32 protein-coding genes and 1 tRNA gene are annotated in these 42,390 nt (G+C 61.9%); 16 read left to right on the top strand and 17 right to left on the bottom strand.

From position 1 onward, the window contains the following. Positions 1–963 (top strand): lytic murein transglycosylase (locus tag AAC023_RS03250; RefSeq protein WP_339738080.1); only part of this gene is annotated, 963 nt, incomplete at its 5' end. A 61-nt stretch (positions 964–1,024) separates the two neighbouring features. Beyond that, positions 1,025–1,168: a hypothetical protein gene (locus AAC023_RS03245; RefSeq protein ID WP_339738078.1), complete on the top strand. Its 144-nt coding sequence runs from the start codon at positions 1,025–1,027 to the stop codon at positions 1,166–1,168. 244 nt (positions 1,169–1,412) lie between these two features. On the opposite strand, the gene AAC023_RS03240 is transcribed toward AAC023_RS03245, so the two are convergent. Then, complete coding sequence (locus AAC023_RS03240) at positions 1,413–3,149, bottom strand: gamma-glutamyltransferase family protein (protein WP_339738076.1); 1,737 nt, start codon at positions 3,147–3,149, stop codon at positions 1,413–1,415. A 65-nt stretch (positions 3,150–3,214) separates the two neighbouring features. On the opposite strand from AAC023_RS03240, the gene AAC023_RS03235 reads away from it, so the two are divergent. Continuing rightward, a complete protein-coding gene (locus AAC023_RS03235) occupies positions 3,215–4,192 on the top strand; it encodes a P1 family peptidase (protein WP_339738074.1) in 978 nt (325 codons plus the stop codon). 133 nt (positions 4,193–4,325) lie between these two features. Beyond that, positions 4,326–4,402: transfer RNA gene (locus AAC023_RS03230), tRNA-Arg, on the top strand. A 39-nt stretch (positions 4,403–4,441) separates the two neighbouring features. Here the strand turns inward: AAC023_RS03230 and AAC023_RS03225 are convergent. The 3 genes from AAC023_RS03225 to AAC023_RS03215 all read right to left on the bottom strand — a co-directional run bounded on the left by AAC023_RS03225 (position 4,442) and on the right by AAC023_RS03215 (position 7,716). Further along, the gene (locus tag AAC023_RS03225) at positions 4,442–4,840 is read right to left on the bottom strand and encodes a response regulator (RefSeq protein ID WP_339738072.1); all 399 of its coding nucleotides are present in this window, start codon (positions 4,838–4,840) and stop codon (positions 4,442–4,444) included. Between the two features lie 3 nt (positions 4,841–4,843). Then, positions 4,844–7,009, bottom strand: a complete 2,166-nt coding sequence (locus tag AAC023_RS03220; protein ID WP_339738070.1) for a PAS domain S-box protein — start codon at positions 7,007–7,009, stop codon at positions 4,844–4,846. 254 nt (positions 7,010–7,263) lie between these two features. Beyond that, on the bottom strand, positions 7,264–7,716 hold the full coding sequence (locus tag AAC023_RS03215; protein ID WP_339738068.1) for an Lrp/AsnC family transcriptional regulator: 453 nt from the start codon (positions 7,714–7,716) through the stop codon (positions 7,264–7,266). A 121-nt stretch (positions 7,717–7,837) separates the two neighbouring features. Between AAC023_RS03215 and AAC023_RS03210 the strand changes: the two genes are divergently transcribed. Further along, positions 7,838–9,520, top strand: coding sequence for an aminotransferase class V-fold PLP-dependent enzyme (locus tag AAC023_RS03210; RefSeq protein ID WP_339738066.1), 1,683 nt, complete (start codon positions 7,838–7,840; stop codon positions 9,518–9,520). Here AAC023_RS03210 and AAC023_RS03205 read toward each other — a convergent pair. The 10 genes from AAC023_RS03205 to AAC023_RS03160 all read right to left on the bottom strand — a co-directional run bounded on the left by AAC023_RS03205 (position 9,498) and on the right by AAC023_RS03160 (position 25,973). Next, positions 9,498–10,109 (bottom strand): DUF6445 family protein, encoded by a 612-nt coding sequence (locus AAC023_RS03205; RefSeq protein ID WP_339738064.1) that lies wholly within the window; start codon positions 10,107–10,109, stop codon positions 9,498–9,500. The genes AAC023_RS03210 and AAC023_RS03205 overlap by 23 nt on opposite strands. Positions 10,110–10,242: 133 nt before the next feature. Beyond that, positions 10,243–10,833: a hypothetical protein gene (locus AAC023_RS03200; RefSeq protein WP_339738062.1), complete on the bottom strand. Its 591-nt coding sequence runs from the start codon at positions 10,831–10,833 to the stop codon at positions 10,243–10,245. Between the two features lie 82 nt (positions 10,834–10,915). Continuing rightward, positions 10,916–11,887 (bottom strand): hypothetical protein, encoded by a 972-nt coding sequence (locus AAC023_RS03195; protein WP_339738060.1) that lies wholly within the window; start codon positions 11,885–11,887, stop codon positions 10,916–10,918. Positions 11,888–12,058: 171 nt separating this feature from the next. Further along, complete coding sequence (locus AAC023_RS03190; protein WP_339738058.1) at positions 12,059–13,315, bottom strand: DUF819 family protein; 1,257 nt, start codon at positions 13,313–13,315, stop codon at positions 12,059–12,061. A 113-nt stretch (positions 13,316–13,428) separates the two neighbouring features. After that, a complete protein-coding gene (locus AAC023_RS03185; protein ID WP_339738056.1) occupies positions 13,429–15,504 on the bottom strand; it encodes a M13 family metallopeptidase in 2,076 nt (691 codons plus the stop codon). 165 nt (positions 15,505–15,669) lie between these two features. Further along, the gene (locus tag AAC023_RS03180; RefSeq protein WP_339738054.1) at positions 15,670–17,745 is read right to left on the bottom strand and encodes a M13 family metallopeptidase; all 2,076 of its coding nucleotides are present in this window, start codon (positions 17,743–17,745) and stop codon (positions 15,670–15,672) included. A 161-nt stretch (positions 17,746–17,906) separates the two neighbouring features. Next, complete coding sequence (locus AAC023_RS03175) at positions 17,907–19,982, bottom strand: M13 family metallopeptidase (RefSeq protein WP_339738052.1); 2,076 nt, start codon at positions 19,980–19,982, stop codon at positions 17,907–17,909. 71 nt (positions 19,983–20,053) lie between these two features. Then, entirely contained in the window at positions 20,054–23,269 is a 3,216-nt protein-coding gene (locus AAC023_RS03170; RefSeq protein ID WP_339738050.1) for an efflux RND transporter permease subunit, read from the bottom strand. Positions 23,270–23,295: 26 nt separating this feature from the next. After that, on the bottom strand, positions 23,296–24,570 hold the full coding sequence (locus tag AAC023_RS03165) for an efflux RND transporter periplasmic adaptor subunit (RefSeq protein WP_339738048.1): 1,275 nt from the start codon (positions 24,568–24,570) through the stop codon (positions 23,296–23,298). A gap of 2 nt (positions 24,571–24,572) precedes the next feature. Continuing rightward, positions 24,573–25,973 carry an efflux transporter outer membrane subunit gene (locus tag AAC023_RS03160; RefSeq protein ID WP_339738046.1) on the bottom strand — a complete coding sequence of 467 codons (1,401 nt, stop codon included), beginning with the start codon at positions 25,971–25,973 and terminating at the stop codon, positions 24,573–24,575. A 347-nt stretch (positions 25,974–26,320) separates the two neighbouring features. Here AAC023_RS03160 and AAC023_RS03155 point away from each other — a divergent pair, with 347 nt between their 5' ends. From AAC023_RS03155 to phoB, 6 genes are all read left to right on the top strand, one after another. Beyond that, positions 26,321–27,637, top strand: coding sequence for an ATP-binding protein (locus AAC023_RS03155; protein ID WP_339738044.1), 1,317 nt, complete (start codon positions 26,321–26,323; stop codon positions 27,635–27,637). A 149-nt stretch (positions 27,638–27,786) separates the two neighbouring features. Further along, positions 27,787–29,487 (top strand): phosphate ABC transporter permease subunit PstC, encoded by a 1,701-nt coding sequence (gene pstC, locus AAC023_RS03150; protein ID WP_339738042.1) that lies wholly within the window; start codon positions 27,787–27,789, stop codon positions 29,485–29,487. After that, on the top strand, positions 29,480–31,222 hold the full coding sequence (gene pstA, locus AAC023_RS03145; RefSeq protein ID WP_339738040.1) for a phosphate ABC transporter permease PstA: 1,743 nt from the start codon (positions 29,480–29,482) through the stop codon (positions 31,220–31,222). The genes pstC and pstA overlap by 8 nt, the downstream gene beginning before the upstream one ends. A 4-nt stretch (positions 31,223–31,226) precedes the next feature. Further along, positions 31,227–32,039, top strand: coding sequence for a phosphate ABC transporter ATP-binding protein PstB (gene pstB, locus AAC023_RS03140; RefSeq protein ID WP_339738038.1), 813 nt, complete (start codon positions 31,227–31,229; stop codon positions 32,037–32,039). A gap of 26 nt (positions 32,040–32,065) precedes the next feature. Next, positions 32,066–32,755, top strand: coding sequence for a phosphate signaling complex protein PhoU (phoU, locus tag AAC023_RS03135; RefSeq protein WP_339738036.1), 690 nt, complete (start codon positions 32,066–32,068; stop codon positions 32,753–32,755). 29 nt (positions 32,756–32,784) lie between these two features. Continuing rightward, positions 32,785–33,480: a phosphate regulon transcriptional regulator PhoB gene (gene phoB / locus AAC023_RS03130; RefSeq protein WP_339738034.1), complete on the top strand. Its 696-nt coding sequence runs from the start codon at positions 32,785–32,787 to the stop codon at positions 33,478–33,480. A gap of 98 nt (positions 33,481–33,578) precedes the next feature. Here the strand turns inward: phoB and AAC023_RS03125 are convergent, their stop codons facing one another. Beyond that, on the bottom strand, positions 33,579–34,103 hold the full coding sequence (locus tag AAC023_RS03125) for a GcrA family cell cycle regulator (protein WP_339738032.1): 525 nt from the start codon (positions 34,101–34,103) through the stop codon (positions 33,579–33,581). Positions 34,104–34,307: 204 nt separating this feature from the next. Between AAC023_RS03125 and AAC023_RS03120 the strand changes: the two genes are divergently transcribed. The 3 genes from AAC023_RS03120 to AAC023_RS03110 all read left to right on the top strand — a co-directional run bounded on the left by AAC023_RS03120 (position 34,308) and on the right by AAC023_RS03110 (position 37,302). Beyond that, positions 34,308–35,120, top strand: coding sequence for an ABC transporter permease (locus AAC023_RS03120; RefSeq protein WP_339738030.1), 813 nt, complete (start codon positions 34,308–34,310; stop codon positions 35,118–35,120). 64 nt (positions 35,121–35,184) lie between these two features. Further along, a complete protein-coding gene (locus AAC023_RS03115) occupies positions 35,185–36,360 on the top strand; it encodes an aspartate aminotransferase family protein (protein ID WP_339738028.1) in 1,176 nt (391 codons plus the stop codon). Positions 36,361–36,369: 9 nt separating this feature from the next. Beyond that, positions 36,370–37,302 (top strand): Hsp33 family molecular chaperone, encoded by a 933-nt coding sequence (locus tag AAC023_RS03110; RefSeq protein WP_339738026.1) that lies wholly within the window; start codon positions 36,370–36,372, stop codon positions 37,300–37,302. 10 nt (positions 37,303–37,312) lie between these two features. On the opposite strand, the gene AAC023_RS03105 is transcribed toward AAC023_RS03110, so the two are convergent. Both AAC023_RS03105 and apaG read right to left on the bottom strand, forming a co-directional pair. Beyond that, positions 37,313–38,761 carry a TrkH family potassium uptake protein gene (locus AAC023_RS03105; RefSeq protein WP_339738024.1) on the bottom strand — a complete coding sequence of 483 codons (1,449 nt, stop codon included), beginning with the start codon at positions 38,759–38,761 and terminating at the stop codon, positions 37,313–37,315. Positions 38,762–38,818: 57 nt separating this feature from the next. Next, complete coding sequence (gene apaG, locus AAC023_RS03100) at positions 38,819–39,229, bottom strand: Co2+/Mg2+ efflux protein ApaG (RefSeq protein WP_339738022.1); 411 nt, start codon at positions 39,227–39,229, stop codon at positions 38,819–38,821. 149 nt (positions 39,230–39,378) lie between these two features. Here apaG and AAC023_RS03095 point away from each other — a divergent pair, with 149 nt between their 5' ends. Together AAC023_RS03095 and AAC023_RS03090 are read left to right on the top strand one after the other, a co-directional pair. Then, on the top strand, positions 39,379–40,395 hold the full coding sequence (locus AAC023_RS03095) for a 2'-deoxycytidine 5'-triphosphate deaminase (protein WP_339738019.1): 1,017 nt from the start codon (positions 39,379–39,381) through the stop codon (positions 40,393–40,395). Positions 40,396–40,522: 127 nt separating this feature from the next. Continuing rightward, positions 40,523–42,390: S9 family peptidase (locus AAC023_RS03090; protein WP_339738017.1), on the top strand; the 1,868-nt coding region annotated here is incomplete at its 3' end.

Genomic DNA, 42,390 nt, shown 5'->3' with positions numbered 1-42,390 from the left:
CTGCGGATCGCCAACGGGCGTTCTGCCTATGAGAGCAATCGCGCACTCGTTGATGCGGTCGCCACGCAATACGGTGTGCGCGCGCAAACCCTGATCGCGATCTGGGGGCTGGAAAGCTCCTACGGCCAGATCCCGGGCAATAATGACATCATCCAGGCGCTCGCCACCCTGGCCTGGGAAGGCCGCCGCCGCGGCTGGGCCGAGGATCAGCTGATCGCCGTCGCGCATATGATCGATAATGGCTATGCCACGCGCGACCAGCTGACCGGCTCCTGGGCCGGCGCCATGGGCCAGATGCAGTTCATCCCGACCACTTATCTGGAACGCGCTGTCGATTTCGATGGCGATGGCCGCCGCAATATCTGGACGAATAATGGCGATGCCCTCGCTTCGGCCGCCAATCTGCTCGCCCGCGCTGGCTGGCAGACCGGTGCGCCGACCGTGATCGAGGTCTCGGTGCCGGATGATTTTGACGTCAGCCGCTGGAATCCCGACCAGAACCGCCTCGTCAGCGAATGGGCGATGCGCGGCATCAGCCGCGCCGACGGCCATGGCTGGAGCGCCGACGGCCTGATGCTGACCGCGCGTCTGGAATTGCCCGCCGGCATTGCCGGGCCAGGCTTCCTGACCTTCCCGAATTTCCGCGTCATCAAGCGCTATAACAACTCCACCGCCTACGCGCTCGGCGTCGCCCATCTCGCCGACCGGATTGCTGGCGCCGTGCCCTTCATCGGCCCTTGGCCCGTCGACGATGTCCCCCTGACCCGCAGCCAGACCCGCGAGATGCAGGCGGCGATGAATGCGATCGGCCATGATTCAGGCACGCCGGACGGGCTGGCCGGTCCGCGCACGCGCGACGCCCTGCGCGCCTTTCAGCGTGCGAACGGGCATGCTCCGGACGGATATGCCGGGCGGGCAATGTATGATGCGGTGATCGCGGCGGCTGCGGGACCGGCCGAATAGGGAAGATGTCCCAGTGGAGACGACAGATCCCGCCGTCGAATTCCGAAGGAGATTTCTTCAGATGATCGTCCTGACGCTGGACACTCCCGAGCATGAGGACACCAGCGAGCTGGAAGGCCTGGTCGTATTGAGGGACCGGCGCATCGATCAGGAGGGCATGATCGATGCGGCGCAAGCTTTCAGCATTCAGTATATGCGGAACTGAATATGGACCCGCTTTTGCGCTAGGCGCCGGGCCGGCGAGATAGCGTGGGGACTCTGTCCATGGATGGGTTATGCGGGTCAAAAACTTCCTACAAATACCATAATCTACCTCCACCGGACTTGTTCCCGGATGCCCCCCAAACCTACAACAGCTCCGGCATTCGCCGGCGTCCCACACACCTCCCATTGCGAGGTGGCCAAGCAAACTTCCAGCGGCGAGCCGCGTGGAGATTTTGCTGCAGGGTTCAGGGCTGCCGTGCGACGCCCTCGCGGCGGGGATCGGCGCCGCCAATCAATCTTCCGTCTTCCAGGCGCCTGACGATATGGATGCCGGAAATCTCGCCGCGATTGGCATCGAGCGTGAAGCCGAGTCCCTGCAGCCCCGCCAGGATAACCGGATTCATGCCATCCTCGACGCGCACGACATCGCCATTGGCAACGACATTGGGCAGATCGATCGCCTGTTGCGGGGTGAGACCCCAATCGAGCATGCCGACCAGGGTCTTGGCGGTATAGGCGATGATGGAGGATCCGCCGGGCGAACCGGTTGCCAGCACGAAATTTCCGTCTGCATCAAACACGATCGTCGGCGACATCGAGGAGCGCGGCCGCTTGCCGGCCTCTGGCGCATTGGGGATGGCCCGGCCTCCGGCATCGACGGGGATGCGCGAGAAATCGGTCAGCTGATTGTTGAGAAAGAAGCCGCCGGCCATGCGGTGGCTGCCAAACACGCTCTCCACCGTCGTCGTCATCGAAACGACATCGCCGTCCTGGTCGACAATCACGAAATGGCTGGTGCCGGGCGAGTCGGGCGTGGCGTCGAGGCCGGGCGCATTGATGCCGTCGGGAATGCCGGCGGTGACATGCGGCGTTGCCATAGTGCCTGTAACCAGAGCCGAGCGCGCCGTGATGTAGTCGTCGGCCAGCAGGCCTTCGGCGGGCACGGTGACGAAATCCGGGTCAGCCACATAGGCATCGCGATCGGCATAGGACAGGCGGCTGGCCTCGATGAAGCGGCGCCAGCCCTCAACGGTTTCCGGGCCGGTGGCGGCCATATCATAGGGCTCGATCAGGCCGAGGATCTCATTGACCGTCACGCCGCCCGAGGCCGGTGGCGGCATGCCGCACACCGTCCATTGCCGGTAGGGCCGACAGATCGCCTCACGGCGCAAGGCCTGATAGCCGGCCAGATCGCTGGTCGTCAGCCCGCCGGGACGCGGCTCGGCCCGGACGGCGTCGACGATCGCGTCGGCGAGTGGGCCGGAATAGAGATTGTGCCAGTCGGCCGCGATGGCGCGGGCGCTCATCGCGTAGGCCGGATTGCGCAAGCGATGGCCGACGGGCAGGGGGCTGCCATCCTCAAGAAAGAAATAGTCCCGCGAGGCCGGCCATTCGTCGAGCGGCGTGCGCGGAGCGGTGCCGGCGATCAGGCCCTGCAGGCGTGGCGAGACGGCGAAGCCGTCCTCGGCCAGTTCAATCGCGGCATCAAATCCGTCGGCCCAGTCCAGCTCGCCATGATCGCCATGCGCCAGGGCCAGCATGGCCACCGCGCCGGGGGCACCGACGGAATGGCCCGAGAAGACGGCATCGTAGAAACTCAGCGGCTCGCCATTCCCGTCGAGAAAGAGCTCGGGCGAGGCACTGGCCGGCGCGGTTTCGCGGCCGTCATAGGCTGTCAGCTCGCCGGTCTGGGCGTCGAAATACAGCATGAAGGCACCGCCGCCGAGGCCGGAGCTTTGCGGCTCGACGAGGCCAAGCACGCTCTGCACCGCAATCGCCGCATCGACGGCATCGCCGCCGGCGCGCAAGGCCGCCAGCCCGGCCTCCACGGCCAGCGGATTGGCCGCCGCGACCATGGCCGGGTGGGGTTGGCTTTCGGCGGGAATATCCGCCGCGACAGCCTCGGCCGGCTCATTGCGGCCGCAGGCCGCCAGAGCGAATATCGATGCCAGTGCACTGGCAGACAGCAGAAAACGGATCATTGCACTTGCCCCTCGTCGCAGTGTGGGCACGATAGCGCGAAGCGGCACCAGATGAGAGGCCCTAAATGGCAGTTCCGGGCAAAACCAACACATTGACCGATGTCACCGGCCTCAAGGTCGGCCAGGCCGAGGACGCATCGGTGCAGACCGGCGTCACGGTCATCCTGCCGGATCAACGCGCCGTCTGCGCCGTCGATGTCCGTGGCGGCGGGCCGGGAACGCGCGAGACCGATGCGCTCGCGGCCCACACCCTGGTCGATGCCGTCGACGCTGTCGTGCTCTCGGGCGGATCCTCCTACGGGCTGGCGGCGGCCGATGGCGTTGCGGCTGTACTCGGCGGCCAGGGGCGCGGCTTTGCCCTGATGAAAACGCCTGGCGTGCCGGTTTCGCCGGTCATCCCTTCGGCCATTCTCTATGACCTGGCCAATGGTGGCGACAAGGCATGGGGCGAGGCGCCGCCCTATCATCAGCTCGGCAAGGCAGCGCTGGCCGCTGCATCTCACGAGGTGCGGCTGGGGCGCGCCGGAGCCGGTTATGGCGCCCGCGCCGGATCGCGCATGGGCGGCACCGGTTCGGCCAGTCTGGTCACGGCCGACGGCATCACGATCGCGGCGCTGGTCTGCGTCAATAGTTTCGGCTCGGTGACCATGCCGGGCAGTGATGTCTACTGGGCCTGGCCCTGGGAGATTGATGGTGAGTATGGCGGCGCCCGTCCAGCGCCCGGCTGGTCGGCAGAGCCGGAGGACTGGGGCGCGGCCAAGATCAATCCAGGGGCCCGCGAGAACACTACGATTGCCTGTATCGCCACCGATGCCGCCCTGACCCGGCCCCAGGCCCAGCGCCTCGCCATCATGGCCCAGGACGGGCTGGCACGGGCGATCCGGCCGGTGCACACACCCTTTGATGGCGATGTCGTCTTTGCCTTGTCGACGGCGGCCCGGGCCCTGCCGGAGCCGTCCGAATTCAGCCTCGCCCGGCTCGGCTCACTGGCTGCAGATTGCCTCGCCCGGGCCGTGGCACGCGGCGTTCACGCTGCCGCGTAATCCGCCTTGGCGGCCCGGCTTCTGTGGCCTCTGCGTTGCGCCTGCTTTTGCCCGTTCGCAGTACTTGCTTTCGCCAGGGCTCGCGGTTAGGTTCCGCGCCTCTTCAGGGCCATAGACCCTGATGGCATGGCCTGCACCGGTAGCTCAGTTGGATAGAGCACTAGACTACGAATCTAGGGGTCGGGAGTTCGAATCTCTCCCGGTGCACCATTTTCCGATCACATGATCTGCCCTTGAAGGCCTGATGCGTCAGGCGACGGCAGAATCACGTGTCTTCCACATCTGGCGGATCGTGGCTGACAGCGAGACGGGCTCGAAGGGTTTGACGATCACGCCGAGGGCACCCATGGCAATATATTCGTCCTGTTCATGAACTTGCGCCTTGGCGGTCATGAAGATCGCCGGAAGATCGCGGCCCTGGGGCAATTGCCGGATGCGGCGCAGGGCTTCCGGGCCGTCCATGCCGGGCATCATCACGTCGAGCAAAACCAATTGCGGCACGAATCCCGGCAGGGCGTCGATGGCTTCCTGGCCTGACAGAAAATGGCGAACCTCGAAACCGCCGAGATCTTCGAGTACCATCACCGCCACCGTGGCGATTGAGCTGACGTCCTCGACATAGAGAATCCGCTTCAGATCATCGTTCATGAATCAGGCCGCTTCTTGTTTGAATGGACAGATGGGCAGATCGAAGTGGAACACGGTCCCGTGGCCGGTTTCGGTTTCGAAACTGACCTCGCCACCGAAGGCTTCAATAAGGGTCTGGGTGATGTTGAGGCCGAGGCCGCTACTGCCTTCCGTACGCGTCAGCGAACTATCGGCCTGCGCGAAACGATCAAACACCTTGGTGCGGAAGTCATCGGGAATCCCGGGGCCGTTGTCGGCGACAGAGATCCTGACGCGGCCGGTATCGCCGGCCGTTACCGAGATGGCGATCACATCATTTTCGGGCGAGTGGCGAACCGCATTCGAGAGCAGATTGACGAGTGCCTGGTTGAACCTGTTCGGGTCGAGCCGGACGAAGGCCTGCTCGATCGCGCACTTGGTTTCCAGGGCAACACCGCGGCCTTCCGCCAGCGTGGCATTCTGGGTCACGATCGTGCGGACAAGCTCGCAAACATCGACTGTTTCGAGCCGGTATTCGATCTTGCCCGCCGCGATCTTTTCCAGGTCGAGAATGTCATTGACCAGCACGGTCAGGCGCTGGCAGCTGTTATGAGCCAGTTCGAGCAATTGGCTGCTCTTGTCATCGAGGCTGTCTGCGGCCTTGATCTTCAACAGGCCGAGCGCGCCGTGGATCGAGGTCAACGGGGTGCGCAATTCATGGTTCACGGTAGAGACGAACTCATCCTTCATGATGTCCATCTGCTTGCGCTCGGAGATGTCGCGGACAATGCCGCAATAGAGCGGCCGGTCATTCTGCAGGATCTCGCTGACGGAGAGATCCATCGGGAAGGTGGTGCCGTCCTTGCGCTGACCGATCACTTCGCGCCCGATACCGATGATCTTGCGGGTCTTGGTGCGTTGGTAGGCCTGAAGATAGCCATCATGCTCGTCGCGGAAACGTGGCGGCATCAGCATTTTGAGATTGCGGCCCATCACTTCGTCCGGCTCATAGCCGAAAATCCGTTCGCAGGCCGGATTATAGCTGTCGATATTGCCAAATTCGTCGATCACGATCAGACCGTCGACGACGCTGTCGATGATCGACCGGGTCTTCAGCTCACTCTGTTGCAGGCCGGCCGTCATGGTTTTGAAAGCGCGGGCAAGCTCGCCGATTTCGTCATTGGAGCCGACCGGCAGTTTCAGAGGACGGTCTGTGCCCTGGGCCCCGGCGATCTCCTTCGACATGTGCCGCAGCGGCTTGGTCAGATGATTGGCCATCAATCCGGTCAGAATACTGCTCAGCAGGATCAGGAGAATGCCCAAGGCCATGCTTTGGCGCTGGGTCTGGAAGACGGGGTGCATCAATTCCTCGCGTGGCACGCGCAGTACGATGCCCAGCGATGAATTGCTCGCGTCGGCGTCGATCGGCAGATCGACGAAATAATTGACGCTGTCAGGCTCCATAAACGAGGCTTCGCCGCCGGAAAACTGCAGCCGGGACAGGAAGGGTGGCGCGGGCCGGGTGTAGTGACCGGCCATTTCCAGCCGTGAGATCGAACCGGCAGCCGAGTATTGCATGTAATCGCCGGCCTGGTTGACGATGAAGGTGTCGTGTTTCAACAGGATGGTTCTGAATGTGCCGGCGAGCAGGGACTCGTAATTGGCGTTGATGACGATCATCCCGAAGATTTCGCCCTGCGGGTCGTGGACCGGCACGATTCCGCGGACAGTCGGGATGCGGGCTGAATCGATCTGGTTGTTTTCGCGATTATAGCTGATCGGGGAGAAATAGACGCCGCCTGGGGCAAGCGCGGCACCGTATCCAAAATAATCTTCACCGGACTTCTCTTGGAGTGACGCCTCGGCGACGGTTTCAAATTCATCGCCGAAGCGATTGACACGGACCAGCTCGCGGCCATTGTCGGCCAAGCCGATATAACGGATCTGGTTATAGGTCGGGTGGCTCCGCATCACCGAGGTAAAAATGGTGGCAAGGCGTTGATTCCACTCAGTGGTGGTCGAGCCATCCGCCGGGTCGATGCCACCATTGGTGGAACTGCGGATGATCCCGGCGATGGGGGGCAATTGCGAAATGATGGTGGCGTCATTCTGCATGGTCCGGAAAGTCTCGCGAAACTGCAGCGCCGCCAGACGGCTTTCAGCGCCCAAGCTGTCAATCGCGGTGTTGAGCGAGACTTCGGTGGTCTTCACTTAGACCAGCGCGGTCATCACCAGGGCGGTGATAAAGGACGCGATACAGGCGAGAAGGGTGATTTTGACGCGCAGCGAGCTGCTGTAGACACCGGTCCGATTGAGCATGGTCACGCGTCGTCCTGTCTCTGCCCGAATGTCTGCCGGTGAGGCCCGATAACGTGTTTCACCGTGTTGGAGGTCTAGCGCGAGGCCGCCTTCAACCGGGTAAATCCCGACTCATATTTCATGCATGCGACGCCAGGGTGCCGCGCTTACACGGGCAATTCGGTCGTGTTCTTGATCGCATCCATGGCGAAGCTGGCGCTGACATCGGAGAGCGGCGCGATGGCGATCAGTTTCTTGTAGACTTCGTCATAGGCGCGGACATCGGGCAGGCAGAGCTTGAGCAGATAGTCGACATCGCCGCTGAGACGGTAGAATTCGACCACTTCCGGCATCCGCCGGACACCCTCGGCAAACTTGCCCAGCCATTCGGCATCGTGGCGGCTGGTGCGGATCGAGACGAAGAGCGTCGCGTGCAGGCCGAGCGCTTCGGCGTCGAGCAGGCTGACATTCTTGCGAATGATGCCCTGTTCGGTGAGCCGTTTCATGCGCCGGGCGGTGGGCGTTGCGCTGAGCCCGATCAGATCTGCGATTTCCTGCAGGGTTCGGTCTGAATCGCTCTGGACCAACTTCAAAATCCGGCGGTCATAGTCGTCAAGCACTGGAAAATCTCCATATCTTGGTGGTCAGCGCCTCATAATGCACGAATCCGAGTGAATAAGAGTATTTTTAACCCGGCGGGAGATGGTCTCATGCCAGTTCGCCTGCCTGGACCCTGCCCACATGTACAACTCATTCGATCCAGCCGACTCCCTGACCCGCCTGCGCGCCGGAATGATCGGACGTGATGCGATGCTGACCACACCCTTCGGTGAGCGCCTGATGGTGTATGCCGACTACACCGCGAGCGGCCGGGCCTTGCGGCAGGTGGATGATCAGATCGACCGCCTCTCGGCCGCCTATGCCAATCCCCACACCGTGGACAGCGCTACAGGCCGCGCCTCCGGTGACTGGTTGCATCAGGCCGAGGCCGTCATTCGCGAGGCGGTGCACGCCGGGCCACAAGACTGTCTGATCGCCTGTTCGGCGGGTGCGACCGGGGCGATCCACAAATTGCAGGAAATTCTCGGTCTCGCCATCGCCCCCGCAAGCCGGGACCGGATGGTCAGTGCGATCGCCGACAGACTGGGTGCCGGCGGCCGCCAGGTCGTCACCGATGCGCTTGCAGCCAGCCGGCCCGTCGTCTTTATCGGCCCCTATGAACACCATTCCAATGAGTTGAGTTGGCGCGAGAGCCTGGCCGAGGTCGTGACGATCGGTCTGACGGCGGATGGCGGTATCGATATGGCGCAGCTGGAGTCGGAATTACGCGACCCGCGCTGGCTCGGCCGCCGCCGGATTGGCGCCTTTTCAGCCGCCTCCAATGTCACCGGGATCAAGAGTGATGTGATCGCGCTGGCGCGGCTTCTGCACGCTCACGACGCGATCCTATGTCTCGATTGCGCGGCGAGTGCGCCCTATCTGCAGATCGACATGCATCCGGCTTCCGAGCCGGAGGCCTGGATCGATGCGGTCTATTTCTCACCGCACAAATTTGTCGGCGGGCCCGGTGCATGCGGGATCTTGCTGTTCAATGAGGCGCTCTACCGGCGCGATCTCCCGCCAACGCAAAGTGCTGGCGGGACGGTGCGTTATGTTACCAAGACCGGCCATGACTTCATCGAAGCGATCGAGCCTCGTGAACGTGCCGGGACGCCGGGTGTGCCACAAATCGTCCGCGCGGCACTGGCCCTGCGTGCCCAGGCCGAAATCGGCCATGAACAGATTGCCCGGCTCGAGCATGAGGCGCTTGCGCGCGCGATGTCGCACTGGGGGCAGAATCCGAGAATTGATATTCTCGGACCGGCTGATCCAGAACGCCGGATCGGCATTGTCTCCTTCAATATTCTCGACACGCAAGGGGCGATACTTCACCCGCGGCTGGTGACGTGCTTGCTCAATGATCTGTTCGGAATTCAGTCCCGCGCGGGCTGTTCCTGTGCGGGGCCCTATGGTCATGAATTGCTGGGGATAGACGCGGCGCAGTCCGAAGTTATCCGCGAGGCGGTTCTGCTCGGTCAGGCCGGTCTGCGGCCAGGCTGGTGCCGGGTTAGCCTGCACTGGGCGATGGAGACCGAGGAGATCGAGTTTCTGATCGATGCGGTCGACTGGATTGCGGCCCATGGTGCGCGCATTGCCAGCCTCTATGCCTATGACAGTGCGAGCGGGCGCTGGAGCTGGCGGGGCGAGGCTGTGGCACCACTGGGCGGCTTTCCCGGGCGCCTTCTCGACGACGGGCAGGCCGAGCGATCAGGCCCGCCGCTGGATCGGGCGGCATGTTTCGCTGCAGCCATGGCCGCAGCGAACGCCGCGATTGCTGTATTGCCGTCCGGGGATGCCGATCTCACCTTGGCCGGGCATTATTGAGAAACATCAGGTAGACCAGCCGGCTATCCTGCGGAACAGTGCCAAAGCCGGGCCCGGCATTATGCCAGAGCCAGGGCCGAAACAGGATCAACCGATTGAACCGCATCGGGACGGTCATCACCCGTTCCCATTTGTCGAAATCCTTGGCCTGCGGCGTGGCGACACGGTCAACAAAGTCGCTATAGGAGTCATAGCCCCACTGCTCGAGATGCGCCTGTGTGTAGGGTGCGTGTTCGCTATTGGTCTCGCGGTGGCGAAAGAAGTCAGTGCCGCCAACACAATCTGAGTCACGGCTGAGGAAGAAGAGGCCGGACCAATTGCACTGATCGACATGCACACCGCCGCGTGCAGTATCCTGCGCGGTTGCGAGCCGGAATTTGCCGTGCATTTCGGTCCCTGGAACGAGGTGTTCGCCGGTCAGGCGCTGCGCCAATTCGTCGAGCGCCGGAATGCGCACATTTTGTGCGGAATTGTGACCGGGGAAATAATCACGCTCAGTCTTTTCGGCATAGTCGAGGCCGAGCGCGGCTTGCCGGATTTCCTCGGCATTCTGAAGAACATCATCGAGGACAATCAAGGTTTGATACATTGAATTGCCCACCCCGCTTCGCGCCAATAGCAAAATGTAGCGCAGCGCCGCGGCCGGGTGATTTCAGGACCGTTACAGTTCCCTTTCGCTGGAATTACCAAACTGCAAGCCGGGCGAAATTTCGGCTGCCAACTCAGATACCTGCGCCGCGCAGAAGGGCGTCGATCTCGGCGCGTTGGGTCGCGCTGGAGGGCGTGCCGCGCGGGTAGAGTGGGGTCGGCCAGTCGCGGTCATTGACCCGGTGCCCGTCCCAGCGCTCAGTGGAGTCGATGAAATGCTCGGCCATCTCGCGGCCGCCGGTTTCCAGGCAACCCAGCAGGCAGGTATCGATATAGGATTGGGGAATGGGATGGGTTTCATCGGCGTGGATCTGCTCCCGGTTGACGACGATCCAGAAGCGGGCGGCCTCGAGCTCCGACTCTGCTGCGCCGGGTCGCAATAACCGGATCGCATCGCGTTCGACCGGTGTGAAGTCGTAGCCGCGCTCACGATGGCGCAATTCATCGGTGATCTGCGTCGGCACCAGGGCCGCGCTCAGCGTTACGCCTTCGGCCGGGCGGACGCCGAGATAGGTGGCGACCTCGTCGCCATAGCGCGTGGTCCAGCCACGCTGCCAGCCGGTGACCATGACCGGGATGACCGGCGTGTGCAGGTTGGAATAGGTCTGACGGCTATAGGCGCTCAACAGGCTGCCATAGCCGATTAGAAAATCGGATCCACTCATGGTGGCCACCTTAAACGGAAACGGCGCGGGATGTCCCGCGCCGTCCGTATTCAGTTCAGGCCTTCCGGCGGTACGCCCTCGCCTAGTTGCGGCGGCGTGCCGAGTAGGAGCTTCCGGAATAAGAGGCCTGGGCGACCGGCATCTCTTCGGAATAGGACTGGTCGCCAGCTGGCATATCGGTCCCGTAGAGATAGGTGCTGCTGCCCGGTGCCGGCGGCTGATTGGCGGCTACGGCCGGAATATTGGTGCTCATCGGCGGATTATGGCCGGGGAGGTCAATATCGTCGCAATTCATCAGGCGCCATTCCCAACGTTCTTCCGAACGCAGGGTGTAGCGGGTCACCGTGTCGGTGCTGACCGGGATGACATGGCTGTCCACCGTGGCCGGCTGATCCACAACCTGGATGGAATAGCTGTCATAACGCGGGTCAATCGGAATTTCCTCGACACTCGCAGCCTGAACCAGGACTTCGCGGGTGATGGTCGAGAATTCGGCCGGGTGTGTGATTTCGTTGATTTCGGCCGGTTGCACGATGACGTTGCGGGTCACGGTGCGGTATTCGCCAGCTTCTTCAACCAGGCACCAGATTTCACCGGTTTCCGAGTCATAACGGGTCATGGATGCACCCGGCTCAAAGCCGCGACGCCAAACCTGGCGCGGCTCACGAACCATGATGGTTTCGGTTACAGTGTCATGCACGGCCGGCTGGACGACATATTCCGAATAGGCCGGCCGGACCTGAACCGTTTCGGTGATCGTATTGTAGACGGGCTCATGAACGATATAACGCACACCGGCTTCACGCGACACGTATTCGCGGGTTTCCTCGCGCAGGCGCGGCGGGCGCACATCGTAGCGTTCATATGAATCCTGGGTGACGACCTGTTCGGCAAAAGCGTCATATTGAGGCTCGATCCGCACACGCGCATAGCACTCGCCAGAATTCGCGCTGGACGGTGGATCCGGCGGGAACCACTCAGCATCGCCTGCGAAGGCTGCCGACGAAGCGAGAATCGCCAACGCGCTCCCGGTGATCAAAAACTTGCTCTGCATACTGCATCCCCCCTTCAGGACGACGCCTCGCGACGACCGCAAGGCACTCCAATTCAGGTCAGGTTAACCCAAATTGGCCGAAGAGTTAAGAGAATTTAAACGTTTATGTCAGAATTCACCGATTAGGAGAAAAAATATTACCGAACTCGCGTCGCAGTGGATTCCGGATGGTCAGGTGCCGGCCACGCTCCGCAGGATTTGTCCGGTCAGCCAGGCACCCCAGGTTCCGGTGATATAGCCGACCACTGCCAGCAGGACCCCGACCGGCGCAAGCGAGGGGTGGAAGGCGGAGGCGACGACCGGGGCAGAGGCCGCGCCGCCAATATTGGCCTGGCTGCCGACGGCGAGAAAGAAGACCGGCGCCTTGATAATGAATGCCATCGCAATGAGCAGGCAGGCATGGATCGCGATCCAGATGGCGCCTATCAGGAAGAATTCCGGATTTCGGGCAATCGCCGTGATATCCATATTCATGCCGATCGTGGCCACAAGAATATAGATGAAGACCGAGCCGGTTTTCATGGACCCGGCCCCGCTCAGCTTGCGGGCCGGCGAGAAGGACAGTGCGACACCGATCGCGGTCGCGACGATGATCAGCCAGAAGAAGCCGGAATGCAGGCTGTAGCGTTCCAGCTCCGGGTAATGCTCGAAGAACCAGGGCGCGAGGAAGTCGGAGGCCAGGTGGGCGATCGCGACGGCACCGAAACCGATTGCCGCGATGAACATCATGTCGCGCAGTTCGGGGATCCTGGCGTGTTCCGATTCATAAGCCTCTGCCTTCAGGCGTAGATGGTCGACAGCGTGGGCATCGGCGCCCAGGCGCTTGTCGATCCTGGCCGCCTGGCTCGCGGCAATCAGCAACAAGGCCATCCAGACATTGGCGACAATGACATCGACAGCAATCCAGGCCGAGAAGATCTGGTCGCCGACATCGAAGATTTCATACATGGCCGCCTGGTTGGCACCGCCACCGATCCAGCTGCCGGCGACCGTGGTCATGCCGCGCCAGACGGCCTCGGGGCCGTCGACGCCAATCAGGTCGGGCAGGAAGGAGCTGGCGATCAGCAATGCGATCGGACCACCGATAATTACGCCGATCGTGCCGGTCAGGAACATGATGAGGGCTTTGGGGCCAAGCCGAAGCGTTGCCGGCAGGTCCGCCGACATCGCCAGCAGAACCAGGGCTGCCGGCAGAAGATAGCGCGATGCGACGAAGTAGAGCCGGGATTCTTCCGGGTCGACGATATTGAAAGTGTTCAGGAGTGAAGGCAGGAAATAGCAGAGCAGGAGCGGCGGGAATATCTGGTAGAAGCGCTTGAACATCGCGCCGCCCGCGGTCGAGGTCCAGAATACGGCCCCCAGGATGACGGCCAGCAGACCCAGTATGACAGCATCATTGCTGATCAGCGGTGCAAGTTCGGTTTCCATGATTTCCCCCGGAAGCTGCCCCGATATGACCGTGCCTGCCGCTGCTTCGCAACCCCCCAATACAAAACAGCCCGGCGAAAGTCACCGGGCCGTTTCGCACAGGATGTTTTGCGCTACCAGACGGAGACGCGTTCCTCGGGCGGCAGATAGAGTGCATCGTCCTCGGTGACGCCGAAAGCCTCGTACCAGACATCCATATTCCGCACGACGCCATTGGTGCGGTATTGCGACGGGCTGTGTGGATCGGTGGTGATACGGGCGACGAGATTGTCCTCGGTATAGAGCCGGCGCCAGACCTGGGCCCAGGCCATGAAGAAGCGCTGGTCACCGGTAAACCCGTCAATCACCGGCGCTTCGCCGCCGTGATCGGCGAGATACATGTGATAGGCGCGATAGGCCATTGAGAGCCCGCCAATATCGCCGATATTTTCACCCAGGGTCAGGCGGCCATTCACGAACATGCCTTCAACCGGTGAGAATTCCTCATACTGGGCGACGATCTGGTCGGTGCGGGCATCGAATTGCTCGCGTGAATAATCCGTCCACCAATTGCGCAACAGGCCGTCACCGTCGGACTGGCTGCCCTGGTCGTCGAAGCCATGGCCCATTTCATGACCGATCACGGCACCGATACCGCCAAAATTCACTGCCGGATCGGCATTGGCATCGAAGAAGGGACCTTGAAGGATGGCCGCCGGGAAGACGATTTCATTGGCGGTCGAGGAATAATACGCATTCACCGTCTGTGGTGACATGCCCCATTCCCACTCACGGATCGGGCCACGCAGGCGGGCGCGGCTCTCGGCGCGGTACCAGGCCGAGATGCGTTCCGAATTGCCGAACAGGTCATCGGGGCGGATCTCGATCGAGGAATAATCCGGCCACTGGTCGGGATAGGCGATCTTCGGGGTGAATTTGGCGAGCTTGTCGAGCGCTTCGGCCCGGGTCTCGTCATCCATCCATTCCAGGGTCTCGATCCGGTCGCCCAGTGCCCGTCGCAGATAGCCGACCAGGTCTTCCATCTCGGCCTTGCTCTCGGCCGGGAAGTGACGCTCGACATAGATGCGGCCAATGGCCTGGCCGAGCGGGCCGTTGACATACTGGATCGCGCGGCGATCGCGGGCGCGGGGCTCTTCAGTGCCCGAGAGTGTCCGGCTCCAGAAGTCGAAGCTGCGATCATAGAACGCCTCGTCGAGTTCATTGCGGTTAGAATCCATATAATGGAGCGTCAGATAGTCCTTCCAGGTCTCCAGCGGGATTTCCCGGAAGAAGGAGGCCAGCGACTGGACAGCGGTGTTCTGTGACACCACGACATTGTCCTGGTCGCCAAAGTCCAGCGCCGTCATGAAGCGCGCCCAGTCAAAGCCAGGGGCGTAGGCCTGGAGTTCCTCGACCGTCATCGGATTGTAGCTGGCGACCCGGTCGCGACTTTCTGCGCGCGTCCAGTGCATCTGCGCGATGGCGGTTTCCAGGTCGAGCACGGCCTGGGCGCGTTCGGTGCCATTGTCTTCGCCGAGCATGGCGAACACGTCGCTCATATATTCGACATAGGCGGCGCGGTAGGCGTCAAAGCGTTCATCATCGCGCAGATAGTAGTCGCGGTCCGGCATGCCCAGGCCCGATTGACGGACATAGACGATATAGGTGTCGGGATTGCCGGCATCTCGGCCGACGCCGGCGCCGAACAATGACGCAAAGCCGTTGGCGCCGAACAGGTCAATGACATCGTCATAACTCTGCGCCGCGGCGATCCGGTCCAGGCCTGGCTGGGCCGGGCTCAGGCCGAGAGCGTTGAGATGGTCGCTATTCATATAGCTGGCGTAAAGATCGCCGACCTGTTGCTCGACCGAGCCGGCCGGGTTCGGGGTCGCCGATACGTCGGCGATGATCGCGTCAATGCGCTCTTCCGCGCTCAGGGCGAGTTCGGAGAAGGAGCCGAAATTCGAGAAGCCGGCAGGAATCTCGGTTGTATCGAGCCAGCCCTCATTCACATAGCGGAAGAAGTCGTCCCCCGGGGCCACGGTCTCGCTGATATGCCGGGTTTCGATACCCCAGGTGCCGAGCGAAGGCGCTGCCGTCTGGGCCGCCGGTTCGCTGATATTGCGGGTGTCGGCGGATGGTGTTTCAGCCGCTGGGCTACAGGCGGCCAGGAGGGCGAGGCACACAGTGCCGAGCAGGATCTTCTTCACGGGACATTTCTCCGTCTGGTTCAAATCTGATTGCGCGCAAGACTAGGGCGCGATCGCCAGGACGCAAGTCCTGGATGGCAATTCCTTTCACGGGGCATTCGCGCAAGGGCCCAAGAAAAAGGCGGCCCGGCATGGCCGGACCGCCTGATCTTGATTCCGATCTGGCTACCAGATCGAGACACGCTCTTCCGGTGGCAGATAGAGCTCGCTCTCTTCGGTGATGCCGAAAGCATCATACCAGGCGTCGATGTTTCGTACGACGCCATTGACGCGGTATTGCGCCGGGCTGTGCGGGTCGGCACGCAGGCGGGAGACCATGCTGTCCTCGGTCATCTTCGAACGCCAGACCTGGGCCCAGGACATGAAGAAACGCTGATCGCCGGTCAGGCCGTCAATCACCGGAACTTCTCCGCCATGGTCGGCGATATAGGCGTGATAGGCCTGATAGGCGATGGAAAGCCCGCCCAGATCACCAATATTCTCGCCGAGGGTCAGCTGACCATTCACATTCTCGCCTTCAACCGGGGAGAAGGCATCATACTGGGCGACAAGGGCGCCGGTACGCTCCCGGAAGTGCTCACGTGAGAAGTCGGTCCACCAGTTGCGCAACACGCCATCGCCGTCCTGCTCCGCACCCTGATCGTCGAAGCCGTGGCCCATTTCATGACCGATGACACCACCAATGGCGGCGAAATTGACCGCCGGGTCGGCGAAGGGGTCGAAGAAGGGAGGCTGGAGGATCGCGGCCGGGAAGACGATCTCATTCCGGTCGGGGCTATAATAGGCATTGACCGTCTGGGGTGACATGAACCACTGCCAGTCACGCTTGGCCTCATTCAGCTGGGAACGGCTATCGGCCCAACCCCAGGCGGAAATGGCCCGGGCATTGCCGATAAGGTCATCGGCGCTGATTTCGATGGTCGAGTAATCGCGCCAGATATCCGGATAGCCGATCTTGGGCAGGAAGCTTTCCAGCTTGTCCTGGGCTTCGGCGCGCGTGGCGGCATCCATCCAGTCCAGCGTTTCGATGCGGGCGGCGAAGGCTGCGCGCAGGTATTCGACCAGCTCTTCCATTTGTGCCTTGTACTCAGGCGGGAAATGGCGTTCGACATAAACCTGACCGATATTCTCGCCGAAACGGCCATTGACGAAGCCGATCGCCCGCAGATCGCGTGCGCGCTGTTCTTCAACGCCGCGCAGTGTGCGCGAATAGAAGTCGAAGCTGGCTTCGTCGAAACGGGCCGGCAGCTGACCGGTCTGATTGTCGACGAAATGGAAGGCGAGATAGGATGCAAGCACATCCACCGGTGTTTCGGCGAAGAGCTGAGCGGTACCCTGAACGGCGGTGTCGGTATTGACGATAACTTCGGAGATGTCGCCGATTTCCAGCGCGTCGAAGAATGTCTGCCATGGGAAGCCAGGGGCATAGCTGTCCAGCTCGGCACGGCTCATCGGGTGATAATTGGCCACGGTTTCACGCGATTGCTCGGCGGTCCAGTGGACCCCGGCCAATGCGGTTTCCATCGCCATCACATCGGCGGCCCGGGCGGCGGCATTGTCCACGCCGGCCATGGTCAGGATATTTTCAATATAGGCGACATAGGCAGCCCGATAGGCAACATAGCGCTCGCCCTCATCGAGATAGTAATCCCGGTTTGGCAGGCCGAGCCCGGCTTGGGAAACGTGTGTCAGATAGCGATCAGGATTGCCGGAATCGAGGCCAATATAGATGCCGACGGTCGAGTTGTGGACCGGCATGCCGAACCAGCGGGCGATATCTTCATGGCTGCTCGAGGCAAGGACGGCGTCGAGCTCGTCCTGGATTGGTGCGAGGCCGAGGGCTTCGATCCGGTCGGTATCCATATAGCTGCGATAGAGATCGCCGATCTGCTGTTCCGGTGAGCCAGCGGCCGCGTCGGTCGAGGCGGCGGCATCGGCGATAATCGCGTTCACCCGCTCTTCGGATTCCAGGTAGAGATCGAGGAAGGCGCCGGCCGAGCTGAACCCGGCCGGAATTTCCGCGGTATCGAGCCAACCCTGGTTGACATAGCTGAAGAAGTCATCGCCTGCATTGACGCTGTCGCTAACATAATCGGTTTCGATCCCCCAGCTGCCCAGCGTTGCTTCTCCGGTCAGGGCCGGGGTTTCAGCCACCGGTGTCTCGACAGCCGGGGCCTCGGCGGCCGGGTTGCAGGCGGCAAGCAAGGCAATGCAGGCGCCGCTGAGCAAATATTTTTTCATACTCGAATTCCCCAAGAAAATTGCGTTAACCGCCGAGTTTAATGTCTGCCCGCCCAGACGCAACTGACGGTTCTGTTAGGTTTTGCGCGGCCTGCACAGCAAAACGGCCCGGATTGCTCCGGACCGCTCTGTATTGCTTGAACTCAGGCCTGCCTCGCGGATTACCAGATAGAGACACGCTCTTCCGGTGGCAGATAGAGCGCATCGCCTTCCTGGATGTCGAAAGCGGCATACCAGGCATCGAGATTCCGCACGACGCCATTGGTCCGGTATTGCGACGGGCTGTGCGGATCGGTGGTCAGCCGCGCAACCAGATTGTCTTCACGATAGAGGCGGCGCCAGACCTGGGCCCAGGCGAGGAAGAAACGCTGGTCTCCGGTGAAACCGTCAATGACCGGCGCTTCGCCGCCACAGCAGGAGTCCAGATATTGGTGATAGGCAGTGTAGGCCATCTGCATGCCGCCAAGATCGCCGATGTTTTCACCCATGGTGAAACGGCCATTCACATTCATGCCCTCGATCGGCGAATAGCTGTCATACTGCGCACCAAGGCGGGCAGCGCGCTCTTCGAAACCGGCATCGGTTTCGGCTGACCACCAGTCACGGATCGAGCCGTCATGATCGAAGCGCCGGCCCTGATCATCGAAACCATGGCCGATTTCGTGACCGATCACGGCGCCGATTGCACCGTAATTCATCGCGGCGTCGGCATTGGGATCAAAGAAAGGCGGCTGGAGAATGCCTGCCGGGAAAGTGATCTGGTTCATCAACGGATTGTAGGATGCGTTGATTGTCTGTGGCGGATAGGGCCATTGTGCCCTGTCGACCGGACCGGCGAGATCCTCGATCTGCTGGTTCCAGTTGAAGGCGTTGATCCGCATCATATTTCCGAACAGATCATCCGACTCGATATCCAGCGCCGAGTAGTCTTGCCACTCATCGGGATATCCAATGCGCGGTTCGAAGGTCGACAATTTGCGCAGGGCATTGGCGCGGGTCTCGTCATCCATCCATTCCAGATTGTTCAGCCGGCCTTCGAAAGCCGTCACGAGATTGGCAACCAGATCTTCCATGGCGGCCTTTGAGGACGGCGGGAAATGCTGGTCGACATAGATCTGACCGACGGCTTCGCCGAGCTGTCCGCCGACTATGTTGACGCCGCGGCGGTCACGGGGACGCTGTTCCTCGGTACCGTTGAGGGTGCGGCCATAGAAGTCGAAATTGGCCTGGTCGAAGGCCGAGGGCAGGCTGCCCGCATTATTCTGCAGGAAGTGGAATGTGAGATAATCCTGCCAGACTGAGACGGGCGTCTCGTCGAAGATCCGGGCGGTTTCCTCTATTGCGCTCGGTTGTGCGACCAGATAGGTGGCCACGCCGTCGAGACCGAGCTGGGTCAGCCCGGTCGCCAGGTCCAGCTGCGGGGCCAGGGCTGCCAGTTGGTCGAGCGGCATCGGATTGTAGATTTCCGAGATATTGCGCGAGCGCTCCTGGGTCCAGTGGGCTTCGGCGAGTTGCGTCTCAAGCTGCATGATGGCGTCGGCCTTCGCCGCGCCGCCCTCAATTCCGGCAAGATCAAACATCTGGGCGATGAATGCCGTATAGGCTTCGCGATAGCGGGCGTAGTTTTCATTCTCGAGATCGACATAGTAATCGCGATCGGGAAGACCCAGTCCGCCCTGACCGACAAAAACGGTGTAGCGGGTAGTGTCGGCGGGATCGGGAATGATGCCGATATCGAGCGGTGCCTGCTGGCCGATGGTCGCAAACAGGTTCAAAATCGCCTCAGGCGTGTCGGCCGCAACAATCTCGTCGAGATAGGGCTGCGCCGGCGCCAGGCCGAGCGTTTCGATGGTCTGGGTATCCATCCAGCTGCCGTAGAGGTCGCCGACTTTCTGTTCGATGGTGCCCGCGGCCGGATGCTCGGAGGCCAGTTCCAGGATGATGTCCTGAACCTGTTCTTCCGCTTCCAGCGCGAGGACAGTGAACATCCCGAAATTCGACAGGTCGGCCGGAATTTCGGTCGTTTCCAGCCAAATGCCATTGGCATAGCGGTAGAAGTCATCACCGGGCGCGTAGGCCAGATCCATGCCGGTCTGGTCGAAACCCCAATCGCCAATCTGGGCGCTCGCCTCGATCGCGGTATTGGCGGCGAGGTCCGTCGCATTTCCGGAAAGGCTGGCCTGGTCGCAGGCGGCGAGAAGGGCGAAGACCGCCGTGCTCAACAAAAGTTTCTTCATCGAATTATCCCCGTGGGTTTCTGTCGAAATAGGCAGGCCCCACGCTAAATATAGCGCGGGGCCTGAATTGGCTACTCAGCGGGTGAGTGATCGAGATGGCCGGCCATTTCACCATGGGCAAAGTCGGTGTCGCTATAGTGCTCGCCGAGCGCGGCCTGTTTTTCACCGCTCCACATGCCGCGGAAGAAGCGGGCGATGTCGACGCCGATCGCGTACATGGACGGGATCAGCAGCAAGGTCAGGAAGAGCGCGAAAATCACCGCGAAACCGAGCGCCACGACCATTGGCTTGAGGAATTGCGCCTGGGTCGAACGGGCCGCCATCATTGGCAGGATGCCAAGGAATGTCGTCACCGAGGTCAGCAGGATCGGCCGGAAACGCTGGACGCCTGAATCCACCAGGGCCTGGAAGGCACCGACGCCATTGGCGCGAAGCCGGTTCACGAAGTCCATCAGGACGAGATTGTCATTGATCACCACCCCGGCTGCGGCACCGACCCCGAAATAGGAGAAGAGTGCGACCGGCATGTCGAAAATCAAGTGGCCGAAAATGGCTCCTGTCAGCGCAAACGGGATCGCGACCATGATCAGGATCGGTTGCGCATAGCTGCGGAAGGCCACTGCCAGCAGGATGTACATCGACACCAGCGTGACGGCGAACAGGCCGACCAATTCCTGCATGAACTCGCGCTCGCCCTCGGATTGACCGATTTCGTCGCGGCTAATGCCAGGGAAGCGATGCTCCCAGCCTTCCCAGAACTCTGAGTCCAGGCTCTGGTTGATATCGCCGCGGGCGGCTGGATCGGACAATTCCGCTCGCACCGTCACCGTGCGCATGCCATTGCGCCGGTTGATCCGGTTGAGGCCCGGCGCAAAAGTCACGTCGGCGACCGCAGAAAGCGGAACCTCATGGCCATCACTCGTGCGGATGCGCAGGTCACGCAGGGTGTCGAGCGAGCGCCGCGCATCGCGTTCGAGACGCACCATGACGCGCACATCCTGGCCGTCGCGGGGCAGGCGCTGGACTTCTTCGCCATAGAAGGCCTGCCGGACCTGGCGGGTTACATCCTGCAGCGTCAGGCCGAGTGACCGGGCATCGGGACGCAGGCTGAACTGAAGCTCCTCGGTCGAGGTCTGAAGTGAATCCACGACGTCATAGAGCGTGTCATAGCTGCGCAATTGTGCCTTTAGATCATCGGCGGCCGCACGCAGCATGTCGAGATTCTGGTGCGAGATCGCGAAGGTGACGGAACTGCCACCATCATTCATCGTCGAGTCCAGCGTCACTTCCTCAGCGTCGGGAATGGGGCCGAGGAATTCACGGATCTTCAGCGCAACTTCGGCCGTTGGCAGCAGGCCCGGCCGGATCTCCGGGTCGGCAATCGTGATCCAGGCACGGATTCGCCCGTCAGTGGCCAGCGTCGAGCGGCTTTCGATCATGTCGACCTCGCCCGGGAACTGGTCGCGATAATACTGCAAGGCCTCGTCCTGGGCACGGTCGAGCTGCTCACGAACATGCTCGGTGCGCGTCCAGGGGGCGCCGTCGGCCAGCTGGATATTCACCTGGATGGTTTCATTCTCGATTTGCGGCATGAAGACCGAACCGACCCGATTGGTCATCATCAGCACGATGGAAATCGCGAAAATGCCGATGAAGGTGATCAGGGTCGCATAGCGATTCCGGATCGCGAATTTAAGGGTCGGCCGGTAAACATTGCGGGCAAACCACACCATGGTTTCGGCGATTGCGCGCTGGAACCGGATCAGCGGGCCGAAAAAGCCTGTCGTCCGTTGCGGCTTCATGTGTGAGAGGTGGGCCGGCAGGATCAGCATTGATTCAATGAGGGAGAATGCCAGGGCCGCGATTACCACCAGCGAAATCTGCTTGGTGAACTGTACGGTCGGACCCGTGATCAGCATGAAGGGCATGAACATCATGATCGTTGTGATGACGGCGAAGATGACTGGCTTGATCACCATCTGTGTCCCGACGATGGAGGCCGTCAGGCCGCTTTCGCCGCGCTCGACCCGGTCGTGAATATTTTCACCGACAACAATCGCATCATCGACCACGATCCCGATCACCAGCAGGAAGGCGAACAGCGACAACATGTTCAATGTGACATCGAGCATTGGTAGCAAGAGGAATGCGCCGCCAAAGGCGATGAAAATGCCGCCCGTCACCCAGAACGCCACCAAGGGGCGCAGGAAGAGAAAGAGAACAACCAGCACCAGGAAGCCACCGAACAGCGCGGAGTTCAGGATCGTCGCCATCCGCGCTTCGTACATTTCGGAATTGTCCCACCACAGGGACAAGCTGACGCCGTCGGGCAATTCAAGTTGTTTGCGTTCGATATAACCGCGCACGCTGGCCGAAACATCGACAACATCAATGTCCGGCGTCGTCAGGACGACGATCAACGCCATCGGCTCGCCATTATAGGTCGCGGCCAGATTGGCATCGATGAAGCCGTCATTGACGCGCGCCACATCGGCCACACGTACAGTGCCACCGGCGGAGGTCTGGCGAATGATGAGATTCTCGAATTCCGAGCGGGTATCGGCCAGCTGACGCGAAGTGAGGCTGAGCTCGCCCAACTCGGTGCGGACACTGCCGGCCGAGGCGTTCAGTGAACTGGCGCGGATGGCGCGCACGATTTCGTCGAAACTCAGGCTATAGCGCTGGAGGTCATCTTCGGCGAGCTCGATCGAGACTTCCTCGCTGAGCACCGCCCAGGTATTGACCAGGGATGAGCCGGGGAGTTGTGCGACTTCGTCGCGAATTTCGCGGGCGATATGCTGCAGATCGCGGCGGTCGATAAAGCCGTGCACCGCAAAACCAATCACCTGGTCTTCGCTGCGCCATGGGTTCACGACAGGCCGGTAGGCCGATTGCGGCAGATTGTTGACCGAGTCGACCTCGAGTTTGATGTTGTCGATGAACTCACCGACATCGACCGAGGGCAAGCCTTCGACATTGATGAATCCATTCCCCTCGCGGGCGGTGGAGGTGATGGTGTCGACACCATCGAGGTCGGCGAGCGCCTCCTCGATCCGGACAATCAGCTGTTCTTCTACCTCTTGCGGCGATGCCCCTGGCCAGGCGACCGATACCGTGGCCCCATTGACGGCGATGGTCGGGAAAACTTCGCGGTTCAGCTGGGAATAGCCGAAAAACCCGCCAAGCAGCGCGACGATCATCAACAGGTTGGCGGCGACTAGGTTTCGGGCCCACCAGCCGATAATGCCGCGAGGCGCCTCGTCATGTGTCGTGTTCGGGTCGGTCATCGCCGTCTCCTGGTCGCAGTGTCGAACTAACCGGCGCTGGCGACAGCTTCAGTGTCGCTCGGCTCGGCTTCGGTGTCTGTTGTGTCTTCTTCATCCGTCTCGGTCTCGATGCTCGCCGAATATCCCGGAAGGACCTCGCCATTGGCGTCGAGGGAGCGCAGGCGCATGCCGATGCTGGCGCCACGGATCGGCGAGATGACGATCATTTCGCCGCCGCTCACCCCGGAGGAGACCACAAGGCGGTCAGTGCTTGAGGTCACGACCGTGACGGTCCGGATGTCCAGAATCCCGCCTGCATTGACGACGAAGACCGTGTTTTCGCCGCGCAGTGCAGATCGGGGCAGAACCACAGCATTCTGGACGTTGCGGCCTTGAATTTCGGCGTCGACAAACAGGCCGACGGCCAGAGGGGCTCCGGCCGCTGCCGCGGCGCCATAGGGGTCTTCCACTTCTGCGGTCGCATAGAGCACGCGGGTTTGCGGGTCGATGGCGCTTTCGGTGCGGTTGATGAAGCCCTGCCATTCGCGCGGTTCACCGGCGAGGGTGGCCGTCAGCTTGACGGGGATGCCAGCGCCGTCCGTAGCGGAATTATAGGCAATCGGGATGCCCAGCAGGCCGAGATCATTATCGGTGAGGGGCAGACGAACCAGGATGGTGTCGGTGGAGAAGACCTCTCCCAATGGCGTGCCGGCTGTCACGAACTGGCCGAGATCGGCGCTCTTGACCAGAACGCGGCCATCGAAGGGGGCTGAAACGCGCGTGCGTTGGAGATCAAGACGGGCGGCCTGCAGGCTTGCCTGTGCGCTGGCCAGCTGCGCGCGCGCCTCCGCCAGCTGAGGTTCACGCAAGGTCAGGGGAGAGGCTTCGCCCTCACCGAGATCGGCCCATTCACGGGCGGCCAGCTCGGCTTCGGCCTGCTCACGGGCCAGGCCCTGCTGAGCCTGTGCGACAAGCGCCGCAGCGCGGGTCGCGGCGAGATGATAATCGGCATCATCAATGCGCACGAGGGTTTCGCCGGCTTCGAAGAAGCCACCTTCGATGAAGCTCGGATTGACGTAGGTGATGCGCCCGGTGACTTGCGGCACCAGGTTGATCTGGGTGCGTGGACGCGCTTGGCCCTGGGAGTGAACCGTCAGGGCAACATTTTCCCGTCTCGCCTGTTCGACGAAGACCGCGACCGGTTGTGGCGCCGCATTGGCGCGCTGAGGCTCTGGTTTGGTCGATATCAAGGCGATGATGACGAGCAGGACAACCGCCCCGGCAACGCCGAAAATCACGAAACGTCCGATGAGTTTTCCCATAACTATTCTCCTGTCTGCGCGGCCGGGTCTGCGGAAGGTGCCGCGGAGAAATCGCCGGCGATGGCGAGGTAAAGATCGACACGGTTCGTCGCACGATCGCGGCGAGCCGAAATGTACTGGCTTTCGGCGCTGATACGCCGGCTCTGGGCGTTCAAAAGGTCAAAGATTGTGGCGACGCCGCTGGAATACTGGCGGGTCACCAGCGACTCAGCTTCGGCAGCCTCGTTGAAGGCTTGCTCCAGACTCGCCACGCGCCGGGCTAGGATGTCGTCGGCATAGATCGCGTTTTCCGCTTCTTGCCAGGCGGTCAGCACGGTCGAGACATAGGCGGCGACCTGCAGGCGGGCATTGGCCTCGGCCTGATCGCGCTGTGCCCGCAAGCGGCCGCCGGCAAAAATTGGTGCTGCGATTGACGCGGTCAAGCTGGAGATGACGGTGTCGACATCGAACAGGTCTGCGACATCAACGCCGCCACTGCCGGATCCACCGCTCAGGGTGAGGCTTGGGAACAAGGCCTTGCCGGCCGCATCGGCCCGCAGACCTGCGGCGACCAGACGGCGTTCGGCGGCGCGGACGTCAGGGCGGCGGACGAGCAGGTCGCCCGGAGCACCGACCCCGGCCAGCTGGTCAATTTCGGGGAAATCACCGTCGCGGGATATCTGTCCGGACGGATAGCGGCCAAGCAGGGTTTCAAGGCTCCGCGCCGCTGCAGTCTCGACGCGTTCGCGTGATGCCAGGGCTGCCTCGGAAGAGGCGAGGGCGCTGCGGGCGGTGCGAACATCGGAGCTGCGTGCCAAACCACGGGCAAAGCGGCGTTCAGTCAGGTCGAGGGAGTTGCGGCTTCGCTGCACGTCGCGCTGGGCGAGTTCGCTTTGTTGCCGCGCCTCGATCAGACCGAGCCAACCCTTGGCCACAAAGCCGGCCACGGACAATCTGGCGGCGCCGAGGTCATCAGCGGCCGCGTCGGCATCAAGCCCGCCGGCATTGGCGCCATCACGGACCCGGCCCCACAAATCGGCTTCCCAGGACGAGCTCAACCCCAATGAGAAACTGTCCGACCCGCTGCCCTGGTAAGGCTCGGTCCGCGTATAGCCGCTTGAAAGGCTCAGGGATGGCAGGCGGCTTGAGCCGGCGATGCGGGCACCGGCCCGGGCGGCATCGTAACGGGCGAGGGACTGGGCCAGGCCGGGATTGGCGGCGAGCGCCTCGTCGACAAGGGTCGCCAGCCGTGGCGCGCCGAGCGATTGAACCCAGTCCTGCGATGCGATTTCCCCGGAAGCATCGGCCGTTGAAGACCAGTTCTCCGGCGTCGGCGGCAGGAGGGTATCAGGCTGAAAAGCCGGGATACTGGCGCAGGAGGCGGTCGTCAGTGCCGTTGCGATGATGAGGAGGCTTTTCTGCATGCGATGTTCCAGCGCGTGATGAATTCCACAGTCTCGCCAAACTAGGCGGCCCATAGCGAATGTCAACAGATTTTTATCGAAAAACACTAAAACATTAGCGAATGACATGAAAAGCCTCTCGTTTTTCGAGATGTGAAAACCAGTCAGAATTGGCTGGAACGGGATCCGCTTCGCTGCAGCGCCAGAATGTGCGATAGGGCTGTGCAGGGGCAGTGGAAGCCGCCAGAATTGGGTGGCGTTCTATGCCCAATTGACCGCTGTTTGGCGAATGAAACTTGAGAAAGGTCAACGTGGATAATCAGCCTTCAATTCGGATCCGTCGCCGCGATACCGCGATCGTTGCCGGCATGGGTTCCCTGGTCCTCGTGGTATTCTGGCTGTTTGGCGAACTCGGCTTTGTCGAGACATTCATGGCGATCGCGACCTTTGCCGGGCTGTCGACCTTCTACTACCTCACGGTTAGCACAACACTGAACCCCTCTGCGGTTCCTTTGCCTGCAGACACCGGGCCGGCGCCGCCCTCGGGCCTGGCGACCGCCGAGCTGATGTTACGGCAATTGCCGATCCCGGTTCTGCTGGTCGGCCCCGAGGGGCGGATTGAGATGGCCAATCCCGCGGCGCACGAATTTCTCGGCCTCGGAGCGCTGACCGGGCATTTGTCCTCCGTGCTGCGGCAGCCCAGGGTTCTTGAAGCGGTCAGCGCGGCGCTGCGGGGTGTTTCCGGGCCGCCCGTCGAATATTCGAGCATGGCGCCTGATGAGAGCCATGTCCGTGCCTTTGTCGCGCCGATGCGGGTGCCCGGTGAAGCGATCATGCCTTGGCGCGCCATGCTGGTGCTGTCGGACGAGACCTCGATCAAGCGCGCCGACCGCATGCGGGCTGATTTTCTCGCCAATGCGAGCCATGAATTGCGCACGCCGCTCGCCTCCCTGGCGGGCTTTATCGAAACCCTGCGGGGACACGCCAAAAACGACCCCGAAGCGCGGGAGAAATTCCTCTCCATCATGTTCGACCAAACCGAGCGCATGGGCCGGTTGATCAATGATTTGCTGTCGCTATCGCGCGTCGAGATGGACGAGCACGTGCCGCCCGCCGGCGAGGTCGACCTGGTCGTGCTTGCCGGCGAGGTGATCGATTATCTCCGGCCCCAGATCGATGACAAGGAGATCAGTCTTACCCTCGACGCTCCCGATTCAGTCCCGGCGATCGGTGATCGTGATCAGGTGACGGAAGTCTTCCAGAATCTGATCGAGAATGCGATCAAATACTCGCCGCCAAAGTCGAATGTTCAGGTGCGGCTGGAGCCGGGCCAGACGCGTGATCAGGCTGAGCGACCGGTGCCCATCCTGGGCGCGGGTGCCAGCCGTCTGACCCTTGCGGCACCGAAATCAGGCTCGGCCGAGCGCTATGTCACACTCCGGGTCCAGGACCATGGCCGGGGCATTGAGCGGCGTGACCTGCCGCGTCTCGCCGAGCGCTTCTACAGGGTCGGTGGCCAGAAAAGCGGTCCGAATGAAGGCACTGGCCTTGGTCTCGCCATCGTCAAACATATCGTCAATCGCCATCGCGGTGGCTTCACTGTCGAGAGTGTCCCCGGCGGTGGTTCCGTCTTTTCCGCATTCTTCCCGGCCCCAGCCGGCCCTGCTCGGAGGGATGAGCTTTAGCGATGCCGGGGCGCCAACAACAGCGGCATCTCGGGCATTGTCACAAAACTGTTGCGTATCTGTCATAGAGGGGCGGCGGGCCGCCGATACCACTTGGGTGACCACTGATTGGTAGCGGCACGCTGCCGTGGGATGGAGGGTTGGGCCGTATGTCGATTATTACCATCGCCGCGCTCGCATTGCTCGTCATGATCGCCGGCGGCTTCTATGTCGGCCGGTCGCGCGCCATTGCCGCGGTCCAGGGCGCGACGGCGGGCTTGCACTCGCTGCCCAATTATCACGGCTATTACGTGGCGATCTGGACCGGTGTGCCCGCATTCTTCTTGCTGGCCGTCTACGCGATATTCGGCGGGCAGCTGGTCGAACGCCTGGCGGTCGGCGAGCTGCAGGAGCAGGCGAGCGAAATCAATCGCCTGCTGGACGATACCCTCACCGCTGATACCGATTTCATCGAACTGAGCCAGGCCGCGGACAATCTCGGCGCCCGGGTCGAAGGCCTCAATGACCAGATCCTGGCCCTGCGCAATGCGCGGGGCGAGAATCGTGATCCCGAGCGGCTCGGCCAATTGCGCGCCGAGCAGATCGAGGCGCTGAACCTGGCGACTGCGGCCGAGGATGCCGTGCGGGCCCGCCGCCAGGAGCAGGTCGCGGCTGTCGGTGCCAGAGCCCTGGCCGATGGCGCCAGCGAACAGGCAATGGCCGGCTATGAACTGGCCCAGGCCCCGCGCGAACGCCGCCAGCTTTTCCTCTCAGACAGCCGGCGGCTCGCGCGCGGCGAACTGGCCAGTCGCGACACGCCGGCGCTGCGTGCCGCGGCCCGCGCGATTGCTGGCTACCATCAGATTGTCAAATTCGGCGCCGCCTTGCTGGCCCTGGCTGTAGGTGCTCTCGGATTTGTCCTGACGCGGGCGCGGATTTCCAGCCAATTCCGGGCGCGCAACAATGTCGAACGCCTGGTGACGGCGGCCCTGTTGCTGTCATCGGTTATCGCCATTCTGACCACGGTTGGGATTGTGCTCTCGCTGCTGTTCGAGAGTCTTCGTTTCTTCGCATCAGTGCCAGTGCTCGACTTCCTGTTCGGGATGCAATGGAGCCCGCAAATCGCGATCCGCGCCGACCAGGTCGGCCAGTCCGGCGCCTTTGGCGCGGTGCCGCTGTTTGCGGGTACAGCGATGATTACGGTCATCGCCATGGTGGTTGCGGTGCCGATCGGCCTGTTTTCGGCGATTTATCTGTCGGAATATGCTGGTCCGAATTTCCGGCAAATTGCCAAGCCGGTCCTGGAAATTCTGGCCGGGATTCCAACCGTGGTTTACGGGTTTTTCGCCCTGCTCGCCGTCGGCCCGGCGATCCGCACATTGTTCACCGCGCTGGGATTTGAGAGCGTCGTCACCCAGAGCGCCCTGTCGGCGGGATTGGTGATGGGGGTGATGATCATTCCTTTCATTTCCTCGCTGAGCGATGACGTGATCAATGCCGTGCCACAATCATTGCGCGACGGCTCGTTTGCGATGGGCGCAACCCGGTCGGAAACCATTACCCAGATCGTGATGCCCGCAGCCCTGCCTGGGATTGTCGGTGCCGTTCTCCTGGCGGTCAGCCGTGCCGTCGGCGAGACGATGATCGTGGTCATGGCGGCCGGGCAGGGCGCCAACCTGACGGCCAATCCGCTCGAATCGGTGACGACTATCACGGTGCAGATCGTGATGTTGCTGACCGGGGACCAGGAATTCGACAGCCCGAAAACCCTGTCCGCCTTCGCGCTGGGGCTGGTGCTGTTTGTCCTGACCCTGTTGATGAATGTCGTCGCCCTGCGCGTAGTCCAGAAATATCGGGAAAAATATGACTGATTCTCCCCGAACCTTCCCTGTGCGCGAAGACGTCGAGCGACGCCTGGCCAAACGATATCGCGCGGAACTTCGCTTCCGTTCGGCCGGCCTGGCCGCGATTGCCGTCGCCGTCGCGATCCTGTGCATCCTGATCGGGTCGATTGCCAGCGAGGGCGTGCCGGCCTTTACCGCCAAGGAACTCGTATTGCGCGTTGAGCTCGAGGCCGAACGGGTCGATCCGGAGGGCGATGGCTCGGAGGCCTCGCTGCGCCGCGGCTCCTATAACCGAGTCCTGCAGGATGCCTTGCGGGCGCAATTCCCCGGCGTTACAGCTCGCAATGATGTGCGCAGTCTTTTCAACCTCTACACGCCGCTCAACGCGACGCGCCTGATGGACGCGGTTCTGCGCGACCCGGCTCTGGTCGGGACGAGCCATGTCTTCACCATGCCGCTCGCTGATGATCTCGACCTCTACCTCAAGGGGCGTCTGGTCGAAGACCGCAGCCTTCCGGTCGCGGGTAGCCTGACCGCCAGCCCCGTTGGCGATGGCGTTGAATTGCGCTCGACGTCGGCAGATTTCGGCTCGCTGGTGCGCGAAGTGGTCCAATCCATGGGGGCCGAGGCCCGGACACTCGAGCTCCGTGCCGAGCAGGTCGGGCTGATCGTCGACCAGGTCCCGGCGGAGGATGCAGCCCGTTTGCTGGCGGAGGCTGACCGGCATGCCGCCGCGGCGGCCAGATTGCGCACCCTGGCGCTCGCTGAAGATGGCCTCCTGCCTCTGACCGGCGATGTGCCCAGTGTGATCGTCGAAACCGGTGGCCAGGCCTTTCGCCTGACACAGCTGGCAATGGACGGGCATGCCGCCCGAGGCGAGGCGGTACTGGGCGACGGGGTGGTTGATCAAGCGACCGGCTGGACTCTCTATGTCGTCGATACGCCCGAGGTTCGCCGGCGCGTTTCGGATCAATTGATTATCTGGACCCGCGCGCTTGTCGAGCGCGGCATGATCCAGACCGGATTCAACACCTATCTCTTCACCAATGCCGACTCCCGGGAGCCGGAACTGGCCGGCGTGAAGGGGGCCTTGTACGGCTCCATCCTGACCATGATCATCACCATGTTCCTGTCGGTGCCGATTGGTGTCTTCACTGCGGTCTATCTCGAGGAATACGCCCCGAAAAACCGGGTGACGGATTTTATCGAGGTCAATATCAATAATCTCGCCGCGGTCCCGTCCATCGTATTCGGCCTGCTGGGTCTGGCGGTCTTTATCAACTTCTTTGGCTTGCCGCGGTCGGCGCCGCTGGTCGGCGGCCTGGTCCTGTCGCTGATGACACTTCCAACGGTGATCATCGCGACACGGGCGGCGCTGAAAGCCGTGCCGCCATCCATCCGGCAGGCCGCTCTCGGGATTGGTGCATCCAAGACCCAATCGGTGTTCCACCACGTCCTGCCGCTGGCTGCGCCGGGTATTCTGACCGGTTCGATCATCGGCCTGGCGCAGGCGCTGGGCGAGACGGCGCCGCTGCTGATGATCGGCATGGTCGCCTTCATCGCCGATGCGCCGAGTCTTGGCCTGGCCGGGTTTACGGAACCGGCGACAGTGATGCCGGTGCAGATTTTCCTCTGGTCGGACGGCGCCGAGCGGGCTTTCGAAGCGCGCACCGCGGCGGCTATTCTCATTCTCCTGGCGCTGATGATCGGCTTTAATGCCGTTGCGATCTATCTGCGCCGCCGCTTCGAACGAAGGTGGTAAGCCTATGCAAGACGTTCAAAATCAGCCGACGGTCTACCACAAGAATTCGCTCGGCGGCTCGGACATAAAGGTCGAGGTCCGCGATGTCAGCGTCTCCTATGGCGAGAAGCAGGCATTGTTCAATGTATCCCTCGACATCCCCGACAAGAGCGTGACAGCGTTCATCGGTCCGTCGGGCTGCGGCAAGTCGACCTTTCTGCGCTGCATGAACCGGATGAATGACACGATTGATGGTGCTCATGTCTCGGGCTCGCTGAAGATTGACGGGGCGGAGGTCAATGACCGCGCGGTCGATCCGGTGGTGCTCCGGGCCAGTGTTGGCATGGTGTTTCAGAAGCCGAACCCGTTTCCAAAGTCGATCTATGACAATGTCGCCTATGGACCGCGCATTCACGGCCTGGCCTCGGGCCGGGGCGAGCTCGACGCTATTGTCGAACAAAGCCTGCGCAAGGCCGGGCTCTGGTCCGAGGTCTCTGACCGGCTGCAGGACCCCGGCACGGGCCTTTCGGGTGGCCAGCAACAGCGTCTGGTCATCGCCCGGGCGATAGCGGTGAATCCGGAGGTCATCCTGATGGATGAGCCGTGTTCGGCTCTCGATCCGATTGCCACGGCGAAGATCGAGGATCTGATCGACGAGCTGCGCGAAAATTATTGCATCATCATCGTGACCCATTCGATGCAGCAGGCGGCACGCGTGTCGCAGATGACGGCATTCTTCCATATGGGATCATTGATCGAAGTGGGTCCGACCGAAGAGATTTTCACCAATCCCCTCGAGTCGCGGACGCAGGATTACATTACCGGCCGCTTCGGCTGACGAGGCGATTGCCCGAGGAGGGCCAAATGGCGTTATCCAAGCATGCACATATTGTGACGGCATACGGTGAGGAACTCGACAAGCTCGCCGATGAACTCGCGCGGATGGGTGGTCTGGTCGAGATGCAGCTCGAAGCCGCTGTTGATGCTGTCGTCCGGCGGGATGCTTCTGTGATTCCGGACGTTCGCCAGCGTGAAGTCCAGGTCAATGCGATGCAGGTGGACATAGAGAGACGGGTGATCCGGCTTTTCGCTTTGCGCCAGCCGCTCGCGACCGATCTGAGAATGACGATTTCCGCCCTCCGGATCGCGAGCGATCTGGAGCGGGTCGGCGATCTCGCGAAGAATATCGCCTACCGCTCGAAGGACCTCAATGATTTCGCGCCCCTGGCCGTGCTCAATCGCGTGGAGCGGCTCGGCGAGATCGTCGCCAAACAATTGCACGAAGTGCTCGACGCGCTGTCATCCTTCGATGTCGAACCGGCGATCCGGGTCTGGCGCAATGATGATGAGGTCGACGAGCATTATAACAGCCTGATCCGCGAAATGCTGCTCAGCATGGCCGATAATCCGGCGCTGGTCGGACCGGGCGCGCACATTCTTTTCGTGGCCAAGAATCTCGAGCGGGTTGGCGACCACGCAACCAATGTCGCCGAGGCGATCCATTACATGGTGACGGCAGAGGCCCTGGATCCTTCGGACCAGCCGCCGCGTTGATGATGCTTGGATAGCGCGAACAGGAGTCGATGATGAAGCCCCAGGTCCTGGTGGTCGAGGACGAGGACGCCCTCGCAACCCTGCTGCAATACAATCTGGAAAAGGAAGGTTATCAGGTCACCCTCGCCGGCGATGGTGAGGAGGCGCTGATGCTGACCGGCGAGGCCATTCCCGACCTTGTCCTGGTCGACTGGATGTTGCCCAAGGTCTCGGGAATTGAAGTCTGCCGGCGTCTGCGGGGGCGCCACGAAACCAGCAATGTCCCGATCATCATGCTCACAGCCCGCGGTGAGGAGACAGACCGGGTTCGCGGGCTTGATACCGGTGCCGACGATTACATCGTCAAGCCGTTTTCAATGACCGAATTATTTGCCCGCATCCGTGCAGTGCTTCGCCGGATCCGGCCGGGGCTGGCCGAGGACCTCATCAGGGTCGGCGATATTGCGATCGACCGCGTCGCCCATCGGGTCAAGCGCGGCGAGCGTGAAATCCATCTCGGGCCGACCGAATTTCGTTTGCTCGACTACCTCATGCAGCACCCCGGCCGCGTGTTTTCGCGCGAGCAATTGCTCGACGCGGTCTGGGGCTCTGACGTCTATGTCGAGGCTCGCACCGTCGATGTACATGTCGGACGCTTGCGCAAGGCGATCAACAACGCCGCCGAGATTGATCCGATCCGGACCGTCCGGTCTGCGGGGTACTCCTTTGACATCAGCGGCCGGTAAGCCGGCTCGCCCCTGCGCCCGGCCTGGCTCCGGATACAAAACGGCCGCCCTGGAGGGCGGCCGTTGCATGAAAACCCGGTCTGCTATGACCGTTGCGATCAGAAATTATAGCGGCGTGTTGCCGTAATGGAATTCAGGGCCGCGGTAGCTTCACCGGTACGCCGGCGCTTCTGGCTTGGCTGGTAGGCCATGTTCGCATGGGCATCGCAATAGGCGGCGCTGGCGCCGGTCTTGCGGCCGCAGAAGCGGAAACTCGACTGGGACGGGTCGCCAATCGGCCATTTGCACATGCTGTCCTTGAGGGTGAGGACGGTGGCGAATTCGCCCGATGGCAGAACCGCTGGTTCCATCGGAGCTGTCAGCGGAGCCGCCGGAGCCGAAGGTGCCGGACGGGCAGTGCGCACCGGCTCGATCGACGCCGTCGTCGTGCGTGGCCGTGAAGGCTTTGCGGGCCGACGCGCGGGGCGGGACGGCGTCGCGCGACCTGACAGACCGAGCCTGTGTACCTTGCCAATTACGGCGTTCCGGGTGACACCACCCAGCTGTTTGGCAATCTGACTCGCGCTCAGGCCTTCCGACCAAAGCTTCTTCAGTTCTTCGACACGTTCGTCAGTCCAGGCCATCGCAACTCTCTCCCGGTTGGGATGCGCTAAGCCACCTTGATGATGGTAAACAGCGCACACCTCAATTCATGATTAATTACACTATATATTGTAGCCGACGAGCCAAAAACCACAAGATCGGGCCAGCACCAATCCTGTGGAAAGCTCACTTGCATGCCAAATGGTTAACGTTGATGGTTACTGAAACCTTAAGGGTAATCCGTTATGATTAATGCCACTTCACGACCCGTTGCCAGTCCGCGCAGTTTCGGTGCGATAAACGGGCTGGGCCTGTGGACTCTGTACAAGAAAGAGGTCCGCCGCTTCCTCAAGGTGATGACGCAAACCGTCCTGGCACCGGTCGCGACGACGCTGCTCTACATGACGGTTTTTTCCGTCGCGCTGGGCGCAGGCCGCGCTGCGGTCAATGGTGTTTCATTCGTCGAATTCCTGGCGCCGGGTCTTATTTTGATGGGGCTGCTCAATAATGCCTTCGCCAATACCTCATCCTCCATCCTGGTGAGCAAGGTGCAGGGCAATGCGGTCGACTTCCTGATGCCGCCCTTGTCGGCGCTGGAGCTCGAGATCGCCTTCATTGGCGGCGCGGTGACGCGCGGCTTGCTGGTGGCCCTGGTCACGGCGCTCACTCTTATCCCCTTTGTCGACGTCATCCCGGTGCATTACTGGGCAGTGGCCTATTTCGGCATCGGCTCGGCGGCCATGCTCGGCATGATCGGGATTCTGGGCGGGCTGTGGGCCGAAAAATTTGATCATATGGCGGCAGTGACGACTTTTGTGATCACCCCGCTGACCTTCCTGTCCGGCACCTTCTATTCGATCAGCCGCCTGCCCGAACCGATCCGGCTGATCAGCCAGTTCAACCCGTTCTTCTACATGATTGACGGCTTCCGCTATGGCTTCACCGGCTTTGCGGATGGCTCGGTGATGGTCGGTGTCATCCTGGTCGGGGTCATCAATATCGCGCTCGCAATTGGCTGCTATCTCCTGCTGCGTGCAGGCTGGCGCTTGAAGAGCTGAGCGGACGGGCCTAGACCGTAAGTGTGCCGATCAGCGGCCCGTTCACACAGTCCGGAGAGACCCGATGCCTGCGCCTATGATGGATACCTATGCCCCGCCCGAACTCGTTTTCGATCACGGTAAGGGTGTGCGTCTGTTCACCGATTCAGGTGAGAGCTATCTCGACTTCATCTCCGGGATCGCGGTGAACTGCCTCGGGCATGCGAATCCAAAAGCGGTGGCGGCGCTGACTGAGCAGGCCGGCAAGCTTTGGCACCTGTCCAACATGTTCCGCGTTCCCGCCGGGATCGAGTTGGCCGACAAGCTGACCGGAGCGACCTTCGCGGACCGGGTCTTCTTCACCAATTCCGGTACCGAAGCGGTCGAGTGCGCGCTGAAAACCGCGCGGCGCTACCAGTTCGTGACTGGTAACCCGCAGCGCTATCGTATCATCACCTTCACCGGCGCCTTTCATGGCCGCACCTATGGCGCGATCAATGCCGGCGGCAATCCGAAGTATCTCGAAGGTTTCGGCCCGGCGATGGAAGGGTTCGACCATGTCGAATTCGGCGATCTCGACGCTGTGCGTGCGGTCCTGTCGGACGAGACTGCGGCGATCTGCGTCGAGCCGGTCCAGGGCGAGGGCGGTGTTCGCGCTGGCGATGATGCCTTCCTGCGCGGCCTGCGTCAGATCTGCGACGAAAACGGCCTGATGCTGATCTATGATGAAGTCCAGTGCGGCGCTGGTCGCACGGGCAAGCTGTTTGCCTATCAGTGGGTCGATGGCGCGGAGCCCGATATCATGGCCACGGCCAAGGGTATTGGCGGCGGCTTCCCCATGGGGGCATGCCTCGCGACCGAGGCTGCAGCCCAGGGCATGGTCGTTGGCACGCACGGCTCGACCTATGGCGGCGGCCCGCTGGCCATGGCCGTCGGCAATGTCGTGTTTGACGAGCTGACCTCCGAGGGTTTCCTCGAGCATGTCGTCGAAATGGCGAATTTCATGCAGCAGCAATTGCACGGCCTCGCCGACCGTCATCCCGACAAGGTCGAGGAAGTACGTGGCAAGGGCCTGCTGCTCGGACTGAAGCTGAAACCCGGTTTTGATCCCAAGCAGCTTGTGGTCAAGGCCCGCGATCGCCATCTGTTGATCGGCGCTGCCGGTGACAATGTCGCCCGGATGGCGCCGCCACTGATCATCACGCGTGACGATGCCAGCGAGGCGATTTCCATCCTCGACGAGGCACTCGGCGCTCTATAGGCGAGTTCCATGGCCGATATTCCACCCGCACAGCCCGGCGAGCCGGGCGATTTCATCGCGGGTTTCCAGGTTGAAGACCGTGCGGTGCGGGGGCGTGTCCTCCGCTCCGCCGGTACGCTTGACCAGATACTGACTGCGCATGATTTCCCCGAACCGGTTGCGCGCTTGCTCGGCGAAGCGGTTGTGCTGGCAGGGCTGGTCGGTCCGGCGCTCAAATTCGACGGCCGACTGATCGTCCAGGCCAATGGCACGGGGCCAGTCTCTTTCATCGTCGCCGAATATACCAAGGGTGAGGGCGTGCGCGGCTTCGCCAAGATGGATCGTGACGCCGTCCTCGCCGCGCTGGACGCTGCCGACAAGGCGACTCCGCCGATCAAGACTCTGCTCGGTGAAGGCTATTTCGCCATGACGATCGACCAGGGTCCCGACATGGACCAGTATCAGGGTGTGGTGCCGCTCGAGGGCGATAGCCTGGCGATCATCGCCGAGCATTACTTCACCCAGTCCGAACAGACCCCGACCCGGCTGCGCATGGCGGTCGGCGAGGTCTGGACCCAGGAAGGTGGCAAGCAATGGCGCGGCGGCGGTGCCCTGTTGCAGGCGGTGGCCGGTGATGAAAGTCGCGGTGATGCCAAGGATGACTGGGACCATGTCCGCGCCCTGTTCGAGACGATCAGCGATGACGAATTGCTCGACCCGCTCCTGTCAGCGGGCGGCCTGCTCTATCGGCTCTTCCATGAAGACGGTGTGCGGATACTCGACCCTGAAGTCCTGCAGCGGCGCTGTTCGTGTGAGCGTGAGCGGTTGTTGCGGATCATCGCCAGCTTTCCGGCCGATGACCAGGCACATATGACCCGCGACGGCGAGATCGTCATGACTTGTGAGTATTGTAATCGCGACTGGAACTTCCTGCCCGGGGAGGTCGAAGCCGTCGAGAGCTGATCCCGCGGTTTCAGGATCTCCAGAAGCGCGGCATCAGGACGACGAGCACGGCGAGCACTTCCAGCCGGCCAATCAGCATATTGGCGGTCAGGATCCATTTCGCGGCATCGGGCAGGCTCTGGAATGTGCCCGCTGGCCCGATTATATCGCCCAAACCCGGCCCGACATTGGCCAGCGAGGTCGCGGCGCCGGACAGGGCGGTGGTGAGGTCCAGCCCGATGGCGGAAAGCATGGCGGCGCTGATCGCATAGACGGCAAAGAAGACGAAAAAGAAGCCCAGCACTGAATGCAGCGCACTGTCGGCCACCGGCCGGCCATTATAGCGCATCGGAAAAATCGCGTTCGGCCGCAGGAGATGCGCGAGATAGCGCCTGATGGCGGTGCCCGCGATCTGATAGCGGAAGATCTTGATGCTGCAGCTGGTCGAGCCGGCGCAGCCGCCAATGAACATGAAAACGAAAAAGGTCGCTTCCGCCGCCGCGCCCCAGGCACCGTAATCGGTGGTCGCATAGCCGGTGCCGGTGATGATCGAGACGGCGTTGAAACTCGCCATTCGCCAGGCCGGTTCGTCGCCATGAACGCCGGTGACGACGAGGACGGCGCTCAGAATCGCCGTTGCCAGCAGGATGACAAACAGGAAGCCGCGCGCCTGGGCATCCTTGAAAATCCCCTGCGGTTTTCCGCGCAGCGCCATGACGAGAAGCGTGAAGGGCAGGGCTGCCGCGATCATGAAAACCAGGGTGATCATGTCGGCACCGGTATGCATGAATTTGCCCATCGACTGATCGGAGGTCGAAAAGCCACCGGTCGACAGGGTCGACATGGCGTGCGCCGTGGCGTCGAGCAGATTCATGCCGGACATCAGGTAGGCGACGGCGCAGATCAGCGTCAGCATTGCGTAGACGGCCGAGATATTGGCGGCGATCTGGGTGGCCTTGGGCAGGACCTTGTCGGTCTTGTCGCCGGTCTCGAGCAGGAAGAGCTGCATGCCGCCCACGCCGAGCATCGGCCAGAAGGCCATCGCGGTGACGATAATGCCGATCCCGCCCAGCCATTGCAGGATGGCACGCCAGAGCAGGAAGCCCGGCGGGCGGAAATCGAGCCCGGTCAGCACGGTCGCACCTGTCGTCGTCAGACCGGAAACCGCCTCGAACAGGGCATCAGTCCAGTCCATTCCCTGGTCAGCGAGACGCATTGGCAGCGCTGCGGTGATCGAGAGTGCAATCCAGGCACCGACCATCAGCAGGAAGACGCCGCGCGGGGTGATGAAATCAACCGGTCCGCGATTGGCCAGCGAGATGGAACCGCCGAAAAACAGGCCGAGCACGGCAGAGAGGAAGAAGGCGCGTGCGCTCTCGGTCTCCTCGGCGATCAGATCGACGAGGGCCGGCACCAGCATGCCGGCCGAGAGGAAGGTCACCATGATGCCAATCATGAAGACCACTGGGCGCAGGGACATATTCAATGCCGCAGTCTCCGCAGACGCGGGCGCCAGGCACGCGCAGCGCGGGGAGGCCTAGTGAAGACTAAGGCGGTCATAGGGCCGGTCCAGCGGAAAATCGGGGATGATGGCGGCAAAGCTGTCACCGCCTTCGCGGCGCATTTCATAGCTTCCGCTCATGAAGCCCGAAGGCGTGGAGAGCGGGGCGCCGCTGGTATAGCGGAAACGCTCACCGGGCCGGATCACCGGTTGTTCGCCGACCACGCCCGGACCCTGGACATGCTCGCTGCGCCCCATTGAATCGGTGATGACCCACTGGCGCGAGATCAGTTGAACGGGCTGGGCCGACATATTCTCGATCTCGACCGTATAGGCCCAGACATAGCGATTCTCATCGGGCTCGGACTCGTCTTCGAGATAATCCGGGCTGACACAGATCTTCACGCCGTCGGTCTCGTGCTCGTACATGATGCCTTGCTCGCCCACTGCCAGCGGCCGGTATCGCCGCTGGTTCCAATTCGCCACATCATCCGCCCGCTCGCGGCCAGGCTCAACCCCCTACGGTCAGCACGGCTGGACAGGAGGCGGCGGATGTTGGACATCTCCTGCCCATCCGCAGCAGCCCCGATCCTGTCATGTCCGCTTCCGGCATCCTTCCCGACCACCAGCTTCAGGCCCTGTTTGATCAGGGTGTCATTGCCGCGGATACGCCGCCCGATGCCGCCCAGATCCAGCCAGCGAGTATCGATTTGCGCCTTGGCGCCAAGGCTTTCCGGTTGCGCGCCAGCTTTCTGCCCGGCCACGCCCTCTCGGTTGCCGACCGGTTGGCGGACGATCTGGTCATGCATACGGTTGACCTGCGCGATGGCGCCGTGCTCGAGACCGGCTGCGTCTATCTTGCGCCTCTGCAGGAGCGGTTGAAACTGCCCGCCGGCCTCAGCGCGGCGATGAATCCGAAGAGCTCGACCGGCCGGATTGATGTCTTCACGCGCGTCATCACCGATCAGGGAATCGCCTTCGACCAGGCGCCGCTCGGATATGAGGGGCCGCTTTACGCTGAAATCTGCCCGCGGACTTTCTCCATCCTGGCGCGCGAAGGTGATCGCCTCAGCCAGATTCGCTTCCGCCGTGGTGCCCATGAATGCCTGCGCGAAGTGACAGTCAGCGTCGATCTGGCCGGGTTTGACAACGGCATTGTCGGTTATCGCGCCCGCCGCCATGCCGGCCTTGTCGATCTCTCCAGGCTGGGCGGCCATGCCAGTGCGCGTTTCTGGGAACCGATGACGGCGCCGGATCGCCGCCTGGTGCTCGATCCGGGTGAATTCTACATCCTGGCTTCACGCGAGGCGGTCTCGATCGGGCTCGATGAGGCGGCCGAAATGGCCCCGATCGCCCCGGAAATTGGCGAGTTCCGTGCCCACTACGCCGGATTCTTCGATCCCGGTTTCGGGATTGCCGAGACCGGCGGGACCGGCAGCCGTGCCGTGCTCGAAGTGCGCGGCCATGATGTGCCCTTCATGCTCGATCATGGCCAGGCGATTGCCCGCCTGGTCTATGAGCCCATGCTCGCCCGGCCGGCGGCCGCTTATGGCGCAGTCGCCTCAAACTATCAGGCGCAAGGTCTCAAACTCTCGAAATTCTTCGCCGACTGACGCGATTGCAGAGTTAATGACGGCAGGGCTTGATCCCGGAGGCATCGTGTTCGATCTTACCGGTAAGTGATCAATACGTGATCGGAAGATGACCGGCAGGTCATGATCGCAAACGGGGGTGAGTCACATGAAGCGAATTCTGGCTATAATTGCGGGCCTGGTGCTCGGCGGCGCGGCGCAGGCACAGCCGGTGCCGAGCGTCGATGACTATGCAGCTCTTCCGAATATGACTTCGGTGAGCATTTCCCCGAATGGCGAGCGCATCGTGTTCATCGCGGGCGAAACCCGTGAGGATCGCAATATTATTGTCGCGTCACTCGTTGGCGGCGCGCCCATCGTGATCGATGGCGGCGATGAACAGATTGTGGTCAGCACCTCCTGGGTCAGCAATGAGCACATCTATGTCAGCTATAGCGAGCGTCGCCGGATCGCCGCACTGGCTGAGCGCGTTGATGTCTTCCGTCCCTATATCATTCGCGTTGAAGATCAGAACGCTATCGAATTGCTGCTCAATACGCGCATCGTCGATATCGATATGGATGATGAGGACAGCATTCTGGTGACCGTACCCTTCACCAGCGGCGGCGTCGCCTTTCAGCGCCAGCCTCTCGACAGTTCCCGCGCCCGGCAGGTTTTCCGCTCCGATGAGGGCTATAATTACGTCCTCAACACCGAGGGTGAGCCCTTCGTGCGTTATCGTGGAGGTCGCGGCGACACATTTGAGCTCTGGACCAAATACGGCACCGGAAACTGGCACCGGGTTCACACCGAGCGGTTTGAACTGAAGCGTGAGTTCCAGTTTGCCGGTCGCACGACCCGCGATTGGGTCGGGGTGATTGAGAGCATTGCCGGCCTGGATCCGACCGGGCGCTATGGCTATTTCACCTCAGAAACCATGGGCGAACGCGGCGTTGAGACGCCCGGCCGCCGCCGTGCTGTCTTCCGCTACGACTTTCAGGAAGAAGCGATTGAAGGCCCGCTGATATCCTCGGATATCGCAGATATTTCCAGCTTCATGACCGATTGGCGCACTCATGCCATCATTGGCGTGAGCTGGGATGAGGAGCGCCGCCAGGTCGAGTATTTCGACCCGGAATTCCGCGAGCTCTATGAGCAACTGGTCGGTTTCTTCCCGGATTCGAACGTCAATATCGTCAGCTGGGATGTCGATTTCCGCAAGGTCGTCATCAATATTTCCGGCGGACATACATCGGGTGCCTATTATCTGATCGACCGGGTTTCCGGCGATGTGACCTTGCTGGCCGCCTCGCGCCCGCGCATTCCCGAAGAGGCGATGGCACCGGTGGAAATCATCCACTACACCGCCCAGGACGGGCTTGAGCTGTTCGGTTATCTCACTCTGCCACCGGGCCGGGACGCGCGGGACCTGCCAGCCGTTCTTCTGCCGCATGGTGGCCCTGAGGCGCGCGATTTCTATGGCGTTGACCCTTGGGCACAATTCCTTGCCGCGCGCGGCTATGCCGTCTTCCAGCCTGAATTCCGCGGCTCGGGTGGCTTTGGTGTCGAATTCGCCGAACGTGGCTATGGCCATTGGGGCGAGGAAATGCAGACCGATCTTTGGGACGGTATGCAGGTTCTCGTCGACCAGGGGACGGTCGATCCCGACCGCGTCTGCATCTTCGGCTGGAGCTATGGTGGTTATGCGGCCTTTGCCGGCGCGACGCTGACCCCGGACCTTTATCGCTGTGTCATCGCCGGCGCCGGTGTCTCGGATATCCTGACCATGATGGAGTATGAGCGCGACAGGCTGGGCGGCGATTCCCAGGCCTATTGGGCCCGCAATATCGGCGACTGGCGCCGCGACCCTGAACATATCCGGGCGATCTCCCCCGCGCAGCAGGTGGATCGCATCACCGCACCGCTGATGATCATCCACGGTACGGATGATCTGATCGTGCCGTTCAGCCAGGCCGAATACATGGCCCGGGCGCTCGATGCCGCCGGAAAGCCCTATGAAATGGTGGCGATCCAGGA

This window comes from uncultured Maricaulis sp. (genome assembly GCF_963976135.1).
GTDB lineage: Bacteria > Pseudomonadota > Alphaproteobacteria > Caulobacterales > Maricaulaceae > Maricaulis.
This window is presented reverse-complemented; position numbering and strand designations above follow the sequence as displayed.

What these genes read in the sequence shown, in the direction of transcription:
- AAC023_RS03200 (WP_339738062.1), bottom strand. Translation starts at nt 10,833, where the DNA reads ATGAGTGGATCCGATTTTCTAATCGGCTATGGCAGCCTGTTGAGCGCC.
- pstA (WP_339738040.1), top strand. Translation starts at nt 29,480, where the DNA reads ATGACTGATTCTCCCCGAACCTTCCCTGTGCGCGAAGACGTCGAGCGA.
- AAC023_RS03125 (WP_339738032.1), bottom strand. Translation starts at nt 34,103, where the DNA reads ATGGCCTGGACTGACGAACGTGTCGAAGAACTGAAGAAGCTTTGGTCG.
- AAC023_RS03120 (WP_339738030.1), top strand. Translation starts at nt 34,308, where the DNA reads ATGATTAATGCCACTTCACGACCCGTTGCCAGTCCGCGCAGTTTCGGT.
- AAC023_RS03105 (WP_339738024.1), bottom strand. Translation starts at nt 38,761, where the DNA reads ATGTCCCTGCGCCCAGTGGTCTTCATGATTGGCATCATGGTGACCTTC.
- pstB (WP_339738038.1), top strand. Translation starts at nt 31,227, where the DNA reads ATGCAAGACGTTCAAAATCAGCCGACGGTCTACCACAAGAATTCGCTC.
- AAC023_RS03155 (WP_339738044.1), top strand. Translation starts at nt 26,321, where the DNA reads ATGGGTTCCCTGGTCCTCGTGGTATTCTGGCTGTTTGGCGAACTCGGC.
- AAC023_RS03245 (WP_339738078.1), top strand. Translation starts at nt 1,025, where the DNA reads ATGATCGTCCTGACGCTGGACACTCCCGAGCATGAGGACACCAGCGAG.
- AAC023_RS03190 (WP_339738058.1), bottom strand. Translation starts at nt 13,315, where the DNA reads ATGGAAACCGAACTTGCACCGCTGATCAGCAATGATGCTGTCATACTG.
- AAC023_RS03180 (WP_339738054.1), bottom strand. Translation starts at nt 17,745, where the DNA reads ATGAAAAAATATTTGCTCAGCGGCGCCTGCATTGCCTTGCTTGCCGCC.
- AAC023_RS03235 (WP_339738074.1), top strand. Translation starts at nt 3,215, where the DNA reads ATGGCAGTTCCGGGCAAAACCAACACATTGACCGATGTCACCGGCCTC.
- AAC023_RS03240 (WP_339738076.1), bottom strand. Translation starts at nt 3,149, where the DNA reads ATGATCCGTTTTCTGCTGTCTGCCAGTGCACTGGCATCGATATTCGCT.
- AAC023_RS03225 (WP_339738072.1), bottom strand. Translation starts at nt 4,840, where the DNA reads ATGAACGATGATCTGAAGCGGATTCTCTATGTCGAGGACGTCAGCTCA.
- AAC023_RS03160 (WP_339738046.1), bottom strand. Translation starts at nt 25,973, where the DNA reads ATGCAGAAAAGCCTCCTCATCATCGCAACGGCACTGACGACCGCCTCC.
- AAC023_RS03210 (WP_339738066.1), top strand. Translation starts at nt 7,838, where the DNA reads ATGTACAACTCATTCGATCCAGCCGACTCCCTGACCCGCCTGCGCGCC.
- AAC023_RS03195 (WP_339738060.1), bottom strand. Translation starts at nt 11,887, where the DNA reads ATGCAGAGCAAGTTTTTGATCACCGGGAGCGCGTTGGCGATTCTCGCT.
- AAC023_RS03095 (WP_339738019.1), top strand. Translation starts at nt 39,379, where the DNA reads ATGTCCGCTTCCGGCATCCTTCCCGACCACCAGCTTCAGGCCCTGTTT.
- AAC023_RS03170 (WP_339738050.1), bottom strand. Translation starts at nt 23,269, where the DNA reads ATGACCGACCCGAACACGACACATGACGAGGCGCCTCGCGGCATTATC.
- phoU (WP_339738036.1), top strand. Translation starts at nt 32,066, where the DNA reads ATGGCGTTATCCAAGCATGCACATATTGTGACGGCATACGGTGAGGAA.
- AAC023_RS03110 (WP_339738026.1), top strand. Translation starts at nt 36,370, where the DNA reads ATGGCCGATATTCCACCCGCACAGCCCGGCGAGCCGGGCGATTTCATC.
- AAC023_RS03205 (WP_339738064.1), bottom strand. Translation starts at nt 10,109, where the DNA reads ATGTATCAAACCTTGATTGTCCTCGATGATGTTCTTCAGAATGCCGAG.
- AAC023_RS03165 (WP_339738048.1), bottom strand. Translation starts at nt 24,570, where the DNA reads ATGGGAAAACTCATCGGACGTTTCGTGATTTTCGGCGTTGCCGGGGCG.
- pstC (WP_339738042.1), top strand. Translation starts at nt 27,787, where the DNA reads ATGTCGATTATTACCATCGCCGCGCTCGCATTGCTCGTCATGATCGCC.
- AAC023_RS03115 (WP_339738028.1), top strand. Translation starts at nt 35,185, where the DNA reads ATGCCTGCGCCTATGATGGATACCTATGCCCCGCCCGAACTCGTTTTC.
- phoB (WP_339738034.1), top strand. Translation starts at nt 32,785, where the DNA reads ATGATGAAGCCCCAGGTCCTGGTGGTCGAGGACGAGGACGCCCTCGCA.
- AAC023_RS03175 (WP_339738052.1), bottom strand. Translation starts at nt 19,982, where the DNA reads ATGAAGAAACTTTTGTTGAGCACGGCGGTCTTCGCCCTTCTCGCCGCC.